This is a genomic window from Oligoflexus sp. (genome assembly GCF_035712445.1).
GTDB lineage: Bacteria > Bdellovibrionota_B > Oligoflexia > Oligoflexales > Oligoflexaceae > Oligoflexus.
Window position 1 is genome coordinate 57,672 of record NZ_DASTAT010000143.1, and the last position, 44,254, is coordinate 101,925.

Annotated in this window: 35 protein-coding genes (1 of these 35 running past the window's edge); 19 read left to right on the plus strand and 16 right to left on the minus strand. The window is 55.1% G+C overall.

Translation table 11 applies throughout. The features are described 5' to 3' along the window. The 3 genes from VFO10_RS30420 to VFO10_RS30430 all read right to left on the minus strand — a co-directional run. Positions 1-545, minus strand: partial view of a hypothetical protein gene (locus VFO10_RS30420; protein ID WP_325145801.1) — the 5' portion only. 1,024 nt of this gene lie to the left of the window's left edge; only the first 545 of its 1,569 coding nucleotides appear in the window; its start codon is at positions 543-545; its stop codon lies beyond the left edge, outside the window. A 138-nt stretch (positions 546-683) separates the two neighbouring features. Then, positions 684-2,027 (minus strand): guanine deaminase, encoded by a 1,344-nt coding sequence (guaD, locus tag VFO10_RS30425; RefSeq protein WP_414697049.1) that lies wholly within the window; start codon positions 2,025-2,027, stop codon positions 684-686. A 300-nt stretch (positions 2,028-2,327) separates the two neighbouring features. Continuing rightward, on the minus strand, positions 2,328-4,082 hold the full coding sequence (locus VFO10_RS30430) for an alkaline phosphatase D family protein (RefSeq protein WP_325145803.1): 1,755 nt from the start codon (positions 4,080-4,082) through the stop codon (positions 2,328-2,330). Positions 4,083-4,527: 445 nt separating this feature from the next. On the opposite strand from VFO10_RS30430, the gene VFO10_RS30435 reads away from it, so the two are divergent. From VFO10_RS30435 to ubiG, 3 genes are read left to right on the plus strand one after another with little or no spacing between them, the layout of a single operon-like run. Beyond that, positions 4,528-5,862 (plus strand): 3-oxoacyl-[acyl-carrier-protein] synthase III C-terminal domain-containing protein, encoded by a 1,335-nt coding sequence (locus VFO10_RS30435; protein ID WP_325145804.1) that lies wholly within the window; start codon positions 4,528-4,530, stop codon positions 5,860-5,862. Between the two features lie 9 nt (positions 5,863-5,871). Further along, on the plus strand, positions 5,872-6,384 hold the full coding sequence (locus VFO10_RS30440) for a hypothetical protein (protein ID WP_325145805.1): 513 nt from the start codon (positions 5,872-5,874) through the stop codon (positions 6,382-6,384). After that, positions 6,311-7,075: a bifunctional 2-polyprenyl-6-hydroxyphenol methylase/3-demethylubiquinol 3-O-methyltransferase UbiG gene (gene ubiG, locus VFO10_RS30445; protein WP_325145806.1), complete on the plus strand. Its 765-nt coding sequence runs from the start codon at positions 6,311-6,313 to the stop codon at positions 7,073-7,075. Before VFO10_RS30440 ends, ubiG begins: the two co-directional genes overlap by 74 nt. Here the strand turns inward: ubiG and VFO10_RS30450 are convergent. Together VFO10_RS30450 and VFO10_RS30455 are read right to left on the minus strand one after the other, a co-directional pair. After that, positions 7,051-9,075: an ATP-binding protein gene (locus VFO10_RS30450; protein WP_325145807.1), complete on the minus strand. Its 2,025-nt coding sequence runs from the start codon at positions 9,073-9,075 to the stop codon at positions 7,051-7,053. The genes ubiG and VFO10_RS30450 overlap by 25 nt on opposite strands. Before the next feature lie 54 nt (positions 9,076-9,129). Beyond that, the gene (locus tag VFO10_RS30455; RefSeq protein WP_325145808.1) at positions 9,130-10,071 is read right to left on the minus strand and encodes a GIY-YIG nuclease family protein; all 942 of its coding nucleotides are present in this window, start codon (positions 10,069-10,071) and stop codon (positions 9,130-9,132) included. An 80-nt stretch (positions 10,072-10,151) separates the two neighbouring features. Between VFO10_RS30455 and VFO10_RS30460 the strand changes: the two genes are divergently transcribed. The 3 genes from VFO10_RS30460 to VFO10_RS30470 all read left to right on the plus strand — a co-directional run bounded on the left by VFO10_RS30460 (position 10,152) and on the right by VFO10_RS30470 (position 13,054). After that, a complete protein-coding gene (locus VFO10_RS30460; RefSeq protein WP_325145809.1) occupies positions 10,152-11,210 on the plus strand; it encodes an endonuclease/exonuclease/phosphatase family protein in 1,059 nt (352 codons plus the stop codon). Beyond that, a complete protein-coding gene (locus VFO10_RS30465) occupies positions 11,194-12,273 on the plus strand; it encodes an NADH:flavin oxidoreductase/NADH oxidase (RefSeq protein ID WP_325145810.1) in 1,080 nt (359 codons plus the stop codon). The genes VFO10_RS30460 and VFO10_RS30465 overlap by 17 nt, the downstream gene beginning before the upstream one ends. A 304-nt stretch (positions 12,274-12,577) precedes the next feature. After that, complete coding sequence (locus tag VFO10_RS30470; protein WP_325145811.1) at positions 12,578-13,054, plus strand: hypothetical protein; 477 nt, start codon at positions 12,578-12,580, stop codon at positions 13,052-13,054. 47 nt (positions 13,055-13,101) lie between these two features. Here the strand turns inward: VFO10_RS30470 and VFO10_RS30475 are convergent, their stop codons facing one another. Beyond that, a complete protein-coding gene (locus VFO10_RS30475; RefSeq protein WP_325145812.1) occupies positions 13,102-14,079 on the minus strand; it encodes a hypothetical protein in 978 nt (325 codons plus the stop codon). Positions 14,080-14,365: 286 nt separating this feature from the next. Continuing rightward, entirely contained in the window at positions 14,366-15,043 is a 678-nt protein-coding gene (locus tag VFO10_RS30480; RefSeq protein WP_325145813.1) for a hypothetical protein, read from the minus strand. Between the two features lie 467 nt (positions 15,044-15,510). Here VFO10_RS30480 and VFO10_RS30485 point away from each other — a divergent pair, with 467 nt between their 5' ends. After that, entirely contained in the window at positions 15,511-16,086 is a 576-nt protein-coding gene (locus tag VFO10_RS30485; RefSeq protein WP_325145814.1) for a PhnA domain-containing protein, read from the plus strand. Here the strand turns inward: VFO10_RS30485 and VFO10_RS30490 are convergent. Then, on the minus strand, positions 16,083-17,765 hold the full coding sequence (locus tag VFO10_RS30490; protein WP_325145815.1) for a S8 family serine peptidase: 1,683 nt from the start codon (positions 17,763-17,765) through the stop codon (positions 16,083-16,085). The genes VFO10_RS30485 and VFO10_RS30490 overlap by 4 nt on opposite strands. Positions 17,766-17,904: 139 nt before the next feature. Here VFO10_RS30490 and VFO10_RS30495 point away from each other — a divergent pair, with 139 nt between their 5' ends. Beyond that, positions 17,905-19,164 carry a thioredoxin domain-containing protein gene (locus tag VFO10_RS30495; protein WP_325145816.1) on the plus strand — a complete coding sequence of 420 codons (1,260 nt, stop codon included), beginning with the start codon at positions 17,905-17,907 and terminating at the stop codon, positions 19,162-19,164. Here the strand turns inward: VFO10_RS30495 and VFO10_RS30500 are convergent. The 5 genes from VFO10_RS30500 to VFO10_RS30520 all read right to left on the minus strand — a co-directional run bounded on the left by VFO10_RS30500 (position 19,154) and on the right by VFO10_RS30520 (position 24,944). Then, on the minus strand, positions 19,154-20,242 hold the full coding sequence (locus tag VFO10_RS30500; RefSeq protein ID WP_325145817.1) for a PA0069 family radical SAM protein: 1,089 nt from the start codon (positions 20,240-20,242) through the stop codon (positions 19,154-19,156). The two genes, VFO10_RS30495 and VFO10_RS30500, sit on opposite strands and share 11 nt — an antisense overlap. After that, entirely contained in the window at positions 20,220-22,613 is a 2,394-nt protein-coding gene (locus VFO10_RS30505) for a DNA polymerase II (RefSeq protein WP_325145818.1), read from the minus strand. Before VFO10_RS30505 ends, VFO10_RS30500 begins: the two co-directional genes overlap by 23 nt. A gap of 121 nt (positions 22,614-22,734) precedes the next feature. Then, a complete protein-coding gene (locus VFO10_RS30510; RefSeq protein ID WP_325145819.1) occupies positions 22,735-22,872 on the minus strand; it encodes a DUF2892 domain-containing protein in 138 nt (45 codons plus the stop codon). A 55-nt stretch (positions 22,873-22,927) separates the two neighbouring features. Beyond that, on the minus strand, positions 22,928-24,034 hold the full coding sequence (locus VFO10_RS30515) for an alpha/beta hydrolase (RefSeq protein ID WP_325145820.1): 1,107 nt from the start codon (positions 24,032-24,034) through the stop codon (positions 22,928-22,930). Positions 24,035-24,044: 10 nt separating this feature from the next. Then, a complete protein-coding gene (locus VFO10_RS30520; protein WP_325145821.1) occupies positions 24,045-24,944 on the minus strand; it encodes a LysR family transcriptional regulator in 900 nt (299 codons plus the stop codon). A gap of 120 nt (positions 24,945-25,064) precedes the next feature. Between VFO10_RS30520 and VFO10_RS30525 the strand changes: the two genes are divergently transcribed. Then, a complete protein-coding gene (locus VFO10_RS30525; protein ID WP_325145822.1) occupies positions 25,065-25,526 on the plus strand; it encodes a DoxX family protein in 462 nt (153 codons plus the stop codon). A 36-nt stretch (positions 25,527-25,562) separates the two neighbouring features. Here VFO10_RS30525 and VFO10_RS30530 read toward each other — a convergent pair whose 3' ends face one another. Further along, a complete protein-coding gene (locus tag VFO10_RS30530) occupies positions 25,563-26,657 on the minus strand; it encodes a S1 family peptidase (protein ID WP_325145823.1) in 1,095 nt (364 codons plus the stop codon). Positions 26,658-27,032: 375 nt separating this feature from the next. On the opposite strand from VFO10_RS30530, the gene VFO10_RS30535 reads away from it, so the two are divergent. The 5 genes from VFO10_RS30535 (at position 27,033) to VFO10_RS30555 (ending at position 34,795) form a co-directional block, all read left to right on the plus strand. Beyond that, a complete protein-coding gene (locus VFO10_RS30535) occupies positions 27,033-28,040 on the plus strand; it encodes a galactose ABC transporter substrate-binding protein (protein ID WP_325145824.1) in 1,008 nt (335 codons plus the stop codon). Positions 28,041-28,071: 31 nt separating this feature from the next. After that, positions 28,072-29,589 carry a sugar ABC transporter ATP-binding protein gene (locus tag VFO10_RS30540; RefSeq protein ID WP_325145825.1) on the plus strand — a complete coding sequence of 506 codons (1,518 nt, stop codon included), beginning with the start codon at positions 28,072-28,074 and terminating at the stop codon, positions 29,587-29,589. After that, the gene (gene mglC, locus VFO10_RS30545) at positions 29,589-30,593 is read left to right on the plus strand and encodes a galactose/methyl galactoside ABC transporter permease MglC (RefSeq protein ID WP_325145826.1); all 1,005 of its coding nucleotides are present in this window, start codon (positions 29,589-29,591) and stop codon (positions 30,591-30,593) included. The genes VFO10_RS30540 and mglC overlap by 1 nt, the downstream gene beginning before the upstream one ends. A gap of 166 nt (positions 30,594-30,759) precedes the next feature. Continuing rightward, on the plus strand, positions 30,760-32,409 hold the full coding sequence (locus tag VFO10_RS30550) for a GIY-YIG nuclease family protein (protein WP_325145827.1): 1,650 nt from the start codon (positions 30,760-30,762) through the stop codon (positions 32,407-32,409). 10 nt (positions 32,410-32,419) lie between these two features. Then, positions 32,420-34,795: an ATP-dependent DNA helicase gene (locus tag VFO10_RS30555; protein ID WP_325145828.1), complete on the plus strand. Its 2,376-nt coding sequence runs from the start codon at positions 32,420-32,422 to the stop codon at positions 34,793-34,795. Here VFO10_RS30555 and VFO10_RS30560 read toward each other — a convergent pair. Next, positions 34,716-35,627 (minus strand): GNAT family N-acetyltransferase, encoded by a 912-nt coding sequence (locus VFO10_RS30560; protein WP_325145829.1) that lies wholly within the window; start codon positions 35,625-35,627, stop codon positions 34,716-34,718. The genes VFO10_RS30555 and VFO10_RS30560 overlap by 80 nt on opposite strands. Before the next feature lie 366 nt (positions 35,628-35,993). Between VFO10_RS30560 and VFO10_RS30565 the strand changes: the two genes are divergently transcribed. From VFO10_RS30565 to glgP, 4 genes are all read left to right on the plus strand, one after another. Further along, positions 35,994-38,288: a nitric-oxide reductase large subunit gene (locus tag VFO10_RS30565; RefSeq protein WP_349259399.1), complete on the plus strand. Its 2,295-nt coding sequence runs from the start codon at positions 35,994-35,996 to the stop codon at positions 38,286-38,288. Positions 38,289-38,405: 117 nt separating this feature from the next. Then, positions 38,406-39,401 carry an LLM class flavin-dependent oxidoreductase gene (locus VFO10_RS30570; RefSeq protein WP_325145831.1) on the plus strand — a complete coding sequence of 332 codons (996 nt, stop codon included), beginning with the start codon at positions 38,406-38,408 and terminating at the stop codon, positions 39,399-39,401. A gap of 246 nt (positions 39,402-39,647) precedes the next feature. Continuing rightward, positions 39,648-40,775: a hypothetical protein gene (locus VFO10_RS30575; protein WP_325145832.1), complete on the plus strand. Its 1,128-nt coding sequence runs from the start codon at positions 39,648-39,650 to the stop codon at positions 40,773-40,775. A 131-nt stretch (positions 40,776-40,906) separates the two neighbouring features. After that, positions 40,907-42,532 (plus strand): alpha-glucan family phosphorylase, encoded by a 1,626-nt coding sequence (glgP, locus tag VFO10_RS30580; RefSeq protein WP_325145833.1) that lies wholly within the window; start codon positions 40,907-40,909, stop codon positions 42,530-42,532. A gap of 63 nt (positions 42,533-42,595) precedes the next feature. Here the strand turns inward: glgP and VFO10_RS30585 are convergent, their stop codons facing one another. Beyond that, positions 42,596-43,552 (minus strand): nuclease-related domain-containing protein, encoded by a 957-nt coding sequence (locus VFO10_RS30585; protein ID WP_325145834.1) that lies wholly within the window; start codon positions 43,550-43,552, stop codon positions 42,596-42,598. 273 nt (positions 43,553-43,825) lie between these two features. Between VFO10_RS30585 and VFO10_RS30590 the strand changes: the two genes are divergently transcribed. Then, a partial coding sequence (locus VFO10_RS30590) for a hypothetical protein (RefSeq protein ID WP_325145835.1) occupies positions 43,826-44,254 on the plus strand: 429 nt, incomplete at its 3' end.

Sequence of the window (44,254 nt, forward strand, 5' to 3'; positions counted from 1 at the left end):
TTCTGGGAATCCTGGAAGAGTGTGATCAGGTCGGGATTGATGAGGCCGCGGAATTCGGGCGTTCTCAAAACGGCCAAAACCTTTTGCGCGGCTGCTGCGGCATCATAGGTGATCAGTTTTTGAAAGGAGGGTTCGGCGACCAGGGTCTGCAGATCCTTGACAGCCTGGATCGTAAACAGCAGCGCCTGGACTTCTTCGGTATTCTTATAGGCATCGACATAGCCCATGATGGATTTGACAAGAAACGCCAGACGCTGACGTTTTTCTTCCCGACTGCAGCTTCTGCCTTCACACTGTTCGAGCAAAGGATTCAATTGCATGGATTCATAAATAAAGCTGGTGATGCTGCCTGAGCTTCCACCGGCGATCCCATCGAAAGCAGGATAGGAATCGTGGTAGCGGCCTATGGCGCCGAAATGAGCCAAAATCCGGTCGCCGTTCCCTCGCACCGCGGCACAGGTTTTCACGGCTTCATCGTTGCCATAAGCAGCCAAAGGGCTGACCGAAATCAAAAGACCAAGAGTGACCAGGAGTGTGCGAAACATGGAAATCTCCAAGGAGACAAAGAGGTCGTTACGTGTTTGCGAACGACCCCTTTGTTAACGCACTTTCCTTAGTCAATCAATGTGACATATCTGATGAAGTGTCATAAGAAAGGATGATGGGATGAGCGCAATCCCGGTTTATTTCGCGCGATAGACCCGCTTGCCAGCGACATAAGTTTCAACGACGTTGCGATCGTCACCCAGGGTCAGAAGGACGAAGAGTTTTTCCTGAAGGGTCTTGCTGTTCTTATTCCTGAGTTTGGACAACGGCGTCGCGCCCCAGTTCATCACCACGAAATCGGCCTCGTTGCCGGTTTTGAAACTGCCGATCTTGTCGTCAAGTCCCAGCGCCTGGGCACCGCCAAGCGTGGCGAGATAAAAGCTTTGCAGCGACGAGAGTTTCTGCCCCTGAAGCTGAACGACCTTATAGGCTTCATTCATCGTCTGCAGCATCGAAAAGCTGGTACCGGCACCAACATCCGTGCCCATGCCGACGCGAATGCCCTTATCCAAGGCCGGCAGCAGTTTGAAAAGGCCGCTGCCCAAAAAGAGATTCGAAGTGGGACAGAAGGCGATGCTGGAGCGTGTGGCTGCGATGCGATCGAATTCAGAATCAGTCAGGTGCACGCCATGGGCAAACACGGAGTGTTCACCAGCCAAACCATAGTGCTCATAAACATCGAAATAACCGCTGCGCTCAGGAAACAAGGACTTCACCCATTCCACTTCGCTCGGATTCTCCGAGACGTGGGTATGAACGTAGGTCGTAGGAAACTCGGCCTTGAGCCGTCCGGCAGCAGCCAGCTGCTCAGGTGTGGACGTCGGTGCGAAGCGTGGCGTGATCGCATAAAGAAGCCGGTTTTTGCCGTGCCATTTCTGAATGAGCGCCTTGCTTTCCGCATACGATGTCTCGGCAGTATCGACCAGATAATCCGGTGCGTTGCGATCCATCATCACCTTGCCGCCGATCAGCCTCATATTGAAGCGGCTGGCCTCGTCGAAGAGAGCGTCCACTGATTCAGGATGCACGGTGCCGAAGACCAGGGCCGAGGTGGTGCCGTTGCGCAGGAGCTGGTCTATAAAGAAGCGGGACTGCTTGCGCGCGTAATCGTAGTCCTTGTACTTTCTTTCGGTGGGAAAAGTATAAGTGTTCAGCCACTGCAGCAGCTGCTCGCCATAGGCGGCGATCATTTCCGTCTGGGGATAATGAACGTGAGTGTCCACGAAGCCAGGCACGATCAGACGACCGGAATAATCAACCCACTCGGCATCGCGGAACTTTTTCGCGATTTCACTGTGAGGCCCGACGTCCCGCACACTCCCGTTGTCGATGACCAGGGCCCCATCCTGGAAATACTGATAGGCCTGCTCCCCTAGGCGGGCGGGATCGCCAGTGAAATGCAGGATAGATGCCCGATAGGCTTTGACTTCGGCCAGGGCCTGGCTGGCAGACACAAGGCTCAAACCGATCCAGAGACTCATCCAAAACTTGAGACGCATGAAGTCCTCACTTGAAAAAAATGAAGTAATTTTAAGCGGAGGTTTTTAGCGGTAGGGATGGATGGAAACGCCCTCCCCAATGCTGTCGAGACCTTGCGGCTGATGACATTGAGAAGTAAAAACCTACAAAAGCGGCGAATCCTAACATAAGTGCGATTCATGCACAATGGGGTGGATTATGGGGGATACCAGGCGGTTCACTTTCGCCACTGAAAGGTGGCTGGCCCCTGCGAACCCAAGGGATGGATTCGGCAGGGGCCGGCTGGGTCTGGGGATCCTGGCTTAAATCTTAAGATTTTCGAATTTCAGCTGGGCCGGATAGTAGCGCTGGAAGCGGACCAGTTTCTTGCCGGCTTCGCGAGCGGTCGGCGCATCCTTATTGATGTGATACACTTTCCACTCAGCTTTGTCCTTATCCATGGCGACCACGGTGTATCCATAGTAAATCGCCCCGAAGCTCGTGAAGTGTGGATTCACGAGTTTCAACTTGTCATCAAAGATGCGCTCTGCCAGCCAGCCTTTGGTATAGTTGGAACCCACGAATTCATAAACGCGATCCAAAAAGGATTTCTTGCCCTGAGGGGCTGCCTTGGCTGTCAGCTGCAGGCCAAGGGCAAAGTTCGCGGAGGTAACGGATGGCGTCATGAGTTCAAAGCCCACAACGTTATCCGTATCCTTGTTGCCCGGCTTATTGTAATCAATCTTCACGAACGAGCTGATATAGGTGTGCAGATCGCCGGTCAGGACGAAGAGATTCTTGACCCCCTTGTTTTTCAGCTCCTGAAGGACCTTCTGCCGTTCACCGCGGTAGCCGTCCCAGGCGTCATATCCGGCCAGGAGAGTCAGGGTTTTCTGAGAAATCCTTTCCAAAACTCCAAACTGGGAAAGAAGGGTCTGGTTGCCCCAGAGCTTCCAGTGCGCCTTGGATTGGGCCATCCCATCGATCAGCCAGCTGCGCTGCTCGGTTCCCAGCATGGTGTGACTGGTGGGATTCTCGGTCGGTTCCGATGAGGCATCGACCATGCTTTCCACCTGAGGCGTACGATAGGTCCGCGTGTCAGTCATGAAGAGTTCAGCGAGGTTGCCGAACTGGAATTTACGGTAGATTTTAAGGAAAGCGAAAGGATGCGTGGCGTTCTCATCGAGCTGCACGCGGGCCGGAACGAACTCCGTCCAGGCTTTCTGGGCTGAGATCTTCAATCCGTTGCGCACCGGGGCCTCCGCTGCGGCGAAGGGATGATTGTCATCCACCTTGAGGGCGTCTTCCAGATAGTCCCAGCTCGCATCGTTCGCCGTCTCATGATCATCGGTGGTGATGATCCAGGTATGGTTTTCCATGGCGCGCTGCAGGCTACGATCGTTCCTGTAGGTTTTATAGATGGTCCGGTAATCGTCAAGACTGAGTGCCACATCATTCGCAATCGGCACGCGGCGCGTATGCGATTCGAGATCGGGATACTGCGCATATTCATAAACGAAGTCGCCGACGTGAACGACGAAGTCCAGATCCTCATCGGCCAGTGCATCAAAAGCGTGGAAGTAGCCCGAGGAATAATCCTGGCAGGTGATCAAAGCATATTTCAGTTTATCGACGTTTTGATCCAAGCCAGGCGCGGTTTTACACCGGCCCGTGCGGCTGCTGACACCGCGGTAGATGAAGCGATAATAGTAGCGGGTCGCGGGCTGAAGACGCGCCTCGGGTTTTTCATCCAGATCCACTTTCACAGTGTAATCATACTGCGCGTCCAGATGAGTGCCCGCGACCGTCCCCATATAAAGGACTTCCTGGAACAGAGCGTCCAAGGAGATCTGGAAGTAAAGCGGTTCGGACCCATCCACGATCACTTCGGGGTTCAGTCGGGTCCAAAGGATCACGCCCTGCGGCGTGGGATCACCTGAAGCCACGGACTGTGGAAAATAGCGGTCGGCTTCAACACTCGATGTTCCGGCCAGCAGGGTTTCCGAAAGGCTGATCGCATAGGGAGCCGTGAAGGCAAAGCCAAGGCTTTTGATAAAATTGCGGCGATGAAGTGTCATGAAGGGTTCCTCTAAAAATGCATGCGGGTTCCCTACCATTACCGGCTATGTCATTCAAGGTAGAAACGCATCCTTCCGGGGAACTTGATTACCTTTGCGGCTTTCATAGCTTTGTCTTCACCGCAATTTTCTGCGCGTCGGCAAGAAGCGCCGCCGTCACAGCTCTGGCGATCAACTCCATCTGTATCCTGAATGTGGGACGGATATGGCCAGCAGCAATCAGGAAAGCGCGGCCACTCGCGTCAGAAAAATCTGACCACCGTCTTTGTTACGCCGAATGCCTTGCGGCTTTCAATGCGACCCGCTTTCTCCGTAAATCCGTGACGGGCGACAGACAATGTCTGGACAGCCCCCAAAGCGGCCAAAGGATTCACCGGCCCATATATTGCAGCTCTATTCGCAATCGGGCTGGTCCCGGCTTTCCTTCCACGCTCAGGTGTATGCCATGATTTATCTTAATCGTATTGTACCCGTCGCCGCTCCTTATTGCATCGAACAAAAAGACGCCATCAGCTGGCTGATGAAAGCGTTGCAGCGGACAGCCGAGGGTCAAGGGGAAAGCGCCACGAGACACGGCCGCGCGCTGCAGCTTTACGAACGTTTTCTGAGCAACGGCAGTATCGGTTGCCGTCGATCCGTCCTGAGCGACTATAATCACACCGACTGGAACAGCATGGTGCTTTTTAAAGACGATCGTCGCGTGGATGGAACAGCGACACCTTGGATGTCACCGCCTCTGGAAAAGCGTATGCACCTGTTCGCTCAGGAAGCGATGATCATGGCCCGCGCGGCTTTTGCTGAGTCCTCGGTCGCACCTTCTTACCTGATCGAGGTATCCTGCACAGGTTACGACGCGCCTTACACCGCCCAAAAACTTTTGTTGGAAAAAGGCTGGCAGAATCAGACTCGACTTCTGAAGCTCGGGCATATGGGATGCTATGCATCGGTTCCCGCGTTGAATCTGGCGGCCGAACTCCTACGGAGTCAATCGACGGGTGAGCGTCCGGCGACGGGTGAGCGTGCGGCGGAGGACGAGCGTGCGGCGACGAACGAGCGTGCGGCGACGAACGAGCTTGCGGCGCAATACGGAGGTTCATCTCACAACGAGCGTCCGTCTCACAACGAGCGTCCGTCTCACAACGAGCGTCACGCGCAATATGTGCGTCCGGCACAAAACACACGACAGTCAGGCATTGACCGTCCCGTCAGCATTTTCTCCGTGGAATTCTGCAGTCTCCATCTTGCACCGACAGCCACGGAAGCCGACCAGATCGTAGCCAATATTCTGTTCGCGGACGGCGCCGCGCGCCTCGATCTCAGCCACTCGCGTTCCCCGCAGAGTCTCGCATTTTTGGATCATGCCGAAACTTTAATTCCCGAATCTGCGGACTGCATGACCTGGACGCCCGGCGACTCACACTTTCGCATGGTGCTCAGTAAAAAAGTAGGCTTGAAAATCCGCGACGTGCTGCGCGATCAGGTCAGCCAATTTCTGGATCGGCACGGACTCCGAATTCAGGACATTGACCGCTTCGCCGTGCATCCCGGCGGCCCCTTGATCATTGAAACCGTTCAGAAGACCCTTGCCTTGGACGATGAAGCTGTTCGCCACAGCAAAGCCATCCTGCAGCAATACGGAAATATGTCGTCGAGCACGCTGCCGCATATCTGGGCCTCCATGCAGGCCGATGCCCGGGTGAAAGCGGGCGAACGCATCGTATCGCTAGCCTTTGGCCCAGGTCTGACGCTGATGATGAATCTTCTGGCCAAGGATATTTAAGGAGCGGGCATGGTCGCTTTTCTCAGCATCCTCCTCCTAATCCTCACCGCTCTGCAGGGTCTGATCATGACCATAGATGAATTCATCTTTCACAAGCGGCGCGGTCTTCCCGCTTTCGAACGCTGGGGGCATGTGGCTGATACCAGCCTTTTCTTCCTCGCCGTTCTGCTGCCGGCCCTGGCGGCTCCGACCCCGCTCTGGCTCGGAGTTTATGCGTTCTTGGCCATCGCCTCCTGTCTTTTCATTACCAAGGACGAATGGATCCACGCCTCGGCGTGCAGCGGCGCTGAACAATGGTGTCATGCGCTGCTTTTCGTTCTGCATGGTCCCATTCTTCTGACCGCCGGCCTCGTCTGGTTTCTAGCACCGCACCACTTCGCCTTGAAAATGCTGCCGCCTATCGTCTTGATATGGGGCCTTTATCAACACCTCTACTGGAATGTTTATCATGAGCGCAAACACTCTGAATCCAGCCGTGAACAACCAGTTTTACGACGAGCTGGGCGAACGCTGGTACAATGATGATGAGCACATCATCGCCCTTCTGCGAGCGGAATCGCGTTTAAAACTCGACTATGTTCGAAAGATCCTGAGCACGCATCGCAGCGGACCGGGCGCCCGCATTCTGGATATCGGCTGCGGCGCAGGCTTTCTCTCCAACGACCTTGCCACCGACGGCTATGCCGTGACGGGCGTGGATCAATCCGTGGGTTCCCTGTCAGTGGCCGAGCGGCACGCACCGTCAGGAACATCCGTGAATTATAGGCCTGCGGATGCCTATGCGCTGCCTTTTCCAGCTGCCTCCTTTGATGCGGTCCTCATGATGGATTTTTTGGAGCATGTGGATGAACCCGGGCGGGCGATCGCCGAAGCGTCACGAGTTCTGAAGCCACAGGGGCTATTGATTTTTTACACCTTCAACCGCACCTTGCCTTCGAAATTCCTGGCGATTGATGCCGTGCAACTCATCGCCCGCGATTGTCCCAAACATTTTCACGTCTGGCATCTTTTCATCAAGCCTCAGGAACTGAAAGAGATGGCGGCACGGGCCGGGCTGAGTGTGATGGGCTTTCAGGGCCTGCGCCCGCGTTTTCTGGAATGGCCGTTCTGGTCGTCTCTTCTGAAAAGGCGCGTGCATCCTGAATTTTCATTCCAATTCACAAAACGCCTGACTTTGGGCTACATGGGTTATGCGCTTAAAGAGCCCCACTGAGCCAGATGGCAGCTTGGGAGGTAAAGGACAAAGGCGAACGAAGCCTGCGGAAAACTATTCCGGTCATCCAGCACGAGCTGGACATGACCACCCGCTTCCTGCAGCATCGCCCGCACGACATCCAATCCGACTCCCCGGCCCGAGATCTGAGTGGCCTTGTTTCTTGTGGAAAAACCGGGATGGAAAATAAACTCCGCGATCTCTTCGGGACGCAAAGAAGCGTCCGGCGCCAGAAGGCCAAGACGCTGGGCTTTCTCCCGAATATGGTTCAGATTCAATCCGCGCCCGTCATCGCGCACAAGGATCTCGATCCCATCCTTCCGCTGCTGTAGAACGAGCGAGATCTGACCTTCAGCGACTTTGCCCGCATTTATCCTTTCATTCGGGATTTCCAGTCCATGATCCAAAGAATTGCGAAGCAGATGAAGCCCCACGTTGGCAAGAAAGTCCGCGCTTTCCGGTTGCCAATAGATGCCAGGATCCCCGATGTGCACGCGCGGGGGCGCTTTGCCAAGATCACAGGCGAGCTGCGGCAGCATTTTCAAATGCGGCTCCAGGATCTGCTCCAGCGTCAGATGCAGACTGTCCATGACGATATCCACGAGCGGCTGTAGCGTTTTCCTGTCGACGCTCGGAAGCGACTCCAGCACCGCTGCGGCTTTTTTCAAACGAGAACGTGACAGACGAATCTCATCATCCTTGCGGGTGCCGTGACCAAGTTTATGCTCGGCGATATCCAGGTAGCATTCGATGAGCTTATTCAAAGGCTCCACAAGGCTTGCATCGGGTGGATGTCCCTGCTGAACCGCAGTTTCACACTCATGAGCAGCCTGCGCCAGGGTCGAAAGCCCAAAACTCCGGGCATTGCCTTTCAGGTTATGCAGGAGACGCATGACCTGGATCTGGGACGCATTCGCCCCCCAAGGCAGGCGCATCAAAAGACTGCGCGAGGCTTCGAGCACGGCCAGGCGGCGATTGCCGGGGATATTCACAAGTTCAGCGAGCAGGGTCAGTTCCTGCTGACCCTTGGCGGCATCGGCCCTGAGCTTATGCAGCTCCGTGACGTCCCGGATGCAGACCAGAAGCTGGGCAACGCGACCCTCACAATCAAAAATCGGATTCCAATCCAGCTCCAGATAACGGGCCGTTGATCCTTCTCCTTCGATCACGCTCCTTGGGAACAGATGATAATTCAGGGCCAGGGCCACATCATTTTCACCAATGATGCAAAAGACGGCGGCATTCACCTGTTCGATTTGATCTTTCGACAGCTGCGTGCGCTCCAGGATATCCTGCAGATGGCCTGCCTGATTTGGGCTGTTGAATCCCAGGAGTCGATCGAGATAAGCGGAATATTCGGCACCGATTTGCCCGTTCGGGCTTTCGATGGTAAGGACGCCCTGCTGGATATTTTCGAGTATGGATTGGATCTTCTGATTTTTTTCCTGGATCGCCGCCCGACTCCGTTCCAGGGATTTCATAATGCGAAGTCGGGAATGCAGGGCAATCCATTCAATACCCAGAACAGTCGTGATTGTCATTCCGAAAAATAGGTTGTCATAGGAGATTTTGAAAAAGAGCGACAAACCCAGGAGGATATAGTTAACGACGACATAAAGAACGAAGATGAAGTTGGTATCGAGGTAAAAGGCGATGAAGGCAATGGTGCAGACGTAACCCATTTGATAGGCCATGTTCAAATCATTGCGGCAAACCAGAAAGAAAAGATGGGTCGTGAAGATAAAGCAGAGAAGGTAGATGAAGGCCTGCATCCAGGGTCGTGTTTGCGGGAAACGCGGCAAGAGGAAGCCGAGGGACGCAAAGGCAGCCAGAGCGAGCCGTTCCCAAAGGGGATCCACCGTGGCCGGCCCCAGAATCAGTGGGTAAATAAAACCAAAGGGCACGTAGGCCACGACTCCGCAAAGGGACGCCAGGTTTACAACCCAGATGACTTCGCGTTCGCTGACCTGATTCCGTAAAAACCCTGACGGTTTGAACATTGTGCCTCAATCCCGGATGAACCAATTCCGGAAATTTATCGGCGTATTCCCATTTTAAATGAAGTGAAAATCGAGGCGCGTGCGCATGCGTTCGAGCGCCCGGGCGACAACCGTATCGGTTGCGGGGCTCTGGGTGCCATAGTACTGGCAGGCCTTGTGGTGCAGCATGGTGCAGAAATTTTCCGTGGACGGCAAATCACTGAACGCTTGGATTTTACGCAGAAAGGGGGCGCTATGAATCGCGTCCCAGAGCCTTTCCTCAAGCCAGGCCAGGGACCATTCCAGGGATTCGTCCTCCAGATCCTCGGCAAAAGGCACGAGCCCGTGGCGCAGAAGGCTCCGCACATAGGCTGTCAGCCAGAGAACATCATCCGATTCGATCAGCCCGCCCAGGAGCGGCGGCAGCGCTTCGCGCTGATGACCGATCCGAATCAGAACATCCGACGGCGCGAAGCCGGTCAGGAGACTGATAAAGACACAGATCAGGGGCCAGTCCTGGGGACCAGGGTGCAGAAGGAATTCCTGGTAAAGGTCGGTGATGAAGCTTTCGAATTCCTCGATCGGATAATAGAAATGCTCGGCAAATCCCAGCTCCGGTGCACATTCCCTTTGCCTCCGACGCAGGTTTTTGACAATCTGCTCCAGGGGACATTCCACGAATTCCTTGCGGCGATGCAGACGGAAGGCGCGCAGGGTTTGGAAGATATCCTTTTCCAGCTGATCGAAGAGATCACTTTCGAAACGATAGACGGGGAAGTAAAAACCCGGTGCCCCGGTGGGCTGCGAGAGAGCCTGGGATCTTTGACTGAAATGATCGGTGGATTTGCCTATTTTATAGACACCATCCTTCAGCCCGTCGCAGCTGGCCACATAAACCTGGCCTTTGTGTGCGGGGGTCCATTCCGGAAGAAAGCCCTGTCGTCTTTTACGCAGAACCTGAAAAGGGCTGCGGGGATCCGCCCGATCCTTGAGATAGCGGCGGTTCAGATTCGCCATCGCCTACCTCCCTGTGGCTCCAGCTGGATCACGTTTATCATAAGGATTTTGACTTGTCACCTCATCAGGAAGGACCGTCCGTGCCCGGGAAAACTTGGCCAAAGCGGCTGAAAATAGTTTCGTATAATGCGCAGGATCTTTTTCTGAATCCTGCCTATGAAATATCCAAAGAGGATATGGAAACGCTTTCCGAGCAGCAGTGGCAACTCCTCTCCCAGGATGAAACCCGCCTCAAATCACTGGCGCAGCTGCGCGGGATGGCCCAGATGATCCGCGATGAGGACCCGGATATCATAGGGATTTGCGAGGTCGGCGGGCATGAGTCGCTGCTCCGTTTTAACGAGTGGTTTCTGCATGACGCCTTTGAAGTGCTGCTGGTCCCCTCGCACTCGCAGCGCGGCATCGAGAATGGCTTTTTGGTGAAAAGGGGTCTGCCGTTTACGGTTGAGCTCGTCACACATATGCACTGGCGGGTGCCTTTCACCTTTCCTCATGAAGACGATCCGGTGAAGTTTCACATCGCGGCTCAGGCGGCTGCGTATATGGATCTGGGTAAGCCTGAGGAGAGGCGTTTATCGCGGGATATTCCGGCGCTTTTCATGCGTGATCCTGCGAATGGGCTGTTTCTGATCTTGCTGATGGTGCATCTGAAATCGGGCTTTGACATGGAAGGCATTGATCCTGGCGGTCAGGTGCGGCGTGCGGCGGAGTTAAGGGCCTTGATTGAGATCTATCATGCGCTGCAAAAGAAACATGCGGTGCCCATTATGATTGCCGGGGATTTCAATGGCAATGCCTCGCGGGAAGGGACGGCTTCAGAGTTCATTCCGCTTTATCAAAAAACGGATCTGGAGGACGTGCTCTGGCTGGCGGGACATCCCAAGCATGAGCGTCTTACGCATGTGACCTTTTTCGGGCGCACGCTGCATGCGCAGCAGCTTGATTATATTTTCATTCCGCGGCCCCTGCGAGCCCGTCTCGATCATGCGGGCACCTATGTCTATCGTTATCGCTTTGAAGGTGAGGATCAGGAGATCATGCTGCCGACCACCTTTCATGACAGGCGGCAGCTGCCGTCTGATCACTACCCTATCGTTTGCGTGCTGATGAAGGAGATGAATGATGACTCACCTGTTTGAACCTTTTTCCATGCGAAGTCTCACGCTTCGCAATCGCATTGGTGTTTCGCCGATGTGCCAGTACAGTTGCCACCAGGGTTTTGCAAGCGACTGGCATCTCGTTCACCTCGGCTCGCGTGCCGTGGGCGGTGCGGGGCTCGTGATCATCGAGGCCACCGCGGTGACGCCCGAGGGCCGCATTTCCGATGGTGACCTTGGCATCTGGACGGATGCGCATGCGGAGCCTTTGGCCCGTATCGCGCGCTTTATGCGGCAGCACGGGGCTGTGCCCGGAATACAGATCGCGCATGCGGGACGCAAGGCCAGTCGCAAGACTCCGTGGCTTGGTGATCGGGAATTAACGGCCGAGGAAGGCCGCTGGACGACGATTGCTCCGTCGGCGATTGCCTTCAGCGATAACTATCCCACACCGGAAGCCATGAGCGTGGAGCAGATTCAGGCGACGATCGCGGCCTTTGTGCAAGCGGCGGAACGTTCGCTCGCGGCGGGTTTTCAATTCCTGGAAGTGCATGGGGCGCATGGTTATCTTCTGAATTCCTTTCTTTCGCCCTTATCCAACACACGAACGGATGCCTACGGCGGGACCTTTGAAAACCGCTGCCGCATGATGTTGGAAACCGTGCGTGCCGTGCGTCAGGTGTGGCCCGAGTCCCTGCCCTTGGGTGTGCGTCTATCCTGTTCGGATTGGATGGATGGTGGATGGACGATCGATGATTCCATTGCGCTGGCCATGCTTCTTAAAAAAGAAAGCGTCGATCTTATCGACTGCAGTTCGGGTGGTATATCGCCGAATGCCCGCATTCCCGTCGGCGCCAACTATCAGGTTCCGTTTGCCGAGGCCATCAAGCATCAGGCCGGTATAGCGACCGCAGCCGTGGGTATGATTACAGAAGCGATGCAGGCCGATGCGATCATCCGTACCGGGCAGGCTGATCTTGTCTTCATCGCCCGGGAATTCCTGCGTGATCCTTACTGGCCTTTGCATGCTTACCAGGCTCTTCATGCGAAAACAGAGAGCCCTGTTCCCTTGCAGTATGCTCGGGCTTTTCCCGCGCTGCGGTGAGGTCTGCTCACCTTCACGCGTGGAGATTCGTTCGGGCTCGTCTTCGATGCGCGTGAGGCTCGACTTCATGCGCGCGACGCGTGAGTCTGCTTAATCCCGGTCCTCGTGCGCGCGACATGCGACTCTGCTAAATCTCGCCCTCGTGCGCGCGACACGCGACTCTGCTAAATCTCGCCCACACTGCGCGCGATCTCGCGTCAAATCCCGCAGCCCATCTCCGTAGGCTCCGTAATAACTCAGTTTTTTTTCCGCGGTCCAAATTTTGCTGAAGACAGAGTGGAATCTTTTCAGAAAGGGAAAACCTATGGATGGGAACTTTTGGTCCACATGGGCCGTGCCTTACTTTGTCTCGAACGCGGTGGCCGTGGCCCTGGCAGTCCTGGCCTGGAAAAGACCAAACGCCGCCCGTTACGGTTACGCAGTGATGTTTTTCATCGCTGCGATCGTGAACAGCTTCACAGCCATCAATAATCCGATGGACTACCTCAACTATTCGCCTCTGGCGTGGGGTCCATACAGTGAATTTATCCGCGGCGCCTTCGCCGGCATCGTCGGAGTTTTCGTCCTGGCCATAGCCTTTGGACAGCTCCTGCTGGCTCTTGGTTTCCTGGCCCGCGGCACGATACTGAAGATAGCCTGCGTCGGCAGCATCATCTTCTTCCTCGCCATCACACCCCTGGGCCTGGGCGCCGCGTTCCCCTTCCCTCTGTTCGCCATTCTGGGCGCATTGAACATTTTCATTCGCAGCTCAGAACTGCGGATGCGAGAAGGTCTTGCCTGAATCACTGGGCCCTCTCGCGGGCCCTTTGCATCACGCTTACAGCAAAATTACCAGATCTTGCGAGCGCGAGGATGCGCGAAGTGCAAACGGTGGTCACAGCTGTCGGACACAACCGTTTCCTGAACTTCGATATGACCAATTTTCTGCCAGACTTTGTCACCAAAGCGGCTGCCTTCACTGGCTACTGAAATACTGAAACGCAGCCCCTGCGGATAATTCGCAAGGTTCAGCTCGTCACGAAAATCATCTTCATCGACCCGCGGCATGCCTTCGGCGGCTTCGATCTTCATCCAGATGGGAGTCACGGCCTTTTCACCCGGCTTGAGTCCCAGCTCACTGATGGGATACAGCTCACGAATCAAAGCCGTCTGAAGGTTACTGCCTTCAGCCAAGGGGAAATCACGCACCACAACCAGGCCTTCAAGGCTTTTCATGAACGCCGTGAAGGTCGGGTTGATTTGAATGATGTCGTTGGTGTTCACGGAATCCAGGAAGTATTTCTTCCGGGTGCCGCCCAGGTTTTCGATCGTGAAGAAGTTGGCTGTTTTCACAGGATTATCATGAAATTCATCCGAAGTCGGGAAGATCTTGCCGGCGATTCCAAACGCACGGTTCTGGTTCGACTTGGTGTTCGTCAGAGCCGTCGAGGCCCGTACGATCATCATGTTTTTGGTGCCCTGACGGAAAGCGCCGGTGTAGGGGCTTGGTTCGGTAATCGTCCAAGCCGCTTTCATGCAGATTCCGTTGGGATGCACGAGCTTTTCAAAATAAGGCAAAACATCGCTCTGATCCGAAAGGGTGCGTTTGGAGCTTTCCAGCATCAGATCTTTCAAACCGGCGAAGAATTTGGAAACCTTCACCTCCTGCTGAGGCAGCGCTGCGTAAGGGTCTGAAGTCACCTGCCCCCAAACGTCGCGATACAGCGATCCTTCGTAAGCCGTCTCGGCGCCTGCGAGTGAAGGCAAGAGGGCCGCGCCTATGAAGCTCAAGGTTTTGAGTACGCGACCCGCTTTCTTTGTCACCATAAATGAATCCTCCTTAGTGTGTTTCAGAATCTAAAGCTGCATCTTTTATAAAAGGATCTGGCGACAATGTCAGCGAAATTGTGAGCTATTGCATTGGATGCAATTTAATATGTACGCCGAGCAAAGGCGGCTCAATTTTCCATGAAGGTAGGAAGGAACAGGGTTTTTGGACTAGAGACGGGTTGTGAAGATTTTGTGAAGGGCGGAAGTGTAGGTTAAAAGTTTGGGGAAGATGGAAGTGTGGGGTTGACGTCCAGAAGCCTGGGGCTTCTGGACTGTCGTTATATTACTTCGCGCAGGCCGTTGGCAAGGTAGCTGGAGATTTGTCAGCTTTGCAGACGGGGAAGAGCGCTTTTTGAGCTTCGACCAAAGAAAGGAATTCTTTGAAAGTCTCTGGAATTTCCTTTCCGTTCGCGTCAATCAAACGACGGAAGCGGTACTGCGATGGTACGCCAAGGATCAAGCTGTCACGGCTATATTCATCGTCCGCGACTTTACGCATGGCAAAAGTCAGAAGTTTCGAAGGGGGAATACCGACAGGAGGAATGCCGCCTGGTTGGAAGGTCGGAGTTACGACGCCGTAGCTGAAATCTTTGTTGAATTGAGCAACGTAAACAAGTTTCGATTTTCTGACCAGCTCGTACAGAGCCACGCCTGCAGGCGAACCGTGCCAGCTCCAAACTTTGGCATCGTAAACAGGCAGCGAGCCTCTGTATCCAACAACTTCACCTTCTTCCTCGATTGCTTCCCATTTCACACCAGCGAACGAAACCATTTCATCAGCAAGGGGGTTGCCGTTCATCCACCAGATACCTTGAAGAGCTTCAGGTGTATCGGTTGCATCATTCGCCACAGTCATCTCTTTGTAAGCGACTTTATGGTCAACGAACTTGTATTCGTAAGGGCTGAAGCCAAAAGCCGAACTCGAGACAAACAGGGAAAGCGCAAGTACGTTCAATTTCACAGTATGTTTCCTCATACAAATGGACGATCCAAAGTGTGTAAGCTGGGGATATAGATTCAGCGGCGCATTGTCAATGCTTGAGATTACACGCAATTGTATTGCGCCCAACCAAAACCTTAATCAATGAATACCAATGATCTTTTTAAGCCCGACACTTATGACGCCGACATGGGGTTACAAATGCCCTGCCACAATTAATAAGACATAGCTATTTCTATTCACGCCGTGTCTGCTTAGCTGATGATCCCTGATCTTCTCGACAACACAGATCGCATTCCTATCTGAAGCACGGATCCTTCATCACCATTTTCACGAAGCCAATTGCAACGCGATGACAATTGCTCCGACTGCTTTATCTTCAGCAATGAAGTCCTCGCTCACCATCAGCATAGACCCCTTAATGCCCTTGAAAAAACCCCTTACATCCGTTAAGGTTGGCCGATTTTCCACTCGCGAGGCTTTAGACCATGACACACGAACATAACCTTCTGGAACGCGCGTCTCACCGCTGCGAACTCTGTGCGAATACCACCGATCTTGCGGCATATGACGTCGCACCCAACGCAGGTTCTACTGTCGACACCCAGGTCCTTCTCTGCAAAACCTGCCAGGATTCTATGGCCAACCCCAAGTCGGTTGACGTCAAACATTGGTATGGCCTGAATGAAAGCATCTGGAGTGAACACAATGCCGTCAAGGTTCTCGCCTACCGCGTTTTGAAACAGCTCGGTGACAATGCCTGGGCCCAGGATCTTTTGGGTCAGATCTATTTGGATGATGATGTTCAGAAATGGGCCGACGCCGGACTCAGCAGCGAGAAAGAAGAAAGCAAGGCCCAGGTCCTCGATAGCAACGGCACTGTGCTTCAGGATGGAGACACCGTGACCTTGATCAAAGACCTGGATGTGAAAGGCGCGAACTTCACCGCCAAGCGCGGCACAACCGTGAAGAACATCGTGCTGACAGATGACCCCAAGTATATTGAAGGTCGCGTCAACGGCACACGCATTGTGCTGGTGGCGGCGTATCTGAAAAAAGCTTAACCGCCGCAGATGGTCGCCAGTGCGTTGGGAGCCTCACCGGATTCTTCACCGGCAGGTTCCTCGACCGCTTTAAGCGGCGGAGCCGCCCCTGCGGGTGTTCCGGTGTTCAGCTCACGCAATTTCTTCATATAATGCAAAAGGTCGACCTGCCCCACATAGCTTCGTGTTTCACTCTGCTCCTGGGCCAAATCCAATTCCGCTTCCTGCAGCACGCGGCGGAAGGTTTGCTGAATCGAACCATCGGTATTCCGCTTATCCGCTGCCGCTTTCAATTGAAACAAAGCCGCAAGTCCTGCCACATAAGGCGCGGCCATGCTCGTTCCATCCAAGGTTTTATAGCCATTGTTCAAATAGGTGCTGTAAATCGCGGAACCCGGCGCCGTGATGTCCGGGCTGGTACGCTTGGTGGCAGGATTCACAACGCTCGGATCCACCCCTTTGGTCAGCTCCGAAGGAAAGTTACTGTAGGATGCCAGCGTCGCATCAGGATCCGAAGCGCCCACGCAAATCGTTCCGTTATAGGAGCAAGGCAGCACCGTATATTCCTTGATGGTCTGATTCAGCACAAAAAGCGTCTGCTGCTTGCATTCGCCGCCTAAAGGACAGTTCTCGTTGCCGGCCGCGACCACCACGATAATTCCCGCATTAATCGCATCGCGCATGATCTGGCTTTCCGTACCATTGCTCGATACCAGGTTTTGAAAGTCGACGCCACCACCCAGACTCATGGAAATCACATGCGCGCCTTCGGCCATCGCATAGCGAATCGCTTTATTCACAGCATCGGTCGATCCACCTTTCGAGCCCAAGGCTTTAATCGGCATAATCTTAATTTTGCCAGGGGCAAGCAATTCACCGACACCAACCATACCATTCTCATCAACTTTCTTGGCCGCAATGATGCCCGCGCAATGAGTGCCATGACCATCATCATCTTCGGGATCGGCGTCATTGTTCGCAAAATCATAGCCCTTCACCGCACCGTTCACGGTGTAAAGGTTATCCTTCAACGCGGGATGCTGTTGGCCCACACCTGTATCAATCACAGCCACCACCACCTGATCGCGAACGTTCTGAAGACCATCGGCAACAGTCCTGGCTTCCGTTGCACTCGTCTGATCATAGGCCCACTGCTGCCCCGAAGCCTGGGTCAGCTGATGCTCACTCACACGCCCGGTCTTCGACACCCGAAAGGAATCTTCGACAAAATTGAAAGCCTTCCCATCCGCCAGCCGGAAATTGGTGGCCAGAGCATTCTGCACCTCGGGCAGTTTCAAAAGAGAACTGGCAAAACTCACACCGGGCGCAAGGTTTCCGCCCAGCTCCAGGAAGCGAACACCATCATCTTCCCCCAAGGCCTTCGGCACCGCGGCGACATTTTTCACATTGATCTGGCTGCTCAGAGATACGGCTTCCAGCGCATTATTGATCGCATTTTTAATGGTCACATTCAAAGCATCAGGATCCTGCACAAGATTATTCTGCTGCTGATCCTGCAGCTGACTGAGGAGCGCCTGACTCAACCCCACAGTCAAACTCTGTTGATTGACACTCGCACTCAAAAGCGAACAGGCGATAGCCGCAGCTACACCGCCAGATTTACCTTTACAGGTCATACAGAGGAAGGACAGACTGACAATTCCAAATCGGGATGCCCATTGCGGCCAGCGGGAACGCATAAGATCAGCTCTCCAAAAGTTAATATGCAGGGAATCTGGAATGATCTTAGCGAATGCTGTAATTTTGGCCAAGACGAAGATGCCAGGTTCGGCAGAAGTCTTGCACATAGCCCAAGCGATCCCCAGGAAACGGAGGCCTATGCGTCCATTTATCTTATTTCCTTTTATACTGCTGCTGGCTGCCTGCGTAAGCTCTGGGCAGGCGATGAGTGAGCGGGACAATTCCGCCCAGACGCCGCGGCTTATCACGTTGACGCCCGAGAAGGCGCTCAAGCTTGTGAACGAAGCTTCGCCCACGATGCTTCTGATCGAGTTCACCACCCAATGGTGTGAACACTGCAAGGAGCTTAAAAAGCCCCTCCAGGCACTCGCCGCCAAGGGCCAGGGCCGCTACCGCATCGTATCCGTCGATGTCACCGATAAACTCCAGGTCATGGAAAACTTCGGCGTCGCCCAGAAGCTGCCGGCTTTCCGCCTGCAGGTTCCAGGCAGCAAAGACCCCATCTTGCGCTACGGAACAGGCGGACCCTTCCGCGAGATCGTGCAGTACTTATTGGACGAGGAGGCTCCGCGCTTTCTTCCCTGGGCCGACCATCCCTTGCAAAAGCCACAGGCTTATAAGGCCATGCTCCTCGCGGGAAGCTCCGACAACGCAAATTTCCTGCAGGAAGTGTCCTGGAATTATTCCTGGTTGCTCCAAAAGGGATATAAAGAGGATGAAATAGGCTGTTTTTATGCCAAGCCTGATCTGATTCAATACGGCGGTGATCGCGAACAATTCGATCAGCTGAAGCCCATATTGGAAACCTGTCATCCCGTGAAGCACCAGGAATTCCTGGACAGCATTCGCCTCTCACTGAACGAGAAACCGTCAACATTTTATCTTTACGTCACAGCCCATGGGGCCGCGCCGGTCCCCCTGAAAAACCGCGAGACCTTCAGAAAAAGCTGTCTCGCGCATGCGCCTTCGCTCGCTCTGGACCAGACGCCTCCCGACTGTGTTTCAAGCCAGGGACTGACCGTCGACGATCTGGCCCGAGCCATGAAAGATGGGTCCGCCACCAAAAAATATCTCGTCCTGCAGGGCTGCTATACAGGTGGATTCATCTCGCCTCGGGATAATCCGAAAACCACAGCCAGCCCGCTCGCCCGGCTACCAGGCATTCATATCCTGACGGCCTCTGCAGCGCGGCAGGCGAGTTTTGGCTGCAACGCCGGAGCCCATGTCACCTTCTTCGGCTCCGCCTATAGCCAGGCTGTCCAGGACGATAAACAAAAATTCGAGACCATGGATTGGCCCCGTATTTATCAGGATGTGCTGAAGGAGGTCACAAGGCTGGAAAAAGAGTTGCAGATAGGCAAACAGAACGCGTCACGTCCGCAGTTCTTTAAAAATTAGGAAACAGCTCCCGCTGCTTCCACTCGCCGGGTCTGCGAAAATGCGAAACATCGAGGCCCGGCATGCCTTGATCCAAACCAAACTTCTTCGCAAAAATCTTAAACATCGTCTGAATCTGCTGCGCATAAGGCCCTTCGCCGGTCTGCCTTGTGCCCCAGCGCGTATCATAAAGCTCCCCGTTGCGGGTATCTTCAATCAAAGTCCGCACATGCTGAGCCCGCAGCGGATAGTGATGCTCCACCCAATCCAAAAAAATGGGTTTCACAGCCAAAGGTAAACGCAAAAGAACATAATCCGCACTGCGGGCTCCAGCCTCGGCTGCAGCTTCCAGGATCTTCGGCGTTTCCTTATCGGTAAGGCCCGGAACAATCGGAGCCACATTCACGCCCACCGGAATACCGGCAGCACTCAGACGCCGAATTGCTTCCAGCTTCATCTCTGGAGGCGGTGTGCGCGGCTCCATTTTGCTCGCCAGTTCGCGATCGACCGAGGTCACCGATATGAAGACCTCCACCAGATTCATTTCCGCCATCGGAGCCAGGATATCCAGATCACGCAGAATCAAAACGTTCTTCGTGATAATCGAAACAGGATTCCGAAATTCATGCAGCACTTCCAAACAGGCCCGTGTCAACCGATAGCGCCGTTCCACCGGCTGATAGCAATCGGTGACACCCGACATGGCGATGGGTTCGGGCTCCCATGAAGGCTTCATCAGGGCCTCGCGCAGAAGCTTCGGGGCGTCGACCTTCATCATGATTTTGGTTTCAAAATCAAGGCCGGCATTGAAACCCAGAGTTTCATGCGTGGGGCGCGCATAGCAGTAGGCGCAGCCATGCTCACAGCCGCGATAGGCGTTGATGCTGTAATTGAAGCAAATATCCGGACTCGAATTCTTCGTAAGTATGGTCTTCGCATGATCCACAAGCACGGTCGTCTTCGCCGCCTTTTCAGGATCATCCCAGGGTTCGGGCGGCACATCCCTTTCAATGCGCGTGGATTCAAAACGATTCGCAGGATCGATCCGGGCGCCGCGTGATTTGCGGTTTTTAAAATCAGAGGGTGTGGTCCTCGTCATGGAAATCATCCTTGAAGTGAAAGCCTGATTGTCCGCTCGTGGCTTCATCCGCACGGAAGCCCGCAAAGGGGGCCAGACCTTCCACAATGGGCAGAATCTGTTTGATTCTGTAGTGTTCATAGTCCACCGGCGCTTTTACAAAACCGAGGGGCTGTGGACCTTCTGCGGTCATCAGATAGCGCACGACCCGCACCGTGCGGGGCAGAAGGCGAGCCGCTTTAATGTGCGGCGGCGTGGTGCGCGTATAGGCTTCAAGCGGTTTCCGAATACGCTTGCGATAAACCAGCTCATCATCAAGCCGCCCCGCCTGCATGGATCGAATCAGAGTGCGGATATGCGCCACCATGTTTTCGGGCGGCTGACGTTCAAACAGCATCCGCAAAAGGTCCCGCTGCAGCTGCCTCGCGAGTGGCGTCCAATCGCTCCGGACGGCCTCCATACCCTTGATTTCCAGGCTTTGGCTGCGCTCATCCATCTGAAGACCGGCATAATTCTTGGCCCGACTCCCCTCGCCCTGTCGATCGGCCGGCAGGAAAAAATAACGGAAATAGCCATCGAATTCCAGCTCCATATGCGAAGTGAGCTGGTATTCCTTATGAAGCGCCAGGGCCAGAGCTTCATTCGCTTCCGCGCAGAGCCTGCGGCCATAAGCAAGGACGTCAGCCGTCGCAAGGCAGGCGAGGTCCTGCACCGAGACGAACAAGGAGTCGGTGTCTCCATAGAGAACGGTATATTCACGCTGTGTAAAATAAGCCTTCATCCAGGTCAAAAGTTTTTGTCCCAGCGTTGTGATCCCGTCGGCCATGGTGCGATCCGCAAAACGGCAGGCATTCGTGGCCAGAACTCCATAAAAGGAATTCATGATGATCTTATAGGAATAGGCCTCGGCCGCCTGACCCCGTTCCCGCGCGAGGGCTCGGTGCTGAAAAAATTCATGCAAAAGTTCGGGGAGTATGCCGGGCTCGCGCGAAAAGACCGCACCGTTCGGCGCGTGAATGCCCTCGCCTTCCGGGAGTGTTTCCCCCTGGATGAAGGCCACCGGATCAATGTTAAACGTCCGCATGATGGAAGGGTAAAGGCTCTTGAAGTCAAAGACCAGAACATGCTCATGCAGGCCCACCACAGGATCGAGGATCAATCCGCCGGTTCCGCCTTCTTCCTCGCCCGCATCAATACCCCGCGTGGGGGCCACCATTCCCCTTTGATGCAAAGCCCCGATATACAGCGTTTCAAATGCGGCGACGCTGCCCCAGGCTTTTTCCAAAGGCAGATGAGTCAGAAGGCTGCGCGTGAGTGTCAGTTCCAAGAGGCCCTGCTTTTTCAGGATATCGCGGACGAGTCGCGCATCTTCCAGCACATAGGCACAGAAAGCCTTGCGATCAAATCGAAAGGCCTGTTCGATTTTCTGGGCCGCGTCCTCCCATTCCTCGACAGCAAGCGTCTTGCCGCGGCCTAAAAGTTCCTGGGCCACCGTGTTCAACCTTAGATCTTCAAAACTGCTCAGCGTATGCCGCACAAGTTGCAACGCATCCAGTACCTGACGCCCGCGGATCACCATGCGGCCTTTGCCAAAGTACTGGCTCTGCCTCGCAAAAGAACTATCCTTGGTGCGGCCCAGATTGAATTCCACGCCCTGTTTTTTTGAAAGCTTTTCCAAAACAGTCAGATCGAAATCAATGACATTCCAGCCTGTGATGATATCGGGATCCAGCGCAACAACGCGTTCACGGAAATACTGCAGAAGTTCCTTTTCATCCGACAGGGCCTTTACCTCAGGCGGATCATCGGCACGCGCAGCTCCAATGAGGAGAACCTCTTCCGATTTTGCCTTGCCCTCCAAACACCAGCTGACCAGGGATATCCCGAGCAGCCGTGAGGCCTCTGCATCCGTTTCAATATCCAGCGAAAGTATTTTCAGATCAGGTTTTCCCGGCGCCGGGCTTAGAGTGGGATTGATGTAAAAGCGCTGCACGTGTTTCGAAGGTTGCCAAAGGCCCTCGATCCGAACCATACCCGCGAGGCCGCGATGAATGCGGTAAAACTGCGGGTAATCCAGATCCGCTTCATAGCTTCGGATGCCGCGGCCGTCGAGATCCTTTTCCAGGGCCCTCAGATCGCGCACGGTGGGAAGCGTCACGCTTGCGACCGCTTCGCCATCCATCGTGGTCAGCTCTGTGTCCTGCCGCAGCCCGCGATGTTTCCTCAACAGGGCATCAACGCCGCCTGCATCGGATCGACGGATATAGAAACAGGGCGGCAGCCTGTCATCGAGCAGACCAAAGGTCTCGCCGTTCTCCAGGCGGCCGGCAGCGTAGATGACGCTTTTGCCATGGAAGAGACCGTGAAAGATATCGACGAGAAAGGCACGCAATCGATGGCTCCTTTGTGTCAAAGGAATGCCATACACTACCCGCGAATGGTGGCTCCCAAGCCCCACCAGCGTTGGCCCCTTTGCTTCCGAGGATTACCATACACTTGTCGGGCTTGTCGATCTACGAGAGTTTCTTCTTGCCGAGTTGACAGGTATTAATGCCCAGCATGGCATACGGCGGGCACCAGCCCAGAAGTCCCGGAGCGCTGTGTAGCAGGGCCCGCGGTGAGATCGTGACAGCGCTCGCAATCGTCGCCATCTTCAACTCATGATGGAAGGAAATAGACCCGGATCCTGGTAAGCCCCACTTTTTTTTAAGGCCGCAGCATATAATTGGAATTCACGGCAGGCACAGTCCGTTTGATAAACATACGCCGCGGCGCATCCATACCAAGCAGCAGCTGACTCACATCCCCGATAATCGGCCGACCAGCGTAGTAACCGTGCCCCAGCCCACCCACACCAAGGACAGGCCGATCGACTTCACTGACATCGATCGTATCCACACCTTCCATCATAGTACAGCTGCCCAGTCGGGCATTTCCATTCACCCGTGTTGAAGCCGCCAGTGCGTTATCATTCGGTGAGCAGTAGACCGTCGTCCGCACCGCAATTTTCCGCACAGCAGGCAAAAGGCTTCTGAAATCCTGCGTGGAAAAATCAGGTGCATTCAGAATCAGCTCCTGAATTGTTCCCTCAGGAAGAGAGTCCGCCAGCTGAGCCAAAGCCGGCAGCACCACCTGATGCCCCATGCTGTGAACAACGACATGAATTCGCTTGCCAGTGGCTGCTATCGTCGTGAGCAGCTGCTGAAACGGCTCAATGCTCGCCGCCGCATTCTTCTTATTCTCCTGATAAGTCCGAAGAAGATAGGGCCCTTCGATGAGACGCTGAACCGCACCCGCCGGCCACGAGAAAAGTACCAGCTGCCCCTGATACTTCCCATCAAACCCGATCTGCGCCGCCCGATAAACGGCCTCTTCAAAGCGCACGTTGAAACCATGCACGAACACCAGAATTTCATCCGGCTCGGGACTCTTCAAAGCCATCGCAAAGGAATCCGCATTCAAACTTTCATGCTGGGCCATCTGAAAATTAATCTGGGAATCAGAATTCGGATCATTCCCACTGCTCAAAGACCCCACCGGCCGGTTGATCGGCACCTGCACCCGGCACATGCCGTAGCGCAGATCCGTCCCCTTGCCGACGCCATACACAGCGTTCGAGCAGGCACCGACAGCCCCCTGCGTGCTGCGGTTGGTGACATAGATAACATTATAGGGCTGGGTTTCGATGTACGAGACAGGGAAGCGGGCATTCAGTTCCTGACGCAGAACCTCGTAACGCTCCGAGCCCTTCGGAGTCTGACAGGCGCTGAGGGTGATGAGGGTCAGTATCATGAGAAAACGAGAGCGCAGCATGAAAGATCCTTTAAACAAGCTGTGAGGGGAACTCGGTTTTCAGCTCCCGGAATAGAAAACGATAGGCCTCGGCAACCCGGGCCGCCTTCATGATATCGCGGTGACTCAGCAGCCAAAGACTCCCGAAATCGGGACGATTGACTCGATCGGGCAGCTCCACAAGGTTTCCAAGTCGATTGACAAAGCGCGGAAGCAGGGCCACACCAGCCCCCTCTGCACATAAAGACTGCGCGGTCATGAGGCTATCCACGCGAAAAACGCGCGTCCAATGCCGTGACTCAGTCTCCAGTTCCTGCGCCGCTCCAATATGCTTCAGACTCTGATCAAAGGCAATCAGAGCCGTTCGCGGCCGCAGGGTTTCCAGATTCAGATTCGCTGTTTGCAGCTGATGCAAAAGTTTCTCGGACGCGAAATAGGCGAATTCTATAGGCCCAAGCTTGCGTCCGATATAATCCTCCGGCGGTTTGATCGTCGGCCTGATGGCAATATCCGCATCACGTTTATTCAGATTCGACATTGTATTGCTGCTTTTCACCGACACGTTCAGCCCTGGATAGGCTTCCGTCAGCTTTATCAGAATAGGCGGCAGTATCGTCTGCGCCAGCGTATCAGCCGTCGTGATCACGAGCGGTCCTTCCATCGTCTTATCAATGCCCGCCACCGAGCGATTGATACCTATGACCGCAGTTTCCATGGCTTCAGCATGCAGGAGCAGAGTTTCCCCGGCACTCGTCAGAACGAGCCTGCGACCCGACCGTTGAAAGAGTTTGGTCTCCAGGATCTCTTCCAGTTCATGCACGCGCCGAAACACCGTCGTGTGGTTGATCCCCAGGGACGCGGCCGCCGCAGGAAGGCTGCCGTCCCGGACTATAGCCAGAAATATTCGTATGTTATCCCAGTCTTTAATCATTGCAAAAATGCAATCCTTATATGCGATATCGCTTATTTATTATCACGCCTGCAATGCCGAAAATCAATGTGTCGGGCCCAGGAGGGCAACAACGCCTCTCTTCAATAAAAGGATATGGATATGACGAGCGCAAACAGTTTTTTAAGCAGGATTCTGAAAACAGACGGTGACGTCTCTGCAACCATTGCCCGCGTGGCTCTTGGGGTCATGATACTGCCGCATGGACTGCAAAAAACCCTGGGCTGGTTCGGGGGCTATGGATTTTCGGGGACCATGCAGTTTTTCACGGAAACGATGGGGATTCCCTGGATCCTGGCTTTGGCCGCCATACTTGCTGAATCGGTGGGTGGCCTCATGCTCATCCTGGGATTGGGAGCCCGCGTGGCGTCCGCCCTGGTTGGCATCACGCTTTTTGTTGCGGCTCTCACGAGTCATGTGCAGCATGGATTTTTTATGAACTGGTTCGGTCAGCAGAAAGGTGAAGGGATTGAATTCTTCATTCTGGCGCTTGGTCTCGCTTTGATTGTGACTCTCAAAGGCGCGGGGAAATTTTCTGCGGATCGCGCTCTGGTCAGGTCATGAAAAGAAAGCCCCCGGTTTGAGCCGGGGGAAGGCCACTCACTCGCTACAGGTCTTTTTGAGTGCCGTGCTGGCGATGGCGCCCAGGTACGAACTTCCTTCATAAGTATCTGTGAAGCTCAGGGTCGCTTCCTCGTCGGCCGCAGCCTGAGCCACTTTCGCCGTTAAATCATAGGTCACAGGAAAGATGCCATAGAAGTAGCGTGTTGGTGTCAGAGTGAACTCGCAGTTCTTCACGGACCGGCCCGTCACGTTCTTCACGCTGACATTCAGGACATTGCCGCTCTGCGTGACATCCGACAGAATCTGGAATTTCGCCGGGTTGGTTGGGCTGCCGTTCATGTCACCTGGCTCAGGTTTGGGGCTCGACACGCCGTCCAGTGGATTCGCGCGACCGGTCAGCTTTCGCGCCATGTCCACGATCAAATTATACTGTAAGGCTACACTGGTGTACTGATTACCGCCCGTGCAGCGGCGCGCGTTGTCCATGAAGGCGGTCGAGGTGATACCGGCAGTGTACCACTCACCATTTTTGCGAACGTAAAGGGGACCACCGGAATCGCCACTGCAGGCGGCTGTGCGTCCGTTGCGGACACTCAAAGCGCCGGCTCCGGTCTGACCCACGTACTGGCTGTCGACCGTGCGCAAAGTCCCAAACGAATTGGGAGTATTGTCGCTGCCGTAACCGGCCTGGCGAACGACATCACCGGGGCTCATGGCCAGCGCGGGAGGCAGAAGTTTTGCGGGTTGATAACCGGCGGGAATTTCCTGCGCGAGTTTCAGCATGGCCACATCATTGTGCGATCCGGTATAGGCGGGATTGATGCTGGCCGATGCGATCTGAATGATCTTGCGATCGCGGCCGTTGAATTGAATGCCGAAGAGCACGTAACCGCCCTGCACCGAGTTTTCATAGCAGTGCGCTGCGGTCAAGACAAGATCACGGGCGATGATCGTTCCCGTGCAGCCGCTGAGTCCAACGGTTGAAATTTTTTCCGGCCCTGTGTCCCCAGCAGAGACCACGCGACCGCCTACGATATCGAGTTCACTGTTTTGTTTGGTGCCGCACGCGCCAGCGAGAATCGTCAGAGGCAAGACAAACATGACCATCATCGGGAGTTTCAGTTTCTTCATGGTGAGGTCCTTATCAAGGGGTGGCTTTGGGGCCATGAGCAATCCCTATGCCGGGATAACGAACCGGGATTGCGCCTTGATTGGTCCGTCGAATCCTTATGTTACAGTCCTCGCACCCCACGTCCATCATCAGGATGCTGACAGCGCTGTCACCGTTTCTGACGTTTTTAAACCTGCACGCTCGCCGTTCACGCGGCCTCCCCTTCGCGTTCGACAGTCACCTGCCCCGGCGTCCCCTACACGGCAGCTCCCAGGTCGACATCTTTTACGAATGGGCGCTTTACTGTTTTCTTTTCCCGAGATATCAATCCCCATCTCGGAGTGATGGGTGAATACGGAAATATAACCAGTGATTCTTGGACACAGGAGATCCGCATGAAACAGGTTCCACTCGCAATACTGGCTCTCACCGTTGGATTCGGCGTGAGCTGCACAAAAAAGAAGCCGAACGCGGACGTCGTCATCGGCAGTGCTATCTATAAGTACGATGACACCTTCATGTCCGGCGTCCGGACTGCCATGAGCACGGCCGCCCAGGGCAAGGCCACCATTGATTTCGTCGATAGCGCCAATCAACAGCCGGTGCAGTCGGAAAAAGTTGATCTCTTCATCGCGAAAAAAGTCAGCGCCCTCGCCATCAATCCCGTGGACCGCACGGCCGCTGGCGTTTTGATCGATAAAGCCAAAGCCGCCAATATCCCCATCGTCTTCTTCAATCGCGAGCCCATGCCCGAAGACCTGAAGAAGTGGGATAAAGCATATTATGTAGGCGCGAAGGCCGAGCAGTCGGGCACTCTGTCCGGCGAGATCGTGGTGGATTACTGGAAGTCGCATCCCGAAGCCGACAAAAACAAGGACGGCGTGATTCAGTATGTGATGCTCACCGGCGAGCCGGGTCATCAGGATGCGGAACTGCGCACGCAGTATTCGGTCAAGGCGATCGAAGACGCTGGTTTGAAAACTCAGAAACTGGCCCAGGATACCGCCATGTGGGATCGCGTGCGCGGCCAGGAGAAGATGGCTGCCTTTATCGGCGCGCAAGGGGACAAGATCGAGCTGGTCATCGCCAATAACGATGACATGGCCCTGGGCGCTATCGAAGCGCTGAAAGCCGTCGGTTATTTCCGTGATAAAAAATATATGCCCGTCGTGGGTGTCGATGCCACGGCTGCGGCCATGAAGGCCCTCGAAGACGGCACGCTGCTCGGCACCGTTTTGAATGATGCGAAAAATCAGGGTCAGGCGACCTTCGCCCTGGCCTATGCCCTGGCCCAGGGCAAGACACCGGACAAGGCCAACACAGGCTACGACCTGACCGATGGCAAGTACGTGTGGATTCCCTATCAGAAGATCACCAAGGAGAATCGTCAGACCGCGATGTAATCCGGCGTGATGGTAAGCGAGAGGCATAAGGATGAGTGGATTTGTTCTGGAAATGAAAGGCATCACCAAGCTCTTTCCAGGCGTCAAAAGCCTGGATGATGTGAGCTTGAATGTAAAACCCGGCAGCGTGCATGCGCTGATGGGAGAAAACGGAGCGGGCAAATCCACTCTGATGAAATGCCTTTTTGGACTCTATCAACCGGATCGCGGCACCATCGTCTTTGATGGCAAAGCCGTCCAGATCAAGGAACCCAAACAGGCTCTCGAACGCGGCATTGCGATGATCCATCAGGAGCTGCATCCCGTGCCGGACCGCAGCGTCATGGAAAACGTCTGGCTGGGACGCTTTCCCGTGCGGCGCCTCGGGCCCTTTTCCTGGGTCTCCGATCGCAGCATGGAAGAGGCCACGACCAAACTCTTTCAGGAGCTGGATATCAGCATGGACCCGCGAGTCCGCATCGGCACTCTCTCCGTGTCGAAGATCCAGCTCATCGAAATCGCCAAGGCCGTGTCCTATCAGTCGAAGATCATCATCATGGATGAACCGACCTCATCCCTGACCGGGCCCGAGGCGGAGCGGCTGTTTGCGATCATTCGCGATCTCAAGAAGCGCGGCGTGGCGATCATCTATATTTCCCATAAGATGGAAGAAATCCTGCGCATCGCCGATGAAGTCACCATACTGCGCGATGGCCGGAAGGTCGGCACATGGCCGGCGTCGGAACTGACGATCGACACCATGATTCACAGCATGGTGGGACGATCTTTGGATCAGCGTTTCCCGCCGAAGCTCAACATTCCGAATGAAACCTATTTCGAAGTGAAAAATCTGAGCGCAGGCGCGAACGGACGTCTGCGCGATGTTTCCTTCAGCGTGAAAAAAGGGGAAATCCTGGGCATCGGCGGTCTGGTGGGCGCGCAAAGGACCGAGCTGCTCGAAACCATCTTCGGCCTGCGGCCCAAGGCCACGGGACAGTTTTTCAGTCAGGGCAAGGAAATTTTCATTCGCTCCCCAAGGGATGCGATTCAGCACGGCCTTGCGCTTCTGACCGAAGAACGGCGGGTCACCGGCATTTTCCCCACCTGGTCGGTTCTGGAGAATACCGTCATCGCCAATCAAAAGCATTATCGCGGCCCTTTCGGATTGATCAGGGACAAACCGCGGATTGCCGATACCGAACGCAGCATTCATGATCTCAGGATCAAAACCCCATCCTGGACCGCTGCGATCAAAAACCTTTCTGGCGGCAATCAGCAGAAAGTCCTGCTGGCCCGCTGGCTCCTGACGCAGCCGACCCTGCTTCTTTTGGATGAACCCACCCGGGGCATCGACGTCGGCGCGAAAGCGGAAATTTACGGAATGATCGTGGAACTGGCCAAACAGGGCAAGAGCGTGATTGTGATTTCCTCGGAAATGGCCGAATTGATCGGGCTGTCCGATCGCATTCTGGTCATGTGCGAAGGCCGTGTGGCCGGCATGATCCCCGGCCAGGGAGCCACCGAGGAGCAGATACTGCGGCTCGCGACTCAATTCAAGGAACCCGTCTGATGATGAACAGCTTTCAAAAAAGAATTCTGACCTTTCTTCTCGAAAATGCGATTTACGTCGTGCTCGTCCTTTTGGTGGCCGGTATTTCCATTCAGGACCCCAATTTTCTTTCCTTCGGCAGTCTGCGGAATATCCTTCTGAGTTCCTCGACGAAATTGATCCTGGCCCTCGGCAGCGCGATGGTGCTGATCAGCGGTGGCGTGGATCTGTCTGCGGGTCGGGTTGTGGGTTTTGCTGCGGTCCTTTCCGCCTCCATGCTGCAGATCGAGGACTATCCGCGGCGCTTTTATCCCGCGCTCAGCCAGTTGCCTCTGCTCGGTCCAATTCTTTTGGCCCTGGCTCTGGGGGCTGTGATCGGGGCTCTGAACGGACTCGCCGTGGCGAAACTCCGCATTCCGCCCTTTATCGCGACCCTTGGCAGCATGGTGATCGTTTTTGGTTTGAACCTTATTTACTTCGATCAGGAACCGAATAACTCCCAGCCCATAGGTGGTCTGCGTCCGGATTTTACCGACCTTGGATCAGGGGCTATCTTCGGCATGCCCATCATCGTCCTGATTGCAGCGGCCGTTTTCGGGATTGCGTGGATACTGTTCAATAAGACCCTGACCGGCAAGAGCATGTATGCCATCGGCGGAAATCGTGAAGCAGCGCGCGTCTCGGGCATCAATGTCGATGCCACTCTGATTCGCATCTATGCCACGGCCAGCGCCCTGGCAGCTCTGGCTGGTATTCTGGAAGCGGCGCGCTCCGGCGGGGCCAAAAGCAACTACGGTGAGATGTATGAACTCGATGCGATTGCGGCCTGCGTGGTGGGCGGTGTTTCCACCAGCGGCGGGATCGGAACCGTGCCGGGAGTCCTGGCGGGTGTTTTGATCTTCTCCGTCATCAATTACGGCCTGACCTTTATCGGCATGAATCCCAACCTTCAGTTCATCGTCAAAGGCCTGATCATTATTACAGCCGTTGCGATCGACGTGCGCAAGTATTGGCAGAGAAGCTAGGGCCTTGATCCAAAGTTGGCTTAGGCCAATGATTAAGCCGGCTGAGAGTTGGCAACGAAGCCTCAGATTCCTGGGGTCGCGGATCTAGGGAATAAGGCCCATATGGCAGCTTGCCTCCCCCTCCCAAAACAGGCGAAGGTAGCCTTGTTTTGAAAGCGGAGGCCGCGTGCCCTTTTTTGCGCAAAAATTCATACTCTTTGATGTCCAGACCACGGGCACCAATCCCGAAACCAGTGACATCATCGAAGCCGGCTGGGGCCTCTATCACGCCGGAGCGGATCCTCTGACTGTGGACTGGCAGGTCCGTCTGGTTGCACCACGGGACTCCGTGAATCTTTCCCGTCGCATTCAAAAACTGACCGGACTCGCCGCCAGCACCTGGACCGATGAGACGGCCATTTCCTACGAAGAGCTGAGCAGCCAACTCAGCAGCTTCCTGCATGAACACGCAGGTCTGCCGATCCTTGTGCATTATGCGCGCTTCAAGCGGCCTTTTCTTTTCAAAGCCCTGCATGATGCCCATGTCGAGGGTCTTGAAGGCCTTTGGAGCCTCATGAATGAACGCATGGCCTGCACCTATGAACTCGCAAGACGTATGATGCCGCATCTGAAGTCCTATAGTCTGCGGGCCGTCGCGGGTTATGCCGGCTATTCGCTCGGTGACAAGAAACGATCCCGCGATCATCTGATTGCCACGGCATATATCTGGAAATACATGGTGGCCGAGGGTTCCACCGCACACAAATCGGCCACGACCCTGCCTCTGCAGGATCCGGGTATTCGGCAAAAACGTTTGAGTCTCCCGGACGCTCCCGGCGTTTACTATTTTTTGGATCAGGCGGAGCGCATCCTTTATGTTGGGAAAGCCAGCAGTCTTAAACATCGGCTGAATTCCTATTTTCGCGGGCAAAAAACCAAGGGCAGCCGTCTGAATGAAATGCTGACGCGCGCCGTGGACTTTCGCTTTCGCGTGGTGCGGACGGAACTGGAAGCCCTGTTTTTGGAAAGTGACGAGATCAAAAGGATTGATCCTCCTTATAATCGGCTTTTAAAAACGGATGAACGACGCGTTCAAAGTTTTCGTTTGAAAGATTGGCTTTTGCCTTCGGAAAAGTTTCCCGATGCGCCCCGCTGGGCGGCGCAGCTTTGGGGCCCTCTCCTTTCCGTTTGGAATTTTCAGTGGCTGCTCTCGATCACCGGCGCTGCAGTCAAACCCGAGGCCATACCGTCCAAACGCTGGCTCGATGCTTATTTTTCCGAGGACGTGCTGGAGGATGCAAAAGGTCTCATCTTTGCCACAAGGGAACCGGATGCCGAAACCTGGCAGGACTGGGCACGGAAGGTTTGGGAAACATGGCTCGTAGAGCGCGAGCAGGAGGACGATGAGTCGCTTGAAGAGGACGAGCCCGAGGCTGAACCCCATGACGAGGATGCCGAAGCCACACCCGAAGAGGCCGCGGCCTTCATTCAGCATACGCTTCTGCATGCCCTGCGTCAGCTGCATCGGGCCCGTTGGCTCCTTCGCCTCATGGACTGCACCATCAGCTGGCAGTTTCGGGGTGGGGATGCGCCCGTTTATTATCTTCGCATGCAGGCCGGCGTTCCCACCTGGATGGATGAAGCGCCTGATCCAGGAGCTTTCTTACCACGTTCACGCTGGGAGCGTTTGCAGGAGATTGATCTTCCCACGCATGATCGTCTGACGATACTTTACAGTGAAATCCGCAAGGGGCTGAAGCGCGGGGATCAGCTTCGTCTATGTTTAAGGCCCGGCCTTGTCCTCGATCAGGACCGGCTGCGCACGCAACTTTTCTAGCAGGACCAGCATGAGCCGACTTCCCGTGGGTGTTCGTGAATTCGCCGTTCCCTTGCGAAGGGAAGGGAGTCTGACGTCCGGTTCCGGGCAAACGCTTTTGCCCTTGGACTTCGGCCAGGATATTCATCAGCGCATCCAGGACCGGCTGCGGAATGAAGACGAGCTTTTCCAGCCTGAATATCCGCTGCAGCAATCCTTCAAAGAAGGCTCCGTCACGCTTCATGTGCGGGGCCGCTGCGATGGATTTTTCAATCATGAAACGCCGCTGCTTGAGGAAATCAAGTCCACGCAGCGTTTTGATGCCTTGGATAAGGCGCTGCATGAGTCCATCGAACATCCCTATGTGCTTCAGATCAAAGTCTATGGTTACATGCATTGGCTGAAGAGCGGCAAGGTCCCCGGGCTGCAGCTGCGCCTCGTCTGCCTTCAGACCCTGAAGGAAAAAATTATTCCCGTGGCCTTCGACCCGGAACTTTTTCAGGACTGGATCAAGCAACGCTGCGAACAGATCGTGGCTGAATTCAAGCGCTTTCGAGCCATTCAAAAAAATCGGCATCATCTTTCCAAAAAGATTTTCTTTCCCTTTGCCGAGCCCAGGCCTTCCCAGACCCAGCTGATGGAAAGCGTCAGGACCGCACTGGAAAACGAAGAGCACCTTCTTTTGCAGGCGCCCACAGGCCTCGGCAAAACCGCAGGCGTCCTGGTCCCGGCGCTGACCTTCGCCCTGGCGCGCGGCAGTCCCCTCGTCTATATCGCGCCCAAGAACAGCCAGTTTCAGGCCGCCATCGACCTCGTTCGAATTTTTCATCGGCGAAGAGTGGGTCTGAAAGTCCTGGTCGTGACTGCCAAGTCCAAAGCCTGTCCTCAAGCCGAGGTCAATTGCCACGATCTGGTTTGCCCCTTTGCCAAGGACTATCACAGCAAAGTCGCCCGGCATGAGCTTACACCGCGTGATAAGAAAAAAAATCTGTGGGATCGACGTTACTTTCAAAACCTTGGAAAGCAGTTTGAAATCTGCCCTTACGAAATTTCGATGGAACGCCTGCGGGAAGCCGACCTTGTGATCTGCGATTACAATTACATCTTTTCGCCGTTCGGCAACTACCTGACCCGTTATGCGGATCCCATCCTTCCCCTGCCCGATCCTGTGCTGGTGATCGACGAGGCACACAACCTGCCGGAGCGCGTGCGCGATGCCTATTCGGTCGAAATTCGCCTGTCCACCCTGCAGCATCCATCCCTGCCGCCGGCCCTTGTGAAAAAGGCCCTGCAGCTGTTCACCTCGATTCGTCCCGTCCAGGCCGAAACGCGCGTGGATATCGACGCCAAGGCCGTGAAAAATCTTCTGGCCGAATGTTTGAAAGGCATGATCGAGCGTTGGGGTGAAGAGGGACTGCCGACGGCAGACGATCCTCTCTTCGAATTCTTCATGGCTCTGACCGCCCTGGATCAGATGCTGGAGCAGCCCCGCGATGCCGTCCCCATCCTTTACAAAAAGGAAGGTCATGACACCATCATCAAGGCTCTTTGCATTGATCCCTCGGGCTTTATTCGGCCTATCCTGGATCATTTCCGTGGCGTCGTGGCCTTCTCGGCCACGCTCAAACCCTTTGCTTTTTATCGTGATGTCTCGGGCTTTGATCCCGAGAACACGGTTTGCGTGGAATTGAGTTCGCCCTTCCCACGCGAGCATAAAAAAATCCTCATCATCCCCCAGGTGCAGACGAGCCTCCGCGAAAGGGATCGGCATTACGCCCGCATCGCCCAGATCATTCAAAAGCTTGCCGCGCTCAGGTCCGGGCCCAGCCTGGTCTTTTTTTCAAGCTATGGATTTCTGCGGCAGGTCCAATCCGAGCTACAGGCGCTGCAGCCCGACTGGACGATCTACACGCAAAACAATGCCATGGGTGCCGATGCGCTGAATGATCTTTGGGACGTCATCGACCGGAGCGAAGGCATCCTCCTGATCCTGGCCGTTCAAGGCGGCTCCCTGGCGGAAGGCATCGACTTCAAAGGCCGCGGCGTTCATAACGTTTTCATTGTCGGGCCAGCGCTGCCGACCGCGAACTTTGAACGGCAGCTGATGCAGGAATACTTCGAGAAAACCTATAAGCAGGGACGCTCTTATACCTATACCTATCCAGCGATGACCCGATCCATCCAGGCCGCAGGCCGGATCGTGCGCGATGCGAGCGAGAAAGGCGTCATCGTCCTGATGGACCCAAGATTTTTGGAAATGGACTATCAGGAAACCATGCCGGCTGATTGGTTTCAAACGAATGCGCGGGAACTCGTCTCCACCCAGATCATTCGGGACGTGAATGAGTTCTGGCGGATGCAGGATGAAGAAGCTTTTCCATTTCAAATTGAGCCAGCTGCTCCGTAAAACCCATGGCCTTCAGAAAACTCAAAGTATGCCCGGCGCGTTCATCGACATTCACCCAGGAATAGGTTTTCTGTCCAGGACTGCGAGCCATGAGTTCGCGAAGAAGAGTGGAACCAAGACCCTGACGCCGCCTGTCGCGTCTGACCCACAGCTGAGCAATGCCGCCCCGCCCGGCCCCGATGATCCCATAGCCCAGGCATTGCCCGTCGTCCCAGCTCGCCACCAGACGATAAAGATCGGGACGGCGACGAATCGTATTCCAGCCGTTTTGCCAGGAAGCCTGAAACCCATACCTGGCTTCAGCGAGGAAAGCCTCTTCCAGCCGTGGAATTTCGTCTGGTGCAACATCCCTGACGCTATGATTCCCCTGGTCGACACGGAGCTGCGGCGGGGCCTTTAAAACAAGGCATTCGAGGCGCCTTGTGATGTGAAAGTCGAGACTTTGATAAAGCTTCAGCGCTTTATCATTGCGGGTGATGACTTCCAGCACATAACTTTCAAAACCCTGGGCGTCGAGCAGTTCAAACACCTTCTGCATCATACCGCGGCTGATGCCACGTCCGCGAAAGGCAGGAATGACCCCGGTCCCGGCATCATATGCGGTCCACTTTCCATTCCACTCGTCCTTGGCATTCAGAGTCAGGCCCACCATACGTTTGCCGACGAAGGCCCCGACGCTCAGTCCATAGTCGACAGCGCGCAGTGCATTCATCTCGCGGAACATGGGTTCGGACGTGCGGATATCCACAATATAGTCGGAGAACGCTTCCAGAAAACATTGATGAACCTCATGAATCGCGGACTCTTCCAAGGTGCGATACTCCAGATTCATTTGCGCTCCATTCTGATATGGTGAACTTGCCCAATGCAGGCCTCAACCTACAATGCAGACGTCAACATGCAACAGCTTCTCAACCACCGCAACCCTGAAAGGAGCTGTGTATAATATTTCTATCATGGCACAGCTTTTCGCTTCCCTCGTAACAGGCGCGAACGGTGCAAAGGCCAGTGACAGCCGTTTGAAAGGGAAAAAAGGCGCTGATTTCGAGAAGGCTTATCTCGACGAGCAGGTCACCATGCACCAGAATAGGAGCGAGCGTCTCTTACATAAAAAGAGACGCGCCCTCCGCGCTTTCCCGCCCCTGGATTGCATATTGCATGCTCCTGCTTCAGTCCAAAAACTGAAGAGGAGTAAATGATGAACGCAACGCGCAGGTTATGGTTCAGTCTAGGCACAGTCGTCTTCCTTTCCTTTGCTGTGTTGGGATACTACGGCTGGGAAATCTATCGCCAGGCTCCACCCATTCCCAAGCAGGTGGTCACGACCGATGGCCAGCTGGTATTCACGGCTGATACGATACAAACCGGCCAGCAGGTCTGGCAAACCACCGGGGGTCAGGAACTGGGTTCCGTCTGGGGTCATGGTTCGTACCATGCTCCAGATTGGTCCGCGGATTGGCTGCATCGTGAAGCCGTGTTCATACTGAATCACTGGGCCCAGGCAAACGGCCAGGCCGATTTCGAAGCCCTCAAGGCGGATGACAAGATTCTGCTGCAAGAGCGTTTGAAACGGGAAATGCGCACCAATAGCTATGACCCCGCAACCGGGATCCTGACCATAACTCCCGAACGAGCGGCAGCGATTCAGGCCAACAGTGATTATTACAGCAGCCTGTTCACGGGCGATCCGAAGATGGCCAGCCTGCGAGAGGCCTATGCCATGAAAATGGTGACGGTGAAAGATGCCGATCGCATGGCCGCGCTGAACGCCTTTTTCTTTTGGACAGCCTGGGCCGCCGTCACAGAGCGTCCGGGACAGCCGATCACGTACACCAACAACTGGCCCGCGGATAAACTGGTGGGCAATGAACCGGCCTCCTCGCTCCTCCTTTGGACCGGCTTCAGCGTTATCCTTCTTTTAGCGGGGATCGGAGCCCTTTCCGCCTATTACGCCAGCCACAACGATGAACCGAAGGATGTGAGCGAACTGCCTCGCCAGGATCCTCTGCTTGCCCTGACGCCGACGCCCTCGATGCGGGCGACGCTTAAATATTTTTGGGTGGTCACCGCCTTGATCGTGGTGCAGATCATACTCGGCATCGTCACCGCTCATTATGGGGTGGAAGGAACGGCCCTTTATGGATTTCCCTTGGCGGAAATCCTGCCTTATTCTGTGACGCGCACCTGGCATCTGCAGCTGGGCATTTTCTGGATCGCCACGTCGTGGCTGGCGACCGGGCTGTTCGTGGCGCCTGCAGTTTCCGGCTATGAACCGAAGGGGCAAAGACTGGGCGTCAATTTCCTGTTCCTCTGTCTTCTGATCATTGTGGTCGGTTCCCTCGCCGGGCAATGGTTTGGCGTCATGCAAAAACTCGAACTGGGGACCAACTTCTGGTTTGGTCATCAGGGTTACGAATACGTGGACCTCGGCCGCTTCTGGCAAATATTCCTGGCCGTGGGTCTCTTCCTTTGGCTTTTCCTGATGACGCGCGCGATCTGGCCCGCGTTCCGCAGCGATCGTGAAGGACGACATCTCCTGGCGCTTTTTCTGATTTCATCGGCGGCAATCGCTCTTTTCTATCTGGCCGGCCTGATGTGGGGACAGCGCAGTAACCTTGCCGTTGTCGAATACTGGCGCTGGTGGGTCGTACATCTTTGGGTGGAAGGCTTCTTTGAAGTCTTCGCCACGGTTGTGATCGCCTTTCTGTTCGTCCGCATGGGTCTATTGGGTGTGCGTCTTGCGACGCAGACGGTCCTATTCTCGACCATTATTTTCCTGGCGGGCGGCATACTCGGAACCTTCCATCACCTTTATTTTTCGGGCACGCCGACAGCGGTGCTCGCCATCGGTTCGTCCTTCAGCGCGCTTGAAGTCGTGCCGCTCGTGCTGATCGGATTTGAAGCCTATCACAACCTTCGGCTCGGACGCGCGGCCCCCTGGGTTCAGGCCTATCGCTGGCCGATCTATTGCTTCATCTCCGTCGCGTTTTGGAACCTGGTCGGTGCGGGGATTTTTGGCTTTCTCATCAATCCGCCGATCGCGCTTTATTATATGCAAGGTCTTAACACCACGCCGGTGCATGGACATTCGGCCTTGTTCGGCGTTTATGGGATGCTTGGAATCGGGCTGATGCTTTTCGTTCTGAAGGGTCTGGCCGGTCGTCAGATTTGGAAGAACGGACTCATTAAGTTCTCGCTGTGGTCGATCAACATCGGCCTTGGTCTGATGATCCTTCTCAGTCCTCTGCCCATCGGTTTTCTGCAGACGCTGGCGGCCTTCGATCACGGCTACTGGTATGCGCGTTCCGCGGAATTCATGCAGACGCCGCTCCTGGATACGCTGCGTTGGTTGCGGGTGATCGGAGACACGCTCTTCGGCATTGGCATCCTGGGTCTGGCGCTTTTCGTGCTGGGTCTGAAAACGGGTTGGTCCACTCAGGTCGGCACTTCGGATTTGCCTCAGGAAGGCGTCATTCGGCCTGTTCACGTATGACTTCAGTCAGGGACCGCACCCGCGGTCCCCTTTTTTGCGCTTCAAAAGACGCGGGAAAAGGCTTAGATTCCTGCGGGGAATCCTGATCCTGGATTCACTTATGGAAAGGCAGATCGCATGACTCTTAAAACACCCTTTTCCGTGCTTGATCTGGCCATGTATCCCGAGGGCCGCACGGCTGCCGATGCCTTCGCCGCCACGCGTGATCTGGCCCAGCATGCTGAAAAATGGGGTTATCATCGTTATTGGATGGCCGAGCATCACAACCTGGAAGGCATAGCCAGCTCCGCGACAGCGGTTTTAATCGGCTATGTGGCGGCGCACACCCAAAGCATTCGGGTCGGTTCAGGCGGGATTATGCTGCCCAATCATGCGCCCCTGGTCGTCGCCGAACAGTTTGGGACGCTGGCCACGCTTTATCCTGATCGTATTGATCTGGGCCTTGGCCGCGCCCCTGGAACCGATCAGGCCACGATGCGGGCACTCAGGAAGGAAGCGGCGGCCTTTCCCGTGGATTTTGCGGATCTGATCGAGGAGCTGCTTTTCTACTTCGCACCTCCTCAACCTGGACAAAAAATCCGCGCGATCCCCGGAGCCGGTATGGACATACCGCTCTGGCTCCTGGGTTCCAGCCATTACAGTGCCCAATTGGCTGCCCGACTCGGCAGACCTTATGCCTTCGCGGGTCATTTTGCGCCGCAGGAAATGCTGCAGGCCATTCGTCTTTACCGCGCCGAATTCCGTCCTTCACGTTATCTCAAAGAGCCCAAGGTCATGGTGGGCGTTGCCGCTGTGGCCGCCGATACGGATGAAAAAGCCGAGTATCTGGCCACCAGTCTTTATCAAAGAATCCTGACTCTCATTCGCGGCAACCTGAAACCCACGCCCCCGCCGATCACCAGCATGCAGGGCCTTTGGGCTCCGCATGAAGAACAGGTCCTGCGGCAGATGACAACGACCATGATCGTAGGTGGACCCGCCCGCGTTGAAGCCGGTCTGCGGCAGCTGATCGACCGTACGGGAGCCGATGAGTTGATCATCACCTCGGATCTTTATGCGCATGAGGATCGATTGCAGTCGTTTGAGATCATGGCTGCCCTGCGTTCTCTTTAACAGCTCCACCCCCCCCGCGACGCCGTCCCCCAGGCCTTCGAGCGTTGACATCAAAATCAGGACTTCCTATGATGACATCGCTCGCGTTGGGGGTTTTTTGTGCGACCATTTTTCCTGTCTTGAATTTCCTACTCCTCTTAAGATGCGAGCTGGTAAAATGGCAAAAGCTGGAATCATCCGCTGATCGAAGCGTGAATCTCTGAATGGAAAGTCAACGCGCGGCTCGCAGAGAATGATGGAGTTGTCATGAGTTTAATCAGGTTTCCACTGTCCTGGCTTCTTTTGCTGCCCGCAGTCAGCACGATGTCCTATGCGAAGGATGAGGCCGTGCGTGGAGACGACGTCGAGCTTCAGATGGCGCAGGAATCCAATGAAGCGATCAATGCCGCCGGGACCACTCAGGATGCTCAGGGACAGCAAATTCCCGGCTATTACGATGGCCAGAATACGCAGAATCCTCGTGGCAATCAGGGGCAAGGAAGCGATCAGGAGCAGCAGCGTTTACAGGAAACCCAGCAGGGTCAGCGGCCCCAGCAAGGTCAACGCACGCAGCAGGACCAGTTTCAGCCGCGTCAACCGCAAGGCCAGGATGCGGATTATCAGCAGCGTTTGATGCAGGGTCAGGGGACGCAGACTCAGCAAAGGTTCATGCAAGGACAGGGGACGCAGGGTCAGCGCTCCGGTCAAGGCAATCCTCAGGGTCAGGACCCTCAGTATCAGGAGCGTCAGGGCACCCAAACGCAAACTCAAGGCCAGCGAAATCCCGCCTCCCTTCAAAATCAGCCGAACCCGCAGTCCAGCACGGACCCATCGGAAACCGTGCAGGGTCAAGGTCAGGGTGCCGCTCCGGCCGCAAATACACAAGGCCAAAGAGGTCAGGGAACTCCGGTTCAGCCCGGATCCGGTCAGGTCCAGGACCAGCTCCCCCCCGAACCGCCGCAGGTGAAGCTTCCGAAAAAACCTCGGGTGTTCCCCACGCCGACCCCAACGCCGACTTCGACCTTTACGCCAGCGCCGGCACCCAGCCCGATACCGGAACCCACGACGAGGCCTCAGCCTTCGGGTCCGAAAACCAGTGAGCAACGATCCTACGAATCCGCCATGCAGACTCGATGGAAAACGGCCGCTGATGAAATCGCTCTGCTCAAGTCCCGTGGCGAAAGCCTCCAGGGCAAGAAAGGCAAGGCCTTTCGCGAATCTCTGCGCACTGCATCGGGCAACCGTTCCATGGCACGAACCAAACTCAATCAACTCGTTCGCGGCTCGTCCGCCGACTTTGATAAACTCAAAACCGGCGTTGAACGTGCCTTTGCAGACCTCGACACCTCCATCGCCCGAGTCCGTTCCTATTTCGACGAGCCACCACCCCCTTAACGCCGTCAATGTTCACAAGATGCCCGCCGCCCGACCTACAGTCACGTGGGAATAGCGCTGGCCGGCAGGCCTTTTTCGTGGCGGCTTTGGAGCGCAGTTGTTAAATTCGCGGCTCAAGATGAGGTGTGAATATGACTACAGTTGCCAAAAAATTGCCCAAAGTTGCCTATCTTTGCATGGAATATGCTCTTAAGTCCCACATCAAAACTTATGCCGGTGGTCTTGGAATCCTGGCTGGGGACTATCTGAAGGGCGCCAAGGAACAAAACCTTCCGATCGTCGGCGTCGGCATCAAATGGAAGCAAGGTTACACGGGCCAGAAGATTACTGGCGATGGCCGCGTGATGGACTCCTATCAAAACTATCCCTACGACGGCCTCGAAGACACCGGCAAAACCGTGAAGGTCCAGGTCCGCAAGCGCGATATCACCTGCCGCATCTGGCGCGCGGTGGGTCACGGCGTCAGTGAACTCATCCTTCTCGATACCGATCATCCCGCCAACGGTGATGCGTGGATCACAGGTCAGCTCTATGGCTGGTTCGGTGAAGAACGCGTGGCCCAGGAAATCGTGCTCGGCGTGGGTGGCGTGCGCGCCCTGCAGGCTCTCGGCATCGAACCCGATGTCTATCACTTCAACGAAGGCCATGCGGTCCTCGCGGCCCTGGAACTCATTCGTCAAAAGCGCGAAGCGGGCATGACCCTGGCCCAGGCCAAGGTCGCGACGCGTAAGCAGGTGGTCTTCACCACGCATACCCCGATCAAGGAAGGCAACGAATCGCATCCGCATGAACTTCTGCAGTATATGGGCGCCAACCTCGGCCTCAGCGTGGAAGAAATGCATGAGATCGGCAGCACGCCCTTCAACATGACGATCGCCGCTCTGAATCTTTCCCGCGATGCCAACGCCGTTGCCGAACTTCATGGCGAAACCGCACGCAAGATGTGGGAAGGCGTGGATCTCGGCCCGAAAATCACCGCAGTCACCAACGGCATCCACCGCGGCACCTGGGTTGATCCCCGCATGGATCAGGTGAAGGCAAATCCCGACAAACTGTGGGATCTTCACATGGAACTCAAGCGCGATCTTATTCAGTTCGTCCACAAAAGAACGGGCAAAAAACTCGCGGACGACAAACTCCTGATCGGTTTCGCCCGTCGCGCCGCCCCATACAAGCGCTCGAACCTGATCTTCGACTGCGGTCCTGAGGTTCTGAAAGCCCTGGAAAAAGGCCAGTTCCAGATCGTCTTCTCGGGCAAAGCGCATCCCCTGGATGATACCGGCAAAGGCATCGTCCAGCAGATCGTCAAATACAGCCGTGAAATGCCTGAAAACGTCGTCTTCCTGGAAGACTACGATATGGATATCGGTGCCGCCCTCACCCGCGGTTCGGATGTGTGGCTCAACAACCCACGCCGGCCTTTGGAAGCCTGCGGCACATCCGGCATGAAAGCTGCGATGAACGGCGTCCTGAATCTCTCGATTCTCGATGGCTGGTGGCCGGAAGCCTGTGAGCACGGCGTGAACGGTTGGGCGATCGGTGATGATGTGGTCCCTGCGACGGTCGCCGAACAGGATAAACGCGATGCCGAATTCCTGGCCTCGGTCCTTCTGAAGGAAGTCATCCCCACCTATTATAACGATCACAAAAAATGGGTGAAGATGATGCAGGCCAGCATCGAAAGCATCACAACGCGTTTCAGCGTGGAAACCATGCTGAAAGACTATTACGAAAAACTCTACAGTCCCGCAAAATAATCCAGGAAAATCAGGCCGGGTCCGCCCGGTCTGCGACCGTCCCGCGGTGAGATGAAATCAAGCTCAGTCCCTGCCCTTCCGCTCGCGTTCATCGTAATACGATTGATCCTTCCAACCGAGCTGCAGGCTTTCCACATGCAGCCACGCGATCTCCTCTTTTTCATTCTGCCCGGCCGGACGAAAGACGAGCTTCGCCTCGGGATGGAGTGGATACATTGTCCGCTTCCCCGACCAGTCCGTTACGTGCAGTTTAGCCTTGAAAAAAAGTCCTGGAACTATCCTTCGCCAGATCATGGCCCGCGCCTTGCGGATATATTTTCGCTGCAGGGCCGAGGCCTTCACGTCCGGCACGGCCATATATTCAAGATCGCCAAAGACCACCCGTCCCCCATGGAGTTCGAGGCGATCCCAGGTGGGAAGTTCATCGAGCGTCGACACAAGCTGCTCGAAGGGAAAGTCCCGCGCCGGTTTTTTCTGCCAGAAGTACCGCTTCGCCTGCCCGCACTTCAAAAGGGCGCTCGCCATCAGATTGTTCAGCTCCACCACCTCGTCACAGGCTTTGAGGCTCTTATCCAGATTCATCTGCGCATTGGTCAGCAGCACCAGGGAATGCATGGCAGCGGCCGGCACAGCAATATTCCTGCGCTTCAGCCAGTGCCGCAGCGAAGCCACTTTCTCGGCATTCAAAGGCACCGGATCGACCAGCACCTTCTGCTCCTGCCCGCGCTCCTGCAGCCACTTCCCTTTTTGCCTTGAAAGGCGGCCACCCCAGTGTTTGACTTCGATGGCCAGGATACCGACTTCACTCACCAGCAGAAGATCAATCTCATATTTGCCCGACCCCTGGGCCTTGGGCACACGCAAGGACTGATAAATTTCAGCCTTGCCATTCAATTTCTTCAGAACGCGATCCAGCTCCGAAACAGCCAGCTGCTCGCCATGACTTCCCGCCTGATCACTGGCGATCATGGAAAATCGAATTTGAGCTTTGCGCAGCCACTTTATTTTTTCCGCCAGCATGAGCACCCTTTCCCAAGGGCCGTAAGGGCCCCGGCTTTTCCTTGCAAAGCTTTTTCCTTTGAAAACCATCTTAATCTTAAGCACTTGCAAAGGGAAGCCTGACCAAGGTTCAGCCAGAGTTCAAAAGTTTTTGGCTGGAACGAAAATTTCCCCATTTTTCGGCCGAATCCTCTGCACCTGAATTCAAACCCCGGGAATTTCATGACTTTTTGGTAAAGCTCATGCGGCCGCATCCGATAGAAGAGGCAGATCAATCAGGGAAGGAAGAAGCCCTTGGCCTTTGGTGCGAAAAAAACTTCAGAGCAGTTGATACTGGAAAGCGACAAAGCTGACCTCTCCAAAGCCGGCTATAGTTCTGATCTTAGCTATACCGCCCTTGATGAAGAGACGGAAACCTTCACGGTCACCGTCGATCGCGTGCACTTCAGAAAACCCCTTGAGATCGTGCTCGCCGTCCTGGAAGCCAATGGTTTTGCCACCAACTTTGAAAATCTCTGCTCCTGTTTTGATACCATGGTGCATAGCGTGCGGATTCGGGCGTCGGAGCGTTCCGGCGATGAAACGGTTACAGCCCGGAGTTTTATTCCCTGTCTCAGCTTTCAGCTTCCCTCGAAAAATCGCGTGGGCTTTCTCCTCAAAAAATTCTATACCGAAATCGAAGCCTATGAACTCGACATCGCACGTCTGCGGGCCGGGGACCAG

Bases quoted from the DNA above. Each gene is read 5' to 3' on its own strand.
- VFO10_RS30530 (WP_325145823.1), bottom strand. From the start codon at position 26,657: ATGAAGAAACTGAAACTCCCGATGATGGTCATGTTTGTCTTGCCTCTG.
- glgP (WP_325145833.1), top strand. From the start codon at position 40,907: ATGACTACAGTTGCCAAAAAATTGCCCAAAGTTGCCTATCTTTGCATG.
- VFO10_RS30520 (WP_325145821.1), bottom strand. From the start codon at position 24,944: ATGATTAAAGACTGGGATAACATACGAATATTTCTGGCTATAGTCCGG.
- VFO10_RS30515 (WP_325145820.1), bottom strand. From the start codon at position 24,034: ATGCTGCGCTCTCGTTTTCTCATGATACTGACCCTCATCACCCTCAGC.
- VFO10_RS30535 (WP_325145824.1), top strand. From the start codon at position 27,033: ATGAAACAGGTTCCACTCGCAATACTGGCTCTCACCGTTGGATTCGGC.
- VFO10_RS30450 (WP_325145807.1), bottom strand. From the start codon at position 9,075: ATGTTCAAACCGTCAGGGTTTTTACGGAATCAGGTCAGCGAACGCGAA.
- VFO10_RS30560 (WP_325145829.1), bottom strand. From the start codon at position 35,627: ATGAATCTGGAGTATCGCACCTTGGAAGAGTCCGCGATTCATGAGGTT.
- VFO10_RS30495 (WP_325145816.1), top strand. From the start codon at position 17,905: ATGCGTCCATTTATCTTATTTCCTTTTATACTGCTGCTGGCTGCCTGC.
- guaD (WP_414697049.1), bottom strand. From the start codon at position 2,027: ATGAGTCTCTGGATCGGTTTGAGCCTTGTGTCTGCCAGCCAGGCCCTG.
- VFO10_RS30565 (WP_349259399.1), top strand. From the start codon at position 35,994: ATGAACGCAACGCGCAGGTTATGGTTCAGTCTAGGCACAGTCGTCTTC.
- VFO10_RS30475 (WP_325145812.1), bottom strand. From the start codon at position 14,079: ATGGTGACAAAGAAAGCGGGTCGCGTACTCAAAACCTTGAGCTTCATA.
- VFO10_RS30540 (WP_325145825.1), top strand. From the start codon at position 28,072: ATGAGTGGATTTGTTCTGGAAATGAAAGGCATCACCAAGCTCTTTCCA.
- VFO10_RS30455 (WP_325145808.1), bottom strand. From the start codon at position 10,071: ATGGCGAATCTGAACCGCCGCTATCTCAAGGATCGGGCGGATCCCCGC.
- VFO10_RS30575 (WP_325145832.1), top strand. From the start codon at position 39,648: ATGAGTTTAATCAGGTTTCCACTGTCCTGGCTTCTTTTGCTGCCCGCA.
- VFO10_RS30500 (WP_325145817.1), bottom strand. From the start codon at position 20,242: ATGACGAGGACCACACCCTCTGATTTTAAAAACCGCAAATCACGCGGC.
- VFO10_RS30465 (WP_325145810.1), top strand. From the start codon at position 11,194: ATGACTCACCTGTTTGAACCTTTTTCCATGCGAAGTCTCACGCTTCGC.
- VFO10_RS30435 (WP_325145804.1), top strand. From the start codon at position 4,528: ATGATTTATCTTAATCGTATTGTACCCGTCGCCGCTCCTTATTGCATC.
- VFO10_RS30485 (WP_325145814.1), top strand. From the start codon at position 15,511: ATGACACACGAACATAACCTTCTGGAACGCGCGTCTCACCGCTGCGAA.
- VFO10_RS30585 (WP_325145834.1), bottom strand. From the start codon at position 43,552: ATGCTGGCGGAAAAAATAAAGTGGCTGCGCAAAGCTCAAATTCGATTT.
- VFO10_RS30555 (WP_325145828.1), top strand. From the start codon at position 32,420: ATGAGCCGACTTCCCGTGGGTGTTCGTGAATTCGCCGTTCCCTTGCGA.
- mglC (WP_325145826.1), top strand. From the start codon at position 29,589: ATGATGAACAGCTTTCAAAAAAGAATTCTGACCTTTCTTCTCGAAAAT.
- VFO10_RS30570 (WP_325145831.1), top strand. From the start codon at position 38,406: ATGACTCTTAAAACACCCTTTTCCGTGCTTGATCTGGCCATGTATCCC.
- VFO10_RS30440 (WP_325145805.1), top strand. From the start codon at position 5,872: ATGGTCGCTTTTCTCAGCATCCTCCTCCTAATCCTCACCGCTCTGCAG.
- VFO10_RS30470 (WP_325145811.1), top strand. From the start codon at position 12,578: ATGGATGGGAACTTTTGGTCCACATGGGCCGTGCCTTACTTTGTCTCG.
- VFO10_RS30430 (WP_325145803.1), bottom strand. From the start codon at position 4,082: ATGACACTTCATCGCCGCAATTTTATCAAAAGCCTTGGCTTTGCCTTC.
- ubiG (WP_325145806.1), top strand. From the start codon at position 6,311: ATGAGCGCAAACACTCTGAATCCAGCCGTGAACAACCAGTTTTACGAC.
- VFO10_RS30510 (WP_325145819.1), bottom strand. From the start codon at position 22,872: ATGGCGACGATTGCGAGCGCTGTCACGATCTCACCGCGGGCCCTGCTA.
- VFO10_RS30525 (WP_325145822.1), top strand. From the start codon at position 25,065: ATGACGAGCGCAAACAGTTTTTTAAGCAGGATTCTGAAAACAGACGGT.
- VFO10_RS30490 (WP_325145815.1), bottom strand. From the start codon at position 17,765: ATGCGTTCCCGCTGGCCGCAATGGGCATCCCGATTTGGAATTGTCAGT.